Raw genomic sequence first — 57,671 nt, 5'->3', positions numbered from 1 at the left:
ATAGTTGTTCACCACGTTGGAGACGGTCTTGATCGAGACCCCAGCGTGCGCGGCGACATCCTTGAGGCTGACCCGCACGGCAATCCCTTCACGTCAATTTTACAACGTTATACAGGCGTGGTCGGCGGGCTGACAAGGTGAGGGGACGGACGGTCGCGAGTCCCTGCCGGGCTCTGAATCAGGGCAGATTCGGCGACCGTACACCCGAGGGCGAGGCCCGGAAGTACTCGGCCACCGCGGTGTTGACGGCCGTCACAACGGCCACGACGCCCGCCGCGACGGGGTGCCCGACCGCGTACAGGGCAGCGGCCCCACCCCCGAGCACCAGCGCCTTCACCACCAGCACCAGGGCGAGCCGGGGCCGCCAACGGGCCCGGGGCGCGGCGAACATCCACCACACGAGGACCGCGAGCGAGGGTGTGCCCACACCGAGCAGGACGCGCAGCGCGCCCTCATGGCCCGCACCGAATCCCCACCAGCCGAGAAAGGCCAGCGCGGCGATTTCCAACAGGAACGCCAGGACTTCGTTCGCGACGAACCAAGGCCGCGCATCGAGCCCCGCCACCCCACTGCCGGTCCCCGCCATCCGCCACTCCCCCATCGAAGATCTCCAGCCTGCCGGACACAGCCTGACCACACCTGGCCGGAAAGGGAAGTCGGTGGATAGGGTCACGATCGTGACCAGGAAGCCCTCGCCCTCCGTTCCGGACCCGCTCACCGCTGCCGCCGCGACGGCGTTCCTCAACGCGCAGGAGATCACGACGACGGACTGCCGGGGCTGCGGCGCCGAGGTGTCCGGGGTCAACGGACGCTACGCCTGCGGGGTCTGCGGGTGGACGAATCACTGGTCCGAGGGACACAACCAGTTGCCGGGCGCTCATGAGGACCCGGACGCGGGCGCGTGAACCGCGTGGGGTTCGAGGACGCGGACGATGCGGCGGAAGCCTGCCAGGACCGTCAGCCCCGACTGCGGAAGGCACGCGAGCGAGTATCGCAGGCGACAGCCGCTCACGACCGGTCGGCGAGGTGGAGACGCTGATTCCACGCCTCCCCCTTGCCGACCGAGCGCCGGGGGTTTACTCGATCACCAAGTACCCGAAGCGTTGTTGTTCTTCAGGGACGCGTTCAGGTTCTTGAGCGTCAGCGAAAGGATCTGCTGACAGGCCACCGCACAGCTGTAGTTGCTGTTGTAGAAGACACCGAAATGCCGGTCCTTTCGGTTGTGCACCGCGGCGGCGTTGTTCTTCACGGTCTGACCGGCTCCCTCGCCTCCGTAGTTGGAGATCAGGAATGCCGAATCACGGTAGTCGGGGATGGGAGTGAACTGCCTGAAAATTCCGTTCAGACCGTTCTCGATCGAGTTGTAGTACAGGCAAACGTCACCCGCGTTGCAGCTGTACGGCGGGCAGTTGACCCCCACCGTGCAGCTCGAAGCCGTCTGGGCCTGTGCCGTGTCCGTCGCTACGACATTCAAGCCGAAGAGGCTCAGCGACACCGCGAAAGCACCGATCAGTCTTCTCTTCACATTCCCGCCCTTTCGTTGCCGACCCACTGCCCTACCGCGATTCGTCGAGAATCTCGTGGGCCGCTCGCACCTGACGCGTCAACTGCGTCTTCACTTCGCGGAGCTTGGCCAGATTGGCTTCCACGGCCCGCTCTTGATATTCGTAGTCCACGGCGAACCACACGCCTACGACGTTGTGCTCGCTTCGGCACTTCTGGTCCGCGACCGCAGTGTCGGTTTCCTCGCTGGAGGGTTGCGCGGATTGCGCCCAGCGCGCGTCGCTCAGGGCCTCGAGCGGAGTGCGGTAGGAGTACTCGCGCTCCCGCATACAGAGCGACCAGCGCTCGAACACTTCGAGGGTTCGCTTGTCCTTCTGTCCATCCGCGAGCGTCTGGAATTTCAGCTCGGTCGCGAGATCGCTGTCCCCCACGACGCCGTCGCGGGCCCCCGTCATCCTCAGTACGGAATCCCCGACGCAACCACGGCTGCGTACCTTGTGGCCGTCTCGGGTTGTGCCGCCGGGACCGAAGTCCGAATTGAGGTCGCGGGCTCCGGTGAGAGCGAACCACCTGTCGGCGTCCGACTGCGTTTCGGCGGAGTCCTGCGAACGGTCAGGGAAACCGCCCGCAGGATGGTAGCCCCACTTCCTCGCGTGAGTCATGCTCTGGAATCCGAAGCGCCCGTCGACCCGCGTTTTCGGTGCGTCCTCCCCTGACAGGCCGGAGTCGACGGGGCGGGAAACCGGGTGCTCATACCCGTACTTGCGCATGCAGTGCGCAATGCCGGTCGAGTACGCCAGGAAGACCGATTCCTGCTGGGCGGGATTCAGCAGATACTTGTCGAGCGGCATGTCACGACTGTTGGCATTGGTCAGACGAGGCGCCTGCTGGGCGGCGCGGCCGCTCGGGACGGCGTCCCCGTCGCCACCGGAACCGGTGTCCGCGCCAGACGCACAGCCGGCCAGTAGGGCTATGGCCGCAAGGAGCGCCGCACTCGAACCGAATCGCGGCACACCGACAGTGGGACGCGTGCTCGACATTCAACCCCCAGGCGACTCAGCATCTGCGCAGCACCAAGTCATGGCCTTACGGAGGCGTATTACTCTGATCTGCGCCCAGAAATTATCATGCCCATGACGGTACGACCAGCCGTTCCAGAGGTCTGACGCTCCGTCAGCCAGGTCCGCGCAGGACGGCAAACGAGCTTGCCGTCCACGGCCCTGCACCAGGTCTGGTAGCCCTGGGAGTACAGGCGCTTGCCGAGCCAGTTGTAAGCGTCGGCGTCCGGCCGGGTGGATGGGGTTCGCGGTACGAAGTTCGAGGCGTCGTCGACGCTGCCTGTGCCGTCGTAGCGGGCGACCTGCGGGTACGGATAGACGGGGCGGGTGCGCGTCACGGTGCCGTTGGAGACGTTGGACGCGACGATCCGGCCGGGCACGGTGGCGCTCTCCGCCCAGGCCATCACGGGGGTGAGGATGTCGAAGGTGTTCGGTCCGGCACCGCCGCCGCAATGGGCCACGCCCGGGAACATGTAGAACTTGGCGAAGCGGTCGGCCGCCCTCGCGCCCATCGTCTCACGGAGGGCGTCGTAGTAGGCGAGCGTCCCCTGCGGTGAGATGTGCTGGTCGTTCCAGCCGTGCCACAGAAGCAGCTTGCCGCCGCTCCTCGCGTACGCGCCGAGGTCGGGGTCCATGGCGGCCAGGTAGCTGGAGGACTGAACCGTCTTCCAGAACGACTCGTCGGTGAACTTCAGGTCGGACAGACGGAATTCGGGGTTCGGGGCGTTGGTGTGGGCCAGGTAGCGGGTGAAGGACGTCACGAAGTTCTCGCTCGCCACGGTCTGGCCCTGCGCCAGCGGCACGAACAGGGTCCACTCCAGCTCGGAGCCCCACTCATGGGAGATCGGCAGCTCAAGTCGGCGGCCCTGCATGTCGGTTGCGCCGTCGTGCAGGCGCTGGACGACGGCGGCCTGTGCGGCGGTGAGGCAGGTCGACGGATCCTGGCCGGAGTCGCACACCAGCGTCTTCGGGTCGAAGTCGCAGCGCCGCGGGTCGTCGAGCACCCCGTCCGTGAGCCCGTCCCGTGCGTCGCAGGCGTCGAGCACGGCCTGGTGGATGAGGGGAAGTTGGTCGGCGAGGAGGATGTAGTCGCCTTCCGCGTCCCGGTTCGTGAGGACGTTCCAGGCGTGGTGGAAGGTGTTCTGGACGACCATGTTGTTCGCGGGCGCCCCGGCGGCGATGCCGTCGAAGTCGTCGGGGTAGCGCTGCGCCTCCATGAGCGCTTCCCGGCCGCCGTCGGAGCAGCCGGTGAAGTAGGAGTAGGCGGGGCGCTTGCCGTAGAACTCCGCGATGACCGCCTTGGCGACCTCGGACGTGACGTGCACGCCGCGATAGGCGAAGTCGATTTGGGCCTGGGGGTTGTCGAGCGCCCAGGAGCCGTCGTTCCGCCCCTGGTGTCCCATGTCGGTCGTGGCGCTGGCGACGGTGCCGTCCTTGATGACCGGACAGGCCGACGCCTGACCGTAGCTGATGTTCGCGCTTCCGCACAGGCCGCCGCAGCCGGTCTGGACGTAGCGCTGTGTCCAGCCGTCGACCGGAAGGCGCAGGACGATGGTGTTCGCCGGGGCGATCGTCCCGCGCACTTCGCAGTACGGGGCCGCCCCCGTGATCACGACCTTCGCGGAGGAGATCGAGACCGGGGCGTCAGTGACACCGTGGAGGTCGAGCCCCGGCACGCTCGCACAGTCCATCACCGGCAGCACGGCGGGCAGATCGGCCAGGCCGTCCGCCGTGACGGCCTGGCGCGAGGCTGTCGCGCCGCGCGCGGAACTCGCGTCCGTGGCGGGCACGAGGACCGCAGCGAGCATCGCCACCAGGGCCGCGCCCGCGGCCAGGGCCGTTCTGGTTCGACCGCGGACGAAGGACCATCGCATGCGCATGGGTTACCCCTCTCGGTGTGGGCGCGCGCCTGAGCGGTGGCGCGCCAACCGGTGAGAGTGGACCATGCTCAAGATATCGTCAACAATTTTGACGGCAATATCTAGGGAATCAGCAACTCGCTGTAAGTGACCTTGGTTGTCCTGCCGAAGGGGCGCATGGGGTGCACCACGTCCCATTCGCGCTCCTCGACGACGACGGACGGCGGATCGACATTCCGCTCGCTGATCTCGATCCCAGTGAGGTCCAGCCGGGTCTCGTACGGCGTCACTCCCGCGAAGGGCACGTACTGGCTGTCCTGTACGGACATCACCTTGATCGTGAAGTAGACCGGCTTGGACGGGTCCTGCGCCTTCACCCTGCGCGCCCAGGGCGTGGCGCCCTGCCTGGCCCGCTCAATGTCCTGTTCCAACTTCTCCGCGAGCTTCTGGTTCGCGTAGTAATCCAGAGCGGCGAAGGCCAGTGCCCACAACAATGCGCGTCCGCCGGATTTGAGTCCGGCCTTCCAGTCGGGCCGCGGGCCGACCTGCCGCGGGGTCGGCGGAGCGACGGGCGGTGTGACGGGCCTGACGTTCAAAGGGGATGCGGGCGCTTCGGCGACGGGTTCGGGGGCGGCAGGTGCGGGCTGTGGAGCGGGAGCCGGGGTGGGTACAGGAGTGGGTGCGGGAGCCGGGGTTGGGGTGGGAGCCGGGGTCGGGGTCGGGGTGGGAGCCGGGGTGGGCGCGGCCGGCTTCGGCTTGGCCGTGGCTTGCGGCTGTGGCTGCTTCCCGGCTGAGCCGCCACCGGCGGTGCCCGGCAGCGGGGCCAAGGGCGGCGCCGTGGGTACGGTGGCCCGTTCGTTGAGAATGGACACCAGCTTGTCACTGCCGGCGGCCCTGACCTCCGCCCTCCAATGAACGGTCTCCGGCGCCCTGATGGTCACGCCCTGCCGCTCGCCCAGAACGCGGCAGTCGGCCTGGAAGTCGATGAAGACCTCACCGCCCTGCTTCTGCACCGCGTCGCGGGCTCGCCGGACGACGTTCTCGACTTCCGCCGTACGGCTGATGTTGAAATTCTTCGGAGTGTAGGCGATCCCCGCCTCCTCCCCGATCGCGTCGGGTCCCGCGAGATGCCAGCGGTCGAAGCCGGTCAGCCCGATCTGCCCGGGCAAGGGGTACTTCTTCTCCAAGCCAGGTCGAGCGATGGGATCACCGATCCGCCCCCACACCCGCAGTCGCACCATCCCTCCGGGCAGCGGGGTCTCCTCGTATTGGATGACAGCTGGGCCCAGAACAGCCGGAGGCGGTCCTGCGGCCTGCGTGGTCTGCCGGGCGATGACCGTGCGGCCCGAGTGGTCGTACTCGACGACGTGCGCGAGTTCATGCGCGAGCAGACGGCGGCCAGTGGGACCGTGCGGGGACTCACCGTGGCCCATCACGATGTCGTGCCGCACGCTGTAGGCGCGCGCCGACAGTTGCCCGGCCATCAGCGATGCCTGGTATCCGCCGTGCACCCGCACGCGGCTGAAGTCGTGCCCGAAGGCACGTTCCATCTCGCCCCGCACCGCTGAGTCCAGTGGCCGGCCGCCACCCGGCGGCACGGCGCCCTCCACGGCGTCGCGCGATCTCGCGGGGCGACGCGTCGAGGCCGGCGGGCCCACCGGACGCGCGGCGGCCACGCGGTCGGCGAGGGAGCCGGCCGCCCGCTCCGCGGCGTCCCCAGGCCGGGTGACGGGCAGGCCCCGCACGGTACGGAGCGACCATGCCACCGGCCTGCGGCCGGGAGTTTGGGCCGCTGAACGCTCTGCACGCGCGAACGAGGTCATCAGGATCCTCCCGTGGAACCACCACCCCTGCCGACGAGCACACCAATTGATCACGATATGGGCGGACGGCGATCTGCGCCTGCCAGAGGTAGTCACCCACACGGACGGTGTTGGGCGTACGGACAAGAACCTCGGCGCGCGAGGGCCGACAGGCTATCGGTCGTCCGTTACAAGGCTCTGGAGCGTCGGCCGGGACCACGGCGCGTCCACCTCGGCGGACTCCGGTCGCAGGCCGAGCGCGTGGAGTTGGTTGACCGCTGTCATGGCGGTGAACATCCTGCTCGGGTTGGCGCCGCCGGCTCCGAGGGCCGCGGCGGCTTCGAGGTAGCCGGTGGTGAAGGCGCTCGGCCGGATCCGGCCGCCCGCCCCGGTCAGTTCGAGTGCTGCCGATTGCAGCGCGGTCGCCTGCTCCAGCAGGCCGTCGAGGTAGGTCACCGCCTCGGCGCCGCGGCGCAGCGAGAACGTGTGCCCGTCGGTGAGGAGTTCGGCCTGTTCCTCCTCGAACAGGCGGGCCGCGGCGCCGAGTACGGTCTGGAGCTTGAGCTGGTCGGCGTCGATCATCGCGCCGCACGGCCCGTTGCCCTCGTCGGACAGGTGAAGGACTCCGCAGTCGCCCAGGTGCACGATCACATGCCCGGCGCAGTGGCCCTGGCTGCGCAGCACGCGGACGGCACCGCCGGCGAAGGTCCAGCCGGTGAACCGCAGCGAGCCGATCCGGATCCGCTCCAGCGGTCGCTCCTCGTAGGTCCGGGTCGTCGCCCCGAAGGGCCGCATCGGCTGGAACAGGGACACCAGCGCGGTGGCGGCCTGCGCGGGCGGCCCCGGCAGCGGCGCCAGCCCGGCGACACGGGCCAACGACCGCGTCCAGTACGGCTTCGGGTACCGCATCTGGTCGACGTCCGGGGCGGGTACATAGTGCTCGACCGGCACTCCCAGCTCGTCGGCCAGGTCGTTGTTGCCGACGTGGTCGAGGTGGCCGTGCGTGGTCAGCAGCAGCGCCCGGGACCAGGGCCCGACCTGGTCGGCCGCCTTCCGCAGGGCCGTGCGGAAGGGCGCCGTGACGCCGGTGTCGACCATCACGAGCGTGTCCCTGACCCGGTGCACGAGCGCGTTGGCCACATCCGGCCGGCCGTGCGCCACATCCAATTCCTGGCCGAGGACCAGCACGGTCCGGCCGTCGATCTCGATCAGATCACCGAGCGCGGTCATGACACCTCCCGCGGTCACGACCGGGTCCGGTCCTGCCACGACGTCGACGAGGATGCCCCCGCCCACGAGCGTACGCCGCACCCGAACCGGTGTCCCCAGGAAGCCCCCGCGCCCCCGGCTCGGCCGGTCAGCCGTTCCGCACGAGCCCGTCTCTCAGACCGCGGAGGGAGGCATCGGGAACAGCAGACAGCTGCTCGTGGCGTGGGCGAGCAGGCGTTCGTCCTCGTCGACCAGCTTGGCCTCGGCCAGCGCGGTCGTCCGGCCCCGGTTGACGATCGTGCCGATGGCCCGGACCTTGCCCGTGTCCGCGGTGATGCGCTTGAGGAACTTCACGTTCAGGTCGAGCGAGGTGTACCCCATGCCCGGCGGGAGCGTGGTCTGCACGGCGCAGCCCGCCGCGGAGTCGAGCAGGGTGGCGTAGACACCGCCGTGCACGCTGCCGATCGGGTTGTAGTGCTCCTCGCCCGGCGTCATCGAGAACACAGCTCTGCCCTCTTCCACCTCGTCCAGCGTGAAGTCGAGGGTGGCCGAGACGGGCGGCGCGGGCAGCCGGCCCGCCTGCATCTCCCGCAGGAAGTCCATGCCGGAGGCGCGGCCCACGACGGCGGCGCTGGTCGCGGGGTCCTCCCACTCGTAGGTGCGTGTACGTCCCATGCCTCGGCGTCCTCTCAGCTGGCTTCGTCGACTGAAGCTAGCCCGGCGCCCACCTGACTGTCAAAGGAATAGTCAGCCCGTAGCATGGGGGCATGGAGTGGCTTGAGGTCAGCACCGAGAACTGTCCCGTCCAGTGCACGCTCGATCTGGTCGGCGAGAAGTGGACCCTGCTGATCATTCGGGACGCCGCCACCGGCGTACGCCGGTTCGACGACTTCCGGCGCCACATCGGCCTGTCCGAGGCGGTCCTCAGCGACCGCCTGCGCAAGCTCACCGCGGTCGGAATCCTCCGGACGGTCGCCTACCGCGAGCCGGGCAGCCGCTCCCGCAACGAGTACCGGCTGACCCGCAAGGGCTGGGACCTGTGGCCCGTACTCGTCGCCCTGCGTCAGTGGGGCGAGGCATACGCACCGGACCCCGAGGGCCCGGTCCTGGACCTGCGCCACACCGACTGCGATGCCCCGGTCCGCGTCGTCGTCGAGTGCGCCGAGGAACATGTCGCCCTCACCCCGAAGGAAGTCTCCGCACGCCCCGGGCCCGGCGCACGACGCAGGGCGTAGGTCCGTCCCGCGTTGTGGGCGGCGGTGCGGGCGCCTCATCGCTCGCGACGCCACGGGTCGCCTCCGGCGCCGTCCCTCCACAGCGGCAGATCGACATCCCAGTCGTCGGCAGCGACGATGCGGGCCGTCCTCATCACCGAGCCGCTCTCCACGGGTCCGGGATGCGGCACGTGATGCAGGAACTGTCCGTCGTTGAAGCGGACGCACTGCGCGGCGTACGCGACGGTGTCGAGGATGATCGTGCGAACACCTATGCCAACGTCGACCTCTATACGGTCGGTGTCCACTGGGCGCTGGGGGACGCCGGGGCCGCCCTGGAAGCGGGGAAGAACCTGCGGGCCGACCAGTTCCCGACCGCCGAGCGCAAGGCCCGGCTGGGCACCGACATGGCGCGCGCCTGGTGGGCCTGGCAGCGGCCCGAGCAGACCGCGCGGGCACTGCTGGACGCCTTCCGGGCCAGCCCCGGCGAGGTCCGCGACCGGCCCGCCATCCGGCGGATCGTCATCGAACTGGCCGAGCGGCATCCGCGGACCAGCGGCGTACGCGAGCTGCACACAGCCGTGGTGCGGACCGGCTGACGTCTCGGGATTCGGCTCCGCATCCGTGTACGGGATCTTGGGAACTGTCGAGTAGTCGCCGGGCGTTCCGTAAGCATGACGACGAACCGCCAGCGGCCCGAGGTGCTGCGCTACACCGCCTTCTCCAGCTCTCCCGACGGTGGAAACCCGGCCGGTGTCGTGCTGGACGCCACCGGCCTCGACGACCACGACATGCTGGCGATCGCCGCTGACCTCGGATACTCGGAGTCCGCCTTCCTGACCGAGGAGCCCGAGGGGATCGACGGGCAGCGGGGACGGGCGTACCGCGTCCGCTACTTCAGTCCCAAGGCCGAGGTGCCGTTCTGCGGGCACGCCACCGTCGCGACCGCCATCGCGCTGGCGGAGCGGATCGGCCCCGGGGAGCTGGTCTTCGCGACACGCGCCGGTACCGTGCCGGTGCGGGTGACCGAGGAGGGCGGGACCGTCACGGCCACACTCACCAGTGTCGAACCGCATGTCGAGGAGATCGCCGACGCCGACCTGAGCGAGGCGCTCGCCGCGCTCGGCTGGCCGGCCACCGATCTCGACCCGGCTTTCCTGCCCCGCACAGCCTTCGCCGGTGCCCGCCATCTCGTGCTCGCGGCGGCCACCCGCGAGCGACTGGCGGATCTCGCCTACGACTTCGCGCGCCTCGAAGCCCTGATGCACCGCCTCGACCTGACCACGGTCCAGTTGGTGTGGCGGGAGTCGGCCACTGTCTTCCACGTCCGCGACCCGTTTCCCGTCGGCGGCGTCGTCGAGGACCCGGCGACCGGGGCCGCGGCCGCCGCGTTCGGCGCGTACGCGCGTGAACTCGGTCTGGTGCCCGAGGACTCCGTCCTCACCCTCCATCAGGGCGAGGACCTGGGGCGCCCCGGTGAGCTCACGGTGACGCTGCGCGCGGGTGACCCGAGGGTGCGGGTCGGCGGCACGGGGGTCCGTATCAACTGAGGCCAGGACCGCCCGGTACGGCGCGCAGGATCCGGAAGCGGTCGGGCGCCGCCGGGTCCCGGTCCACGACCTGGACGGGCGGCCAGGCCCACTGCCACACGCCGATACCGGGCGTGCGGGAGAACCGGATCGGGCCACGGGTGCCGTCGACGGCGACGCGCGGCCAGGATTCGGCGATGCGGGCTCGGTCCGTGCCGTGCGAACGGAGCAGCTCGGCCAGGACGGTGACCGTGTCGTAGCCCTCGAAGGCGACGAAGGACGGGACTTCGGCCAGGCTCTCGCGCAGAGTCGTCGCCACTCGGGTGCCGAGGGGCGTGAGCTGTTCGGGCAGATAGCGCAGGAACGGGATCGCGGTGCCCTCGTCACCCAGCAGCGCCGCCCATTCGGCGAACTCCGGCTGCCCGGCCGGAGCGCCGAGCAGGATGTCGGTGAGGCGCCGGTCGCGGCGGACGGACCGCACGATCAGCACCGCCGGATCCGGGTGGCCGACCAGGAGCAGGAGGGCTGTCGCGCCGTTGTCGACGAGCGCGTTGCACACGGCGTCGGGGGCGAGCGTGGTCATGTCGAGTTCGATGACCGTTCCGCCGCGTGGGGCGAGGTGGTCGCGCAGGATGCGGGTCCCGGATGCCCAGTAGACGCTCGGCTGCGTGGCCACGGCGATGCGACGGTGACCGGCGTCGAGGAGGAAGTCCGCGTAGATCCGCCAGCCGTGGGACTGCGCCGGGGGCAGGCGCGCGACCCATTCGGTCGGCTGCTCGGTGAGCCCGTCGAGCACGGCCGACGAGCACAGGAACGGCAGTCCGAGGGCGTCGGCCGTGGTGGCGGCGGCGCGGGCGACGACGCTGTGGTACTCCCCCGCCAGAGCGGCCACGCCCAGGCCGGCCAGCTCCTCCACGGCCGCCACGGCCATCTCCGGATCGGCCGCGGTGTCCCGGACCACCAGTTCAAGCGGGCTTCCGCCGACCCCGCCCGCGTCGTTGACGTCGCGAACGGCCAGCTCGAGTCCGGCGAGCAAGTGGTGGCCCGCCTCGACCCAGCCCGGGCGGGTCAGGGGGACGAGGGCGCCGATCCGGGGGTGCACCTTGGTGATCACACCGGGTATTGCATCCATCACCGTCGCCGACGGGCAACCGATTATCGCGCTACGGGCAGGTCTCGCCGAACTTGACCGCCGTGAGCGTGACCGGCTGGCCCTTCAGTGCCACACCGGCGGCGGGCTTCTGGGTGCACACCTGCCAGTTCGACTCGACCAGGATCCAACGGTCTTCCGGCGTCGCGTCCTCGACCGTGAGCGACGTGCCGGAGTCGAGTGCCCCGCGGGCGGCGTTCACGGACTTGCCCTTGAAGTCGGGCATCCTGCCGTCCTTCGCGGTCGGCGGCTTCTGGTCCTCCGCCGGGCAGTCCTCCTCCAACTTGACCGCACCGAAGTCGAGTTCGGTGTCGGTCGACGCCGACGTCCCGGCCTTGGCGCTCTGGCTGCACACCTTCCAGTTGCGGTCGAACACCTGCATACGGTCGCGGCCGAGCGCGTCGTGGGAGTCGAGGGCGTGGAAGCCGAGTTCCTGTGCCTTGTCCTGCGCGGACTGCAGGCCCATCCCGACGAAGTCGGGCACCGTCGCCTTCGCCTTCGGGTCGCCGCCGGAGGCGGGCTTGGCGTCCTCGGCCTCCCCCGCCGCGGCGGGCTTCGCGTCGGCCGTTTCCGTCACAGTGACCGTGGGCCGCGGTGCGGCGCTGCCGGCGCCGGTCTTCTGCTCGCCGCCGCCGTCCGAGGAACCGACGCCGACTCCGACGAAGAAGACGAGGAGCGCGGCCGGGATCGCGACCCGCTTGCGAGCCCACCTGGGCCGGGCGGCCGACGACCCGGCGAACGGGGGCTGAGCGGGCGGCTGGTTGTACGACATTCATCCCTCACTGGTGCTGCGGTGTCAGATGACCGTAGAGGGGGGTGAGCGGTCGACGACACGATGGGGCGGATCAGTGACGTAAATGTGATTGAAGTGTGAACTTCGCAGGTCGGCGCCCTTGCCTACGCCGCACTCGCCGGGCGCCCCACCGTGCTTCCGCGCGCGGCTCGGGCTGGGCCCAATTCCCGCCACCTGAAAGGTAATTGGCCGCGAAGCGGGTATCCACTTCACAGGTGGCATCGGGGAAGCATGGGGGGCTGACACTGTGGCGCGCCTGTCGTGGTCGTCCGGTCCCGTCCAGTCACGTCGCGCGCAGCGCCGCGAGGCCGTACGTCTGCTGCGGGCCGGCGGGCTCTACGGGCCCAGGTTCCGCGAGGTGTTACCGGCGCTGGTGCTGGTGGTGGCGGTGGTGTGCGCCGTGGTCGCGCTGCTCGCCTGGGGATACCGCGCCGTGGGCATCGCGATCCCCATCACCGGTGTCGTAGCGGTCGTTGGCGCGGTCGCGCTGTGGATGCGCCGCCGACGACCAGGGGCCCGTCGCCGCATCGGGTACTACACCCCGGACGACCTCCTCGAACTCGACACCCAGGGTCTCGCCCTGGCCGTGGCGCGGATGCTGCGACGGGACGGATGGCGGGTACGGCTGATACCCGCGCCCGACCGGCCACATGTGCGCGCCCGCAACACCGACGGGTGCCATCTCGACGTGGCCTTCCGGCCGGTGGCCGAGCCCCTCCCCGACGAGGAACCCCCACGTCCCCGCGCGCACCGCGGAAAGGCGGACGACGACATCCTCCGCGTGGTCGTGCACCGAGGCACCTTCGCGGCCCGCGACGTCCAGTGGGCACGGCGGGACGGCCGGACCCGCCTGCTCGACGGCTCAGCGCTACGGCGTTGGGGAGCGGGCGAGGAGTTGGGCGTACTGCTGGCCGAGGAAGGTTGACGCCCCGTCCTGTCCCCGTGCGGGGCGACGCCGGTCTGCCGAGGGCCGTGGGGCAGGATGAGCACCATGAGCGTAGTCAAGATCAACGTACTGTCCGTTCCGGCCGAGCAGCGCGAGACCCTGGAGAAGCGCTTCGCCTCCCGCGCGCACGCCGTCGAGAACTCCGACGGCTTCGAGTGGTTCGAACTCCTCCGGCCCGTCGAGGGCACCGACAACTACCTCGTCTACACGCGCTGGCGCGACGAGGAGTCCTTCCAGGCGTGGATGGAGGGCCCGATGAAGTCCGCCCACCAGGGCGGCGGCTCGGAAGGCGGCGACCGCCCCCGCCCCGCGGCCAGCGGCTCCACCCTGTGGTCCTTCGACGTGGTGCAGCAGGCGGGCCCCAAGGGCGAGTAGCGCCAACGGGTCTTACGTCACCTGGCGGGACGGGAGCCACGCCAGGTGACACCGCCAACGCCCTCCGTCGAAATTCAGTGGCCGTCCGCACCGGCCGCGTCCCAGGCTTTCCGCCATGAACGAACCGCAACGCGTGATCCGTGCGGCCCATACGGAGTCCACGATCACCGTCTACCAGGCGTACTCCCCGGAGATCGGCCTGCCCGCCGCCCGCGAGGGCCGCTTCTCCGGCGCGTGGAAACGGGACAGGATGACGTGGATCAAGCCGTCGTTCCTGTGGATGATGTACCGCTGCGGCTGGGGCACGAAGGTCGGGCAGGAGACCGTTCTCGCCGTCGACATCAGCCGTGACGGCTTCGAGTGGGCGCTGCGACACGCGTGTCTGTCCAGCTACGTCCGTGGCGTGCACCCGGATCTGGCCGGCTGGCAGCGTCAGTTGAAGCGGGCGCCCACCCGCGTGCAGTGGGACCCCGAGCGGGACCTGCACCTACGGCCACTGCCCTACCGGTCCCTCCAGCTCGGACTCTCCGGTGAGGCCGTACGGCGCTACGCGGACGAGTGGACGGTCGCCATCCGTGACGTGACTCCACTTGCCCATGAGGTGCACGCTCTGGTCAGGGCTGGTGAGTTGGAGTCCGCCGCCCGGGTGCTTCCGCAGGAACGTCCCTATCCGGATGGGGAAGGGCTTCTCGCTCACCTACGAGGATGACGGCACGGCCGGGACCGTCGCTCGCTGTGTCTCGTAGCGGAGTGCCGCTCCGGTGATCAGGGCGCCGAGTCCCTCCCACAGGGCGACGCCCAGGAGGGCGGACGGGGCGCGGTCGCCCATCACCGCGAGGGTGAAGACCGTGCAGGTGAGGAGGCGGAAGGGGACGGTCCAACGGAAGAAGGCCTTCCAGTCGGACAGGGCGGCCAGGATGTAGTACACGCCCATGTTGACCGCCGCCATGGACGAGGCGGTGATGAAGACCAGGGTGTGGTCTCCCGGTGGGCGAGTCGAGTCGTCGTGGGTGGTGAAGCCCATGACGGCGAGGAGGGTGTCCGGCGCGATCAGTCCCACTACGCCCAGGGCTGCGGCGAGGGCGCCGAACACGGCCATGGTCCAGCCGGACAGGGAGCGGGGCGGGAACCGCACGAAATCCTCCAGGGGTGAGGGTGTTGGGGCGCTGTTGGGGCGGCCTTGATTATCGTGTCGGTGCGGACGGGCTGTGCGGTGGGGTTCGCGGCCTGAAGCCGACCTGGTCGTGCCCTCAACATCTCGGGACAATAGGCGGATGATTCCTCGGGAGTTGTGGCGATGAGAGTCCGCTGCGTACTGAGTCTGGTCGTGGGTGCCGTGCTCGCTCTGTCCGGAACGGTTTCGGCCGCCGAGCCCGTGACGGCACCGGCGCGTGCCGCGTCCGCGGTTGAGGCGCTCGGTGTCGCCGGGACGGCCTGGGTGGTGGATCAGCGCACGGAGACGCTGCGGGTCGATGTCGACTCCTCCGTGGCGGACAGGGATCTTGCCCGGCTTCGGCAGGTCGCCGAGCGTTCCGGCGGCCGTGTCGTTCTTCAGCGGCAGGACGGGGTGCTGCGCACCCTCGTGTCGGGTGGCGATGGTGTCCACGGCTCCGGGCTGCGCTGCTCCGCGGGGGTCAACGTGCGCAGTGGGACCACGTACTACTTCGTCACCGCTGGGCATTGCGCGGACGCCACGTCCACCTGGTACACCAGTTCTGCCCTGACCACCGCCATCGGGCCCACCGTCAGCAGCAGTTTCCCCGGGGATGACTTCGGTGTCGTCCGGTACGCCAACACGGCCGTGCCGCACCCGGGGACGATCGGGACCGTCGACATCACCGGCACCGCGACCGCGTATGTCGGCCAGAGTGTGTGCCGCCGCGGAGCCACCACCGGCGTGCGCTGTGGTGTGGTCACCGGGCTCAACGCGACCGTGAACTACGGTGACGGCAGCATCGTCCACGGACTCATCCGGACCAATATCTGCGCCGAGCCCGGTGACAGTGGCGGGCCGCTCTACGCGGGCGACAAGGTCATCGGGATTCTGTCGGGCGGTTCCGGCAACTGCACGACCGGCGGGACCACTTACTACCAGCCCATTCAGGAAGTCCTCAGCGGTCAGGGGCTGTCCGTCTACTGACTCGCCGCCGCGAACTCCCGTAGGAACAGGGCCTCTACGTGGGCCATGTGCTCGATCTCGGTGGGGTCGACGCTTTCGTTCGGGGCGTGGATGAGGCAGCGGGGTTCCTCGACGCCCATGAGGATGATCTCGGCGCGGGGGTAGGCCGACGCGAGGACGTTGCACAGGGGGATGGAGCCACCCTGGCCCAGGAAGGCCAGGGGCTTTCCGTAGACGTGGTGCATCGCCTTGCCCAGGGCCGTGTAGGCGGGGCCGTCGGTGGCGGCACGGAACGGGGAGCCGGTGCCTTCCGTCTCGACGGTGACCCGGGCGCCCCAAGGGGCGGCCTCCGTGAGGTGTTTGGTGAGGGCCTCGCGGGCGGCGTTGGCGTCCGTGCCCGGCGGTACGCGCAGGCTGACGCGGGCGCGGGCGAGGGCCGGGACGGCGGCGGCGGATCCGACGACGGGTGGGCAGTCGATGCCGAGGACGGTGACGGCGGGGCGGGCCCACAGGCGGTCGGCGACCGTGCCGGTGCCGGTGAGCCGGACGCCGTCGAGGAGACCGGCGTCCCGGCGGAAGGTCGCCTCGTCGTAGGGGACGCCGTCCCAGGTGCCCTCGCAGTCCAGGCCGTCGATGCGGGTGGCGCCGGTCGCCGGGTCGCGGAGGCCGGCGAGCATCTGGATCAGTGCGGCGAGGGCGTCGGTGGCCGGGCCGCCGAACATGCCGGAGTGGACCTCGCTCTTCAGGGTCTCGACGCTGACGACGAGGTCGACCAGGCCGCGCAGGGTGATGGTCGCGGTGCCGGTGCCGACCTCGGCGTTGCCGGTGTCGCACACCAGCAGGGCGTCGGCCAGGAACTGCTCGGAGTGCTGGGCGACGTACGCCTCCAGGCCGCCGGTGCCCTGTTCCTCCGAGCCCTCGGCGACGAACTTCAGCCCGACGGGGAGGTCCTCGCCGAGCGCCGTCAGCGCCCTGAGCGCGGTGAGGTGCATGACGATGTTGCCCTTGCAGTCGGCGGTGCCGCGGCCGTACCAGCGACCGTCCGCTCCCTCGGTGAGGGTGAAGGGCGGGGTGGTCCAGGCTTTGTCGTCGAGCGGGGGCTGGACGTCGTAGTGGCAGTAGAGGAGGACCGTGGGGGCTCCGGGCGGGGGCGGGCGGTGGCCGAGGACGGCGTGGCTGCCGTCGGGGGTCTCGACGAGGTGGACGTCCCTGAGGCCCGCTTCGGTGAACGCGTCGGCCACCCACTGGGCCGCGCGGTGGCACGCCTCGGGCGGGTACTGGCGGGGGTCGGCCACGGACGGGATGGCGACGAGTTCGGCGAGGTCCGCCTTGGCCCGGGGCATCAACTCGGCGATCGTCTGGGCGAGTTCGCTCACTGGTCAGTCCCTCACCGTGTTGTCGGTCTTCAGGTCGTCGATCTTGTCCTCGAAGTCGTCGAGCTTGTCCGGGCAGTAGATCTCCAGGATCTTCGCCTCGGCCCGCAGCGCCCTGCCGTCGCCGATGACGGGGCGCTGGCCGACGAAGGCGGCCCCGTTGGAGACGTTGATCTTCCACAGGGCCGACTCCAGCGCGCTGGCCGGGTCGTCGCAGACGACGCCGCCGTCGGTGCCCAGCGTCCGCTCGATGGTCCTGGTGTCGGGGCGGGGCCAGCCGGCGTCCTCGGCGGCGTCGGCGAGCTGGTTGGCCTTCTCCGCAGCCTCGTTGGTGCTCTTGACGCTCTGGTACTGGATGACGCCGATGACCGCCAGGGCGACGAGCACCACGATCGCGCCGATGTAGATCCACTTGTGTTCGGAGGCGAACCGGGTGGGGCTCATGACGGGCTCCCCTCGGACTCTGCCGCCGCCGTGCGCCAGCTCGGCTTGCGGAGTTTGAGGAAGGCGTACGGGATGAGGAAGCCGAGGACGATCAGGCCGCTGCCGATGAAGGCGACGTAGGCCCAGACGCTGCCGCCGCCGAACTGCGACGGCGGGACGAAGCCGATGGCGAGGGCGGCCAGGGATGCGAGCAGGCCTACGGTGCACAGCAGGCCGAGGGCGGGGACGCGGTAGCCGCGGGGATGGTCGGGCTGGCTCTTCCGCAGGCGCATCGCCGCGACGAACATCAGCAGGTAGACGATGAGATAGACCTGTGTGGTGATCGTCGAGAAGATCCAGTACACGTTGGAGACGTTCGGGATCAGCGCGTACATCAGGGCGATGATCGTGGTGACGATGCCCTGGGTGACCAGGATGTTCTGCTGGATGCCGTACTTGTTGAGCTGTTGCAGGAAGGGCGGCAGGTAGCCCTCGCTGCGGGAGATCTCCAGCAGGCCCTTGGACGGTCCGGCGAGCCAGGTGAGCATGCCGCCCAGCGCGGCCGACACGAGCATCACGGCCGCGATCGGGGTCATCCAGCCGATGTGGAAGTACGAGAAGAACGCGTCGAAGGCCTGCATCACACCGGCGGTCAGGCTCAGTTGGTTCGCGGGCACCACCCAGCTGATGGCGAGCGCGGGCAGGATGAAGATCAGCAGCACGAGTCCCATCGCCAGGAACATCGACTTGGGGTATTCCTTCGCCGGGTCCTTCAGCGACGAGACGTGGACCGCGTTCATCTCCATGCCGGAGTACGACAGGAAGTTGTTGACGATCAGTACCAGGCTGGCCAGGCCCGTCCAGGCCGGCAGCAGGTTGTCGGCGGTCATGGGCGCGGCGGAGGGGTTGCCCTGGCCGAGGAACACCATGCCGAGCACGACGAGCAGCGTGCCCGGGATCAGGGTGCCGATGATCAGGCCCCAACTGGACAGTCCGGCAAGGGCCTTGGTGCCACGTGACGACACCCATACGCCGGTCCAGTAGAGGATCATGATGACGATCGCGGTGTAGACCCCGTTGGAGGCGAGGGACGGGTCGATGACGAACGCGATGGTGCTGGCGACGAAGGCCAGCAGGCTCGGGTAATAGAAGATCGTCATCGCGAACTGGCACCAGACGGCGAGGAATCCGAGCGGCTTGGACAGCCCCTCGCTCACCCAGCGGTAGACACCGCCGGACCAGCCCGAGGCGAGTTCGGCCGAGACCAGCGCGGTCGGCAGCAGGAACACGATCGCCGGGACCAGGTAGAGGAAGACACAGGCCAGGCCGTACACGGCCATAGTGGGCGCGGCCCGCAGGCTGGCCACCGAGGCGGTGGTCATGAACGCCAGCGTCAGCCAGGTCAGGGTGGGGTTGGCCACCGCTCTCGCCTCACTGCGTACCGCCTTGGCCGGCTGGTCGGCCGGTACGTCCATCGACGCCATGGATCCCTCCCTGGGGGTGTGGACGAGTCACTGCACAGACTCGGCAGCGGGAGGGCCGGGCGCAGGTCGAGTGGGCCGTTCGAGTGAACAGGGCGGGGCTGGGGGTCGTAGCGTCCGAGATGCCGCTCGCCGCCCGGACCTGCACGCTGGAACACCCGGACCCGGAGTGAGGAGGCGGGCGTGGAGCAGCAGGCGGCCGCGGACCTCGACGACCTCACGGCGTTTCTGTCCCGGCTGACCGGTCTGCTGCTGCGCAGCTCCGGTGAGGGCACCCATCTCATCGGGTCGGAAGTGGCGGGATGTGCCCGGGCCTTCGGTGGCGGCGCGTCCCTGCTGCTGGTGCCGGAGGCGGCCGTACTCACCGTCACCGCTGCCGACGGGCACGGCCGTACCGTCACGGTGCACGGCTTTCCGGAGGTCTTCCGCCTCGACCAGGTGGCGGCGCTCAAGCCGCTGCTCGCCGAGGTGCGCGCGGGCGGGCTCCGCCTGGCGGAGGCGGACCGGAGGCTGGCGGCGATCGAGAGGGCACCGGCGCCGTACCCGTGGTGGCTGAAGTTCCTCGGGATCGTGCTGTTCTCGCTGGGTTTCGCGCCGCTGATGCAGCCGACCTGGTACGAGATCGCGGCCACGGCCGTGCTGGGCGCGCTCGCCGCGGCGCTCGCGGTCGCCGCCGACCGGGTGCCGCGGCTGGCCCGGATCCTGCCCCTGGTCGTAGCCACTCTCGTGTCCGTCGTCGGGATCGAGGTGTTCGCCGACGACCCGGCGCGTGGCGGACCGGTGCTGCTGATGCTCCCGGCGCTGTTCTACTTCGTCCCCGGCGACTATCTGAGCGCTGCGACCGCGGAGCTGGCCGCCGGTCTGATCACCACCGGGGCGATCCGGCTGGTCTACTCGGTCTTCCTGCTGGTCCAGCTCTATCTCGGTGTGCTGCTGGGCGTCCTGGTCACCGGCACGCCCACCCGGGCCCTCTTCGACGTGGCCGCCGACTCCGACCTGCCCCGGTGGGCGCTGTTCCTGGCGTGGATCGTGTTCACGGTGGGCACGCTGTTCGCCTTCGCCGTCCCGGTGCGCTTCTTCCTCCCGCTGCTGGTACTCGTCTACGTCACCGTGGGTGTGCAGTCGGCGTTCACGAAGCTGATCGGGGAGACGGGCGGTACATTCGTGGCCGCGGTCGTGCTCGCCGCCGCGGCCACCCTCATCGCCCGGGGGCCGCACCGCCCGCCCCGGCTGATCCTGATCCTGCCCGGCTTCTTCACCCTCACCGTCGGTTCGCTCGGCATGCGCGGTCTGACCACGCTGGCCGGTGGCTATCTCATCGAGGGTTTCGCGGATCTGCTGAAGCTGGTCACCATCGTCACCGCCATCGCGGTCGGCCTGCTGGTCGGCGGGGTCCTCGCGCAGGGACGCGGCGGCGACGGAGCCGAGGCTGCGCGCTGACCGTGTACGCGATCAGTCTCGGACGGCCAATGACTCTGACGTACCTGCACAAAACGAGGTTGACCGGCTTCCGCCGCGTTGGATCGGGGAGCATGCGGGGATGCGTCCGGACGACTGGCAACTCACCGAAGACATCGATGACTTCCTCTCCCGGGCCGGGAACTTCCTGCGTTCGCGGCCCGCCCTGCACACCATGCCGCTGACCGTGATCGAGAAGGTCCGGACCCTGGGGACGGGCGAATTCGGCGGCGGGGCAACGCTCTTCGGGCGGCTGGCGGACGGGGGTGAGGTCCGCGGCATCTGCTACCGCCTCCCGTCCCGAGGCCTCTGCCCCACTCCCCTCTCCCCCGAGGACGCCGACCGCCTCGCCGCCCACCTCGCCGGACTCGGGTACCGCCTTCCCTACGTCAGCGCCGAGCGCGACACCGCCACCGCTTTCGCCGAGTCCTGGCAGCGGTATACGGGAGCGGCGGCGAAGCTCACCACGCGGATCCGGCTGTACCGTCTCGGCACGCTCACCCCGCCGCAGCCACCCCCGGCGGGCCGGGGACGGGTCGCGGGCGAGCGGGATCTCGATCAAGTCGTGCGCTGGTGCGGTGAGTTCGTCGACACCGTCGGAGAGGTCCCGGCCGTGGATGCCCGCTCCTGGGCCGGATCGCGCTTCGCCGACCGGCACTTCACCTTCTGGGAGACCCCGGACGGCACTCCCGCCTCCATGGCGGCCGTGACCACCATGGTCGCCGGGATGGTCCGGGTGGACCCCGTCTACACCCCGGCCCACCTCAGGGGGCGCGGCTACGCGGGCGCGGTGACGGTCGAGGTGAGCCGGGCCGCGCTGGACGCGGGAGCCACGGACGTCGTGCTCTTCGCGGACCCCGACAACCCCACCAGCAATGCCCTCTATCAGCGGATCGGGTATGTCCAGGTCGCCGAGTGGGCCGTGTACGACTTCCGCTAGCTCTGCCGGACGTCCTTGACGAACACAATGGCGTCGGGGTCTGTCAGATGGCCGGGGTCGAGGGGGGCGTAGCCGAACCAGGGGGACTCCCGGGGCGTGGGGCGGGTGGCGCCGAGGGCGGCGGCGAGGTGGCGGGGCGCTACGACGCAGCGGTCCTCGGGGAGTTCGTACAGGAGACCCTCGACGGTGTCCGGGTGCGGGGTGTCCACTCCCTGGTGCCGGATGGTGCCGACGGCGGTGGCCGCGAAGGCGTAGTCCTGGCCGAGGTGGGCGTGCACGAGGGCGCCCGCGCTCCACCACTCCAGCAGTTTTCCGGCCATCCGCATGCTGCTCTTCCTTCGCTGGAGGTGGGCGTTGTGGGCGTGGGCGAGGACCGGGCCCCGTTCGGTGAGGGCCAGGAGGTTGTGGGCCATCATCCGGCCGCGTGTGACCACCAGTTGGGTCATGCGGGCCGGTGAGGTGTCGGCCATCGCGCGGTGGTAGCGCAGCAGGCCGGTGGCGGTACGGCCGTACAGGCGGGCTCGGTCCCAGTCGTCCCGCGAGGTCGTGGCGATCAGGTGGGGGGTCTGTGCGTCGAGCAGGGACACCAAGTCAGCTTCCAGCAGGCTCAGTTGACCGGCCTCGGGAGACCGGCCCACGGACCGGGTCGGGTCCGTCATCGCGGCCTGGTGGGTCCAGCGGTCGTCCGGGCCCAGCAGCTCGCCGAGGGCTTCCGCCGAGCAGGGCAGGAGGCCGGCGTCCACGTGGGGTGAGAGGTAGCCGTGGAGTGCGGTGAGGGCTTGGCGGGGGCTCTCGGCCGCGGCCATCTCCAGCGGGCCGTCGAAACCGGCGAAGCGGAGGCGGTCGGACGCGGGCCTGTCCGCGTTGTGGGCGCGCATCCAGGAGACAAGGTCGCGGTTGGCGGCCGAGGCGCCCCAGCCGTGGCTGAACCCGTGCCGCATGACCTCGTCGAGCGTGCCGGTGCCCGTGGTGACGTAGTCGTCCACCAGCAGGCCCCTCATACAGTCGCTCTCGATCGCGATCGTGCGGTATCCCTCCTGCTCGACGAGTTGGCGGAAGAGGTCGTTGCGGACGGCGAGCAGAGCGTCCTCGCCGTGGGTGGGCTCGCCGAGGGCGAGCAGTCGGGGGCGGGCCGGGAGCAGTCTCATGACGGTGGCCGCCTCGACGGCATGGGCGGTTTCCTTGATGTCAGTCGCCATGCCCTCAACGGTATCGTTGAACCTCCGGTTGAAACTTTTCCGCGCTATCGTGCGGTAAATGGGGCGAATGAATGAACACAGCCTTCAAAGCGGTGAGCGGCTGAGGCCGGTCGATCTGGCGCGGGAGCACGGTCTGTCCACGCAGGCGGTGCGCAACTACGAGGAGGCGGGCATCCTTCCGGCCGCCGGTCGCACGCCCAGCGGCTACCGCACCTACACCCCGCTGCACGCGGGCGCCCTGCGCGCGTTCCTCTCCCTGGTGCCGGGCCATGGCCACCAGACGGCGACGTCGATCATGCGGGCCGTGAACGAGGCCGCGGACGACGAGGCGTTCCGTCAGATCGACTCGAGCCACACCGAGCTCCTCGCCGACCGCCGGACGCTCCAGGCCGTGGAGAACGCGCTGCGGGACCTGGAACCCACCACGGCGGTCGAGACCGGCAGCATGTTCATCGGCACGCTGGCCCACGAACTCGGCATCCGGCCCGCGACGCTGCGCAAATGGGAGCGGGCCGGGCTGGTACGCCCCCGCCGCGATCCGCGGACCGGGTACCGGGTCTACGACGAGGCCGACGTACGGGATGCGCGGCTGGCCCACCAGCTCCGGCGCGGCGGGTACCTGCTGGAGCAGATCGCGCCGCTGATCGCGCAGGTGCGGGCGGCCGGGGGCCTGGAGCCTCTGGAGGCGGCGCTCGACGACTGGCGCGGGCGGCTGTCCGCCCGGGGGCGGGCGATGCTGCGCGGGGCCGCGGAGCTGGAGACGTACCTGCGCGAGCGCGGCTGAGACCGTCGTAGGGTGAAGCCCGCACGTGAAGGACAGGAGGCTGAGGTGGCCGGGACAACCGTGACCGAGTCGACGGTCGCCGAGGTGATGGCCGAGCTCGCGGAGCTCGAAGATCCCAGGATTCGCGCCGTGAACGAGAAGCACGGTGACGATCACGGGGTGAACCTCACCAAGCTGCGCGCGGTCGCCAAGCGGCTCAAGACGCAGCAGGAGCTCGCGTGCCGGCTCTGGGAGACCGGGGACTCGGCCGCGCGGCTGCTGGCCCTGCTGATCTGCCGGCCCAAGGCGTTCGAGCGTGATCAGCTGGATGCCATGCTGCGCGCGGCTCGTACCCCCAAGGTGCAGGACTGGCTGGTCAACTACGTCGTGAAGAAGAGCCCTCACTGCGAGGAGCTGCGCCTGGCCTGGTTCACCGATCCGGACCCAGTGGTGGCCGGTGCGAGCTGGGCGCTGACCGGCGATCGCGTGGCGAAGAAGCCCGAGGGGCTCGATCTTCCGGGGCTGCTCGACCTCGTCGAGGCGGACATGCGGAACGCCCCGGATCGTCTTCAGTGGTCGATGAACTACTGCCTGGCCCAGATCGGCATCGAGCATCCCGAGCTGCGTGCGCGTGCCCTTGCCATCGGTGAGAGTCTCGGCGTGTTCGAGGACTACCCGACCTCCCCGGGCTGCACCTCACCCTTCGCACCGGCTTGGATCAACGAGATGGTGCGCCGGAAGGACGAGCAGTAAGGGCCTCGGCGCCGGCGAAGGCCAGGATGTGCGGCACGGCCTCGCGCAGCGTGGCGAAGTGGCGGTGCACGCCCTCCACCGCGACCTCGCTGTTCACGCCCCACACCGTCATGCCCGCGCTCAGCCCGGACCGCACCCCGGACGGGGCGTCCTCGATGACCAGGCAGGATGCCGGGTCGGCGCTCAGGAGGGCGGCGGCCTGGAGGTAGGGGACGGGTGAGGGCTTGCCCTCCTCCACCGCGGCCGCGTCCACGATCACGCCGGGTGCCGGCAGACCGGTCCGCGAGAAGCGGCCACGCACCCGGTGCTCGTAGTTCGAGGTGACCAGGGCCCAGGAGCCCGGGGGCAGGTCGCGCAGGAGGTCGCACGCGCCGTCGAACGCCTGGTAGTCGCCGGTCCGGACGTCCTCGTCCTCCAGCTCGTGCAGCGCGGCCAGGCACGCGTGCGGATCTTCGCCGGGTACGACCTGCGCGAACGTCTCCATAGGCCGCGTCCGCAGGGCCACCTGGTAGACCTCGTCCGCGTCCAGTCCGTACCGCTCCGCCCAGGTCGCCCAGACGCGGCGCTGGTTGTCCACCGCGTCCATCAGTGTGCCGTCGACGTCGAAGAGGACGTACGTCGTACGGGCGGGCGGCGCGGGTTCACTGGTCATGTGCTGATCATGTCAGGCGGCGGATCGTCGGTTTCGGGCGGTGTGGGTCGGGCGGGATCCCGGCGGGCCAGGTCGACGAGGATCAGGGCGCACAGGGTGGCGCCGACGGCGACTCCCGCGAGGACCGTGCCGAGCGGGAGGTGCTCGAAGAGGACGCCCGCCGCGGCGTAGGCGATCGGGCTGGCGACGAAGACGGCGGCGCCGAAGACCGGCAGGACGTGGGGGCGCAGGTGTTCCGGTGGGCGCAGGGTGAGGAGGGCCACGGCGGGTGCGGTCACCGCGGGCAGGAACATGCAGGCCGCCGCGACCGTCAGGGCCGTTGAAGCGGCGGGCTGGTCCCAGGGCAGCAGCCACAGGACGAGGGCCGCGCCCACGCCGCCGCAGGCCGCGAAGCGGGTCGGTGTGACGCGGCGGGCGAGGCGGGCGACGATCACGGTGCCGATCGCGGTGCCGCCGCCCCATGCGGCCAGCAGCAGGCCCGCCACTTCGGGGGCCGCGTCGTAGCGGGCTCTGGCCATGATGGGCAGGGCGAGCAGGACTACGGGCATGAGGGTGCCGTAGCCGAGGGCGGCCAGTGCCATGGTGCGGAGCACCCGGTCTCGGAAGAGGTAGCGCGCGCCCTCCGTCATTCTGTCCGCCGAGAGCGGCTCGGATTTTCGCTCGCGGCGGGGCAGGCCGGTCAGGAGGGCCGCCGAGAGGGCGAAGGTGGCCGCGTCGATCCAGAGGACGTGCAGCGCACCGACCTTGGCCATCAGGAGACCGGCGAAAGCGGGGCCGACGAAGCGGGCCGATGAAGTGGCCGTCTCGAACAGGGCGTTGCCCGCGGTGACGGCGCCCTCGTCGGAGCCGATGGCCTCGGCGAGGAGCATGCGCTGCGCGGAGAGGTAGCCGGACGCGACGCAGCCGATCAGGGCGACGATCACCAGCAGCGCCCAGAACGGGAGCAGGCCCGCGAGATACAAGGTGGGCACCGCCGCCACAAGTACGGTGTCGGCGATGTCGCCGACGATGGTGACGCGGCGGGCGCCCCACCGGGCCACCAGCAGCCCGGCGGGCATGCCCAGCAGGGGCACCGGCAGGATCTGGATGACGAACACCAGCCCCATCCGGGCCGGTGAACCGGTCGTCATCAGAACGAACCACGGCAGCGCCAGCGTCGTCATCTGGGTGCCGACCGAGGAGACGAACTCCGCGGCGATGACCCTGCGGAACTGCCAGCTTCGCAGGGGTGGTCGAGGCGCCGGCGCGGTCTTCACAAGGTCACCAGGCCACCGGCAGCTCGTGTACGCCGTAGACGGTCATGTTGGAGCGCATCGGGATCTCGTCCGGCTTCGCCGCTAGGCGCAACTCGGGGAAGCGGCGCAGGAGTTCGGTGTAGCCGATGCGCAGTTCCAGGCGGGCCAGCTGCTGGCCGAGGCACTGGTGGATGCCGTGGCTGAAGGTGAGGTGGCTGAGGCTGCCCTGGGTGACGTCGAGGCGGTCGGGGTCGGTGAACTGCTCCGGGTCGCGGTTGGCGGTGGGCAGGTGGATCAGGACCGTGTCCCCCTTGTGCAGGGTCACTCCGCCGATCTCGACGTCCTCGGTGGGGCTGCGCTGCACGCCCACGTGGACGACGGTCAGGTACCGGAGCAGTTCCTCTACCGCGTCCTCGATCAGCGACTCGTCGGCGCGCAACAGGGCCATCTGGTCGGGGTTGTTGAGCAGTGCGTAGGTGCCGAGCGAGAGCATGTTGGCGGTGGTCTCGTGCCCGGCGACCAGCAGCAGCAAGGTGGCGCCGATGGCCTCCGGGAGGGTCATGTCCTCGCCGTTGACCAGCACGCTCAGTACGTCGTCGGCGGGTTCGGCCTGCTTGCGCATGAGGAGTTCGCCGGTGAGGCCGACGAGGTCCATCAGCGCCGCCTGCGTCTCCTCCGTGGAGAGGTCCAGGCGCAGCAGTTTCGCGGAGTTGCCCTCGAACCGCTCCCGGTCGCCGAACGGCACGCCGAGCAGCTCACAGATCACCTGCGAGGACACCGGCACCGAGTAGTCCGCGACCAGGTCGGCCGGCGGGCCCTTGTGCAGCATCGCCTCGGCGTACTGTGCGGTGATCTCCTCGATGCGCGGGGTGAGCGCGCGCATCCGGCGCAGGGTGAACTGGCCGGCCAGGAGCTTGCGGAACTTGGTGTGCTCCGGCGGGTCCATGTGCTCGAACAGGCCCGGGATGCCCTCCCCCATGTCCTGGGCGCGGTCGGAGGGGAACGCGAGGTGTTTGTGCGTGGCGGCCGAGCTGAACCGCTTGTCGGAGAGGATCTCCCGGCCGTACCGGTAGCTGGTGACGAGCCAGCCCTCGTGGCCGTCGGGGAAGGCCATCCGGCAGATCGGGCCCTCGGCGCGCAGCACCTGCGGCGGGTCGAACGGCCGCTCCCGGAGCGTGGGCAGGCCGTTGGTGATGGGGCAGGTCTTCTCCGTCATGTCTTCCTTCATTCCGCGGTCGGTGGATCCGGGTCGGGTGAGGGTTCAGGCGGCCCGGAGGCGGGCGCGTAGTTGAGAGACCGTCAGTTCAGGGTGGTCGGCGACGAGTTCGAGGGCCTTCGGCCACTGGCGCACCAGGGCGCCCATGACGGCCGGTGCGATGCGGTCCGGTGAGTACACCCACAGGCCGCGCAGTTCGCCCTCGACCTCGCGGGCCACCAGGTACAGGTCGAGGTTGTGCGGCTCGATGGCGATGACCAGGCCGGGCAGCGGGCTCTCGTCGCCGACCCGCACGTCGAGAGGCTCCACCTGAAGCCCCTCCAGGGCCAGTTCGTCGCTCGGTACGCCGAGGAGGTTGAGCATCACGCGCAGGGGCGTCTGGTTGCCGTCGCCGATGACGCCGTCGTGGACGAGGGCGCGCAGTGGCACGTTCTGGTGCGAGTACGCGTCGAGTTCGGCGCGCAGGACCCGCTGGATCAGTTCGCCGACGGTCGGGTCGTCCGCCAGCCGGGAGCGGTTGAGGACAACGTTGATGAACGGGCCGACCATCGACTTGCTCTCTGGGCGTTCACGGCCGGCCAAGGGGTGGCTCACCGCGATGTCGGTCGCGCCCGAGTAGGTGTGCAGCAGCACGTGGAACGCGGACATCAGCATCATGAAGAGGGTGACGCCCTCACGGCGGGCGGCTTCCCGCACCGCCCCCATGACCTCCGCGTCGATCACGACGCCGTGGCTGTAGCCCTGGACGAAGTCGTCCAACTGGTGGGCGGGCGCCGAGAAGTCGAGGGTGCGGGCGGCGCCGTCCAGCTCGCCGCGCCAGTGCACGACGTGCTCGTCGAGCGCGCCCGAGGTCAGCAGGTCCTGCTCCCAGGCCGCGTAGTCCAGGTGCTGCACCATCACGTCGGGGAGCCTCGGCTGCCGGGCCGTGGAGTGGGCCGCGTACAGCTCGGCCAGTTCGCCCGCGATGACCAGGAAGCCCCAGTGGTCGACGAGGATGTGGTGGGCGACGAGGATCAACGCGTGTTCGTCGTCCGAGAGCTGGATGAGCAGGCCGCGGACCAGGTTGCCGTCCTCGATGCGGTACGGGGCCTGGGTCTGCGCGGTGAGCAGTTCGCGCAGCCTTTCCTGCTGGGCCTCCTGCCCGCGCAGATCGACCGTGTCGAGCGGCCAGGTGGGCCTGCCGTCGGCGAACTGCACGGTGGCCGAGCCCTGTTGGACGTATCGGGTGCGCAGGATGTCGTGCCGGGCGACGAGGTCGTCCAGGGCACGGCGCAGGGCTGGGGCGTCGAGTGTGCCGCGCAGGCGCCAGGCGGTGATGACGGCGTGGTGGGCGTGGTCGGGGCCCACCGGCTGGAGCAGGAACTCCAGTTGGCCGAAGGACAGTCCGGTGCCGTCGCCGCGGTCGGCCTTGGGGATCGGCGCGTGCAGCAGGTCGGCGGCGTCCGCGGCCGCGGCTCGCTCGCTGTCGGAGCCGGGCAGCTCGACGGCTCCGGCCTCCACCGCGCGGGCGCAGCGGCCGATGGCGCGCAGCGCCTCGAACCAGGCGTCCGCCAGCTCGCGCACCTCGTCCTCGGTGAGCAGCGAGGGCGCCCAGCTCCAGTTGGCGACCAGGTGGGGGCCGTCCGGTCCGTCCTGGGTGACGGCGTTGACTTCGAGCGGGTACGGCAGGGGCCGGGCGGCGGTGGCGCCGGGGGCGGTGTCGTCCCGCAGCGGGAACCACGGCTTCTCCTCGTCGGTGACGGGGACCCGGCCGAGGTAGTTGAACAGCGCCTGGGGTGTGGGCAGTTCGGCCAGGTGCCGTGCGCTGTCGGGGTCGAGGTGGCGCAGCAGGCCGTAGCCGAGGCCGTGCTCCGGGACGGACCGCAGCTGGGCCCTGGTGCGGGTGATCGCGGTGGCCAACCCGGCGCCTGCCTGCGTCACTTCGTCCCAGCTCAGAGCGCCGCAGTCGAGGCGGACCGGGTGGACGCCGGTGAACCAGCCCACGGTGCGGGACAGGTCTGTTCCGTCCGCCAGGTGCTCATGGCGGCCGTGGCTCTCCAGGTCCAGGACCACCGGGGCGCTGTCGGTGCCGAGGCGGCGGGCGCGCCAGTGGTCGACGGCGAGTCCGAAGGCGGTCAGCAGGACGTCCTGGATGCCGCTGCGGAGCACCGTGGGTGCCCGGCCGACCAAGGGCGCGGTGTCCTCGGCGGGCAGGGTCAGCGTCAGCCGCCCTTCGGCGCCGGTGATGTCGCGGTGCGCGTCCAGCTCGCCGGGGACCAGGGGGACGGCGTCGCGCAGGACGCCCTGCCACAGCGGCAGTTCGGCGCGGTGCCGGGCGATGCTCTCCTCGGAGGTCAGCCGGGCCGCCCAGCCGCGCAGCGAGGTCACCACCGGTGCGAGGAGCGGTTCGCGACCGGCGCTCACGGCGTCCCAGGCGGCGGCGAGGTCGGTGAGCAGGATGCGCCAGGACACGCCGTCCACGGCGAAGTGGTGCACGGCGAGCAGCAGTCGGCCCGGGTGCCCGGCGCCCGCGTCGAACCACACCGGCCGGAGCATCGCGCCCCCGGCCGGGTCGAGCCGCTCCTTGGCGGCGGCCGTCTCCTCGGCGATCAGGGCCCGCGCCGCCGCGTCCGTCAGCGCGCTGATGTCCACGCGGCGCAGGAGGTCCGCGACCCGCACCGATCCGGGCTCGTCGGCGTGCAGCGTCCACTGCCCCTCGGGTCCGGTGACCAGCCGTAGGCGCAGCGCGTCGTGCCGGTCGACCACGGCCTGGAGCGCCGCGGTGAGCCGGTCCTCGTCCATGTCGGGCGGCAGGCCCACGGTCGCCGACAGGTCGAAGCCGACCACCGAGCCGCCGAGTCGGCGCTGCCGCTCCACGACGGGCAGCAACGGGATCTCGCCGGTGCCGATGTCTTCGACGCCCGCCCCGGTGTCGTCGTCGGCCGGGCGGGCCACCTGGGCGATGCCCGCAACGGTCTGCTGGGTGAACACGTCCCGGACGGTGAACACAAGACCTGCTGTGCGGGCCTGGGCGACCAGCTGGGTGGCCTGGATGCTGTCGCCGCCCAGGTCGAAGAAGCCGGTCTCCGGGCCGACTTCGGGCACCTGGAGGATCTCCGCGAACACCGCGCACAGGATCCGCTCGGCCGCACTCGCCGGCGCGCGGGAGCCGGTGTCCGCGGCGAAGTCGGGCGCGGGCAGGGCGCGTCGGTCGATCTTGCCGTTGGCGGTCATCGGGAACGCGTCGAGCAGGACGACCGCGACCGGCACCATGTACTGCGGCAGCCGTTCGGCGATGTACGCGCGCAGTTCGGCGGGTTCGGCCCGGGTGCCGTCGGCGAGGACCGCGTAGCCGACGAGGTCCTTGCCGCCGGACGGCTTCTCGCGCACGAGGACGGTGGCGTCGGTCACGGCAGGGTGCGAGCCGAGGGTCTTCTGGATCTCGCCGGGCTCGATGCGGAAGCCGCGGATCTTGACCTGGTCGTCGGTGCGGCCGAGGTACTCGACCCGTCCGTCGGCGCGGCGCCGGACCAGGTCGCCGGTGCGGTACATCCGCTCCCCCGGTGCGCCGTACGGGCAGTCCACGAACCGCTGTGCGGTCAGGGCGGGTTGCCCGAGGTAGCCGCGGGCCACGCCCCAGCCGGAGAGGTACAGCTCGCCGGGGACGCCGACGGGCACCGGGCGCAGCCGTTCGTCGAGGACGTAGGCGCGGGTGTCGTCCATGGGCAGGCCGATGGGCAGGCTGCCGTCGGTCACCTCGCTGATGTCCTGGAGCAGCGCGAACGTGGTCGTCTCCGTCGGCCCGTAGATGTTGTAGAACGCGGTGTTCGGGCAGCCGGCCATGGCCTTGGCGAAGACGTCGGGCGCGTGGATCTCGCCACCCGACAGCACCTCACGCAGCCCGGCCACTGCCGTCGGGTCGCGCTCGACGAGCAGGTTGAACAGCGCGGTGGTGAAGAACGCAGCGGTGACGTCGTGCTCGTGCAGCGTGCGCACGAGCACGTCCGGGTCGAGTTCTCCGGGCGGCGCCACGACCACTTCGCCGCCGGTGAGGAGCGGTGCCCACAGTTCGTAGGTGGAGGCGTCGAAGGCGATCGGGGAGTGCAGGAGGACGCGTGCGTGGTGGCCGCCGCGCCACTGGCGGTCGGCGGCGAGGCTCGCCACGTTGCCGTGGGTGATCGCGACGCCCTTCGGCCGTCCGGTGGAGCCGGAGGTGTACATAACGTACGCCATGCGCTCGGGCCCGCGGTCCGGCAGGTCCAAGGGCTCGACGTACGCGCCGTCATCGGCGGCGACGTCCAGCACGTGCGTCGCTCCGACGCCGGGGTCCGCCGTCCCGTCGACGAGCAGGAAGCCCGCCTTCGTGTCCTCGACGATCATGCGCATACGGGAGACGGGATAGCGGGCGTCCAACGGCACATACGCGCCGCCCGCCTTGATCACGGCGAGGATCGCGACGGGCAGCCGCGGTGAGCGGTCCATCAGCAGGCACACCGCGTCCTCGGCACCGTCGGCGCCCACGCCGAGCGCGCGCAGGCGTACGGCGAGCCGGTCCGCGGCCGCGTCGAGTTCGGCGTAGGTCAGCCGCTGGTCGCCGTGGCTGACGGCGACGGCGTCGGGGGTGCGGGCCGCCTGCGCCGCGAACAGTTCGGACAGACCGGCCGTGGGCGCCTCGGCGATCTCGCCGTTCCACTCCTCCAGCAGGCGGTGCCGTTCGGCCGGGGTGAGCAGGTCGAGGTCGCCGACGGGCCGGTCCGGGTCGCCGACCATCGCCAGCAGCACCTGACGCAGTCGGCGGGCCATGGTGCGCACGGTCTCCGGGTCGAAGACATCGGTGTTGTACTCGATACCGCCTTCGATACCGGCCGGTGCGCCGTCGTCCGCGAGGCGTTCGTGCAGCAGGAACACCAGGTCCATGCGGGCTGTGCCGGTGCCCGCCACCAGGGGTGTGGTCCCGATGCCGGGCAGGTCCAAGGTCTCGTCGGTGCCGGTCTGCCAGGACAGCATGACTTGTACGAGGGGGTGGTGGGCCACCGACCGGGTGGGCCGGAGGTCGTCCACCAGGGCCTCGAAGGGGATGTCCTGGTGGGCGAGCGCGTCGAGGGTGTTCTCCCGCACCGCGGCGAGCAGTTCGCGGAAGGTCTGATCGTCCGACACCCGCGTGCGCAGGACGAGGGTGTTGGCGAAGAAGCCGATGAGGTTCTCGGTGGCCTGGTCGTCGCGGCCCGCGCTCGCCACGCCGATGGGGATGTCGCTGCCGGCGCCGAGGCGGCCGAGGAGGACCGCGAGGGCCGCGTCGAGGACCATGAAGAGGCTGACGTCGCAGTCGCGGGCCAGGCGGGCCAGGCCCTGGTGGAGGTCGGCTTCCCAGCGGAAGGTGAGGGTGTCGCCGTCGTGGGACGCCTCGGCGGGGTGCGGCCGGTCGACGGGGAGCGCGAGCCGCTCCGGGAGGCCGTCCAACGCGCCGCGCCAGTGGTCCAGTTGCCGCGACCAGACACTGGCCGGGTCGTCCTGTGCGCCGAGGTACCGCTGCTGCCACAGGGTGTAGTCGGCGTACTGCACGGGCAGCGGCGCCCATGCGGGTGCCCGGCCTTCCAGCCGGGCCCGGTAGGCGGTCGCCAGGTCGTGCCGCAGCGGTGCCAGGGACCAGCCGTCGGCCGCGATGTGGTGGACGACGACGGCCAGCACATGCGTGTCGGCGCCGAGGGTGAACAGCTCGGCGTGCAGCGGGGGTTCGGAGGTCAGGTCGAAGGTGTGCCGGACGGCGGCGGCCACGGCGGCGTCGAGGCCCGCTTCGTCGACCTCGGTGACCGGGAGCGCGGGGCGCGCCTGATCCGGGTCGAGGATGTGCTGGTACGCCGTCGTACCTGTGTCCGGGAAGACGGTGCGCAGGGCCTCGTGGCGGGTGACGACGTCGGCGAGGGCGGCCCGCAAACAGTCGACGTCCACCTCACCGGTCATGCGCAGCACCAAGGGGAGGTTGTACGTCGGTGAAGGGCCCTCCATCTGGTGCAGGAACCAGAGCCGTCGCTGGGCGAAGGACAGTGACAGCGGGTCGGGGCGGGTCTGCGGAGTCAGGGCGGGCCGCTCAACGCCGCCGCCCTGCCGCAGCAGTTCGGCGAGTCCGGCGACGGTCTGCCGCTCGAAGAGGGCGCGCACCGGCACCTCGGTGCCGAGCGTGGCACGGATCCGCGCGGTCAGCCGGGTGGCGAGCAGCGAGTGCCCGCCCAGGGCGAAGAAGCTGTCGTCGATGCCCACCCTGGGCACGTTCAGCACCTGGGCGAACAGCTCGCACAGGGTCTTCTCCTCGGCGTCGCGGGGCGCGACGTACGCCGTGGCCGCGCGGGTGCCTCGGCCCGGCTCGGGGGCGGGCAGTGCGCCTCGGTCGGTCTTTCCGCTCGGGGTGCGGGGCAAGGCGTCGAGGAACACGAACGCGGACGGGACCATGTAGTCGGGGAGCTTGTCGGAGAGCGCGGCCCGTAGTCGGCGGCGCAGGTCGTCGGTGGTGCCCGCCTCCGGGTCCGGCACCGCGTAGGCGATCAGGCGCCGGTCGCCCGGCTGGTCCTCGCGCACCACGACCACCGAGTCGCGGATGTACTCCTGCCACATCAGCACCGACTCGATCTCGCCGAGTTCGATCCGGTAGCCGCGCAGCTTGACCTGGTGGTCGAGGCGGCCGAGGTAGTCGACGGTGCCGTCCACCCGGCGCCGTACCAGGTCGCCGGTGCGATAGAGCCGGTCGGCGAGGTCCGACTCGAAGGGGTTGGTGATGAACTGCTTCGCCGTCAGTTCCGGCCGGTCGAGGTAGCCGCGAGCCAGTCCGGCGCCGCCGATGCACAGTTCACCGGGGACACCGGGCGGCACCGGGCGGCCCTCGGGGTCGAGGATGTGGACCTCGGTGTTGGCGATCGGCCGGCCGATGGTGATCGTGTCGTCAGTGATCCGGGTGCCCAGCGAGTAGATGGTGGTCTCGCTCGGTCCGTACATGTTCCACAGGTCCACGCCCTTGGCCAGCAGTCGGCGCGCCAGGTCGGGCGGCAGGGCCTCGCCGCAGATCAGGCCGCGCAGTCCGGGGCGCCCGGGCCAGCCCGCGTCGAGCAGCATCCGCCAGGTGGAGGGGGTGGCCTGCATCATGGTCGCGCCGGTGGCGGCCATCTCGTCGGCCAACAGCTTGCCGTCGGTGGCCACTTCGCGGGTGGCGAGCACGACGCGGGCGCCCTCGACGAGCGGCAGCAGCAGCTCCAGGGTGGCGATGTCGAACGAGAGTGTGGTGACGGCGAGCAGGCTGTCGTCGGCGTCGATGCCGGGCCACTGCTTCATCGCCCGGAACAGGTTGCGCAGGGCGCGGTGCGGGAGTTGGACGCCCTTGGGGCGGCCGGTCGAGCCCGAGGTGTAAATGACGTAGGCGAGGTCCTCGGGTGCCACCGGCTCGTCGAGGGCCTCGGCGGACTCGGCGGCGATCTCCTCGCGCAGCTCGTCCACGCACAGCGCCGTCGCCGGAGACTCGGGCAGGTTCGGCGCCACCGAACTCTGCGTGATCACCACGGGCAGCCCGGCGTCCTCGATCATGAACGCCATGCGGTCCTCGGGCAGCTTCGGATCGACCGGCACATAGGCGCCGCCCGCCTTCAGCACCGCCAGCACGGCCACGACCATGTCGAGGGAGCGTTCCAGGCAGACCCCGACCATGACGTCCCGTCCGACACCGAGCCGCTTGAGCCTGCGGGCCAGTTGGTTGGCGGCGGCGTCCAGGCGGGCGTATGTGAGCGTCTCCCCCTGGCAGTACACCGCCTCCGTGTCCGGCCTCAGGGCCGCCTGCCGCGCGACGCGCTGGTGGGTGAGCGCCTCGTCGGGCCACTCGGCTCGGGTGTCCTCCCGCTCCTGGTGCTGTGCGCGCTCCTCGGCCTCGGTCATCAACGGGACGTCCAGGACGGCCTGTTCGGGGTCGGCGAGGAGGTTGTCCAGGAGCACCTTGAGGTGGCCGCCCATCCGGTCGACGGTGGCCGCGTCGAACAGCTCGGTGTTGTACTCGAACCAGCCGCCCAGCTCCTCGTCCCGCTCGAACACCTGGAGTTCGAGGTCGAACCGCGCGGTGGAGCTCGCCACCTCCAGCAGCTCGAAGCGCAGTCCGGCGACGTCGAACTCGGGCACCGGGATGTTCTGGAACACGAACGACACCTGGAAGACCGGTGAGCGCGACAGGTCCCGCTCCGGGGACAGCTCTTCCACCAGCCGCTCGAAGGGCACGTCCTGGTGGGCGAAGGCGTCCAGGGCCGAGCGGCGGACCCGGCCGAGGAGTTCGGTGAAGGAGGGGTTGCCGGAGACGTCGTTGCGGATCGCGAGGGTGTTGACGAAGTACCCGATGAGCGGCTCGACCTGCGACTGGCCCCGGTTGGCCACCGGCACGCCGACGACGACGTCCTCCTGCCTGCTGTAGCGGTGCAGCAGGACGACGTAGGCGGCGAGGAGGGTCATGAAGGGGGTGACACCGGTACGGCGGCTCAGCTCGCGCACGCCGTTCATCACCGGGGCCGGGAGGTGGAACGGCCGCGAGCCGCCGGCGCTGGTGAGCACGGCGGGCCGGGGCCGGTCGGTGGGCAGTTCGAGGACGGGCGGGGCGCCCTCCAGCGTCTTGCGCCAGTGCTCCAACTCGGCCGCGAATCCGTCGCCCGCCAGCTTCTTGCGCTGCCAGGCCGCGTAGTCCGCGTACTGGACGGGCAGTTGGGGCAGTTCGGCCGGGGTGCCGGTGAGGTGGCCCTGGTAGAGGGCGATCAGCTCGCCGAAGAGCACCGACGTCGACCACAGGTCGGCGACGATGTGGTGCATGGTGAGCAGCAGGACGTGCTCGTCGTCGGCCAGACGCAGGAACCTCATCCGCATCAGCGGGCCGGTGCCGAGATCGAAGGGACGGGCGAACTCCTGCCGGGCCAACTCCACGATGCCCGGCTCTCCTTCGGGTCCGCGCAGGTGCCCGCACTCCACGACGGTCAGCTCCAGCTCGCCGGAGTCGTGGACGACCTGCACGGGCTCGCCGTCGACCTCGTCGAAGGTGGTGCGCAGCGACTCGTGCCTGCGGACGATCTCGGCGAGGCTGCGGCGCCACAGCTCCACGTCGAGCGGTCCGTGCACCCGTGCCGCGGCCGGGATGTTGTAGGCGGCGCTGCCCGGGTTGAGCTGCTCCAGGAACCACATGCGCTGCTGCGGGAACGACGCGTCGAAGCGCCGCCTGCGCGCCGGGGCCCGCCCCTCGCCCGCGCGCCGCAGCCGCTCCGCCAGCAACACGCGCTTCTGCTCCGGTGTGAGGCCGGTCAGGTCGATGTCGGTCATGCGTCGTTCTCCTGATCGTCGATCTCGGCGGCGGAGGCCGCGCCGGTTGCTCGGGGTGGTCCCTGAATGCGGGCGGGGTCAGCCCATGCCGCCGTCGATCCGGAAGGTGCCGCCGGTGATGTATCCGGCGCGGTCCGACACCAGGAAGGAGACGAGGTCGGCGACCTCCTCCGGGCGACCGAACCGGCCGAGCGCGATGCGCCGCGCGAATTCGTCCCGCACGGTCTCGGGCAGGGCGAGCACCGGGTCGGTGGTGATGAACCCGGGTGCCACCACGTTCGCGCGGATCCCGTAGCGGCCCACCTCACGCGCCAGCGAGCGGGTGAAGCCGATGATCCCCGCCTTGGAGGCGGCGTAGTTGGTCTGACCGGCGTTGCCGTGCAGGCCGGCGACGGAGGACAGGGCGACGATCGCACCCCGGCGGCGCCTGACCATGCCTTCGATGGCGGAGCGGCAGACGTGATAGACGCCGTCGAGATTGGTGCGCAGTACGTCGTGCCAGTCGTCGTCCTCCATCACGGTCAGCGGGTTGTCCCGCAGCACCGCGGCCGAGGCGACGACCGCGTCGAGCGGGCCGAGCGTGTTCTCGGCGTCCTCGACCAGTTCGTCCACGGCGGCCGGGTCGGAGACGTCGGCACGGCGGACGCAGGTGCGCCGGCCGAGGCCGCCGATCTCCTTCTCCAGCTCGCGGGCGGCGTCGTCGCGGGCGGCATAGCACAGCGCGATGTCGAAGCCGTCCCTGGCCAGTCGTACGGCGATGGCCCGCCCGATGCCCCGGGAGGCACCGGTGACCAGCGCCACCGGGGCGCTCATGAGTGCTCTCCCTCGGCGGCCAGGAGGGCCCGGAGCTGGGCGTCGACCTCCTCGTCGGAGAGGCCGTCCAGCGATTCCGGTTCGGCGCGGTCGATGATGTCGATGGTGTCCTCGGGTGCCGGAGCGTCAGGACCGGCCGTCAGCAGGGTGACCGTGTGGGCGACGGTGGGGCGCTCGAAGAACGCCCGCAGGTCCAGGTCCACGCCGAGCAGGTCCTTGATCCGGGCGCCGATGCGGACCGCGGCCAGCGAGTGCCCGCCGAGTGCGAAGAAGTCGTCGTCGACGCCGACCTGTTCGAGGCCGAGGATGTCGCACCAGACGGCGGCCACGGTCTCCTCCCGCTCGGTGCGCGGTGCGACGTAGGGGGTGTCCAGGTCGGGCCGCGGATGGACACCTCCGGGCGGCGCGAACTGTTCCATCTCCCGGGCCAGCAGCTCAGGGGTCAGCGAGCGGGCCAGCTCGCGCAGCTCGGCCACGTCGCGGTGGCAGACCAGCAGGTGCCCGGGCCGCTCCGAGGCGGCCAGGAGTCGGGCGAAGGCTTCCTGGCCCTGCCGCTCGCTGATGCCCTCGCCGAGGACGCGCACCACCCCGCCGGAGGTGTCGGGCTCGTCGGCCGCCGAGGTCCGGATGATTTGCTCGCGCAGCCCTTCCACGTCATTGATCCGCTTGATGGTGAAGTCCGTGATCTCGACCAGTACCCGGCCCTGCGGATCGAGGATCTCGAAGTCGCAGGTCATGGTCTCGCCGGTGGCGTCGCTCGTTTCCTTGAGCCGTGCGTGGCAGTGGACGGTCGGGGTCAGGCCGTGGTGGACGCGCAGCCTGCGGTAGCTGAAGGGGAGGTAGTAGGTATCGGTGGCGTAGACCCGGGCGGTGCCGCCGACGGCGTCGAGGAGCGCGGGGTGCAGCAGGTGGTCGTCGAGGTCCGCCGCGTACTCGGGGCCGAGTCGGAGGGTGGCGATCAGTTGCCGGGGACCGACCTCGATGCGGCGCATGCAGTCCCAGCGGGGGCCGAAGGAGAACTCGATCGGCCCGCCGCGCTGGAACCGGTCGAGCCGCAGGCCCTCGGTGATCGTCTCGGGGGTGTCCAGGACGTGGGTGACGCCGCACTCGGCCCTGAGCGCGGCCAGGTCGCGCACGATGCCGGACCCGGCTTCCGCGAAGTCGAGGGACCCCAGGGCGTGGTCCGTCCAGAGCCCCGCCGCACTCCGGCTGCGCACTGAGAACCGCCACCGGCCGTCGCTCTCCTCGACGGTGGTGAAGACCTCACGGGTCTGCCCGTCGGGTACGACGACGGGCGTGAGGTACTGCACGTCCGCGATCTCGATGACGCGTCCGGCGGCCTGCTCGGCGCCGGCGGCCCGGACGAGTTCCAGGTAGGCGGTGCCGGGCACGAGTCCGTGGCCCATGATCCGGTGGTCGTCGACGATCCAGTGGTCGGCGGTGCTGAACGTGGTGGAGTACGTCCGTGACCGCGGGCCCGTGTGCACCAGGCGCTGGAGCAGGGGGTGCCCGGTCGGGGTGCCGCCCGCGCCGAACCGGTCCGAGAGCCCCGCGGCCATGCCGGTCTCGCGCCAGGTGTCCCAGCCGACGGCGGTGACCGGGACGTCGCTCACCTGCCGCTTCCATTGGGCGAACGCGTCCAGGAAGGCGTTGGCGGCGGCGTAGTCACTCTGGCCGGGGCCGCCGAACAGGGCGGTGACGGAGGAGCAGAGCAGGAGGAAGTCCAGCCGGTCGTCGCGGCAGACGCGGTCCAGCACCAGCGTGCCGAGCGTCTTGGCGGCGAGCACGTCATCGGCCTCGGCGCGGGACTTGGTGAGGATCAAGCCCTGCGAGGGCCGCCCCGCCGCGTGCACGACGCCGTGCAGGGCACTCGCCAAGTCCCGCACGCGCTGGGCGGCTTGGGCGGTCTGTGCCTCGTCGGTGACGTCGGCCCGCAGTACGACGACCCGGGCGCCGAGCTCCGTCAGGTGCCGCAGTCGCCGGATGCGGACGCTGACCGGGTCCCGCTCGTCGTGTGCGGCGAGCCAGGCGTCCCAGGTCGCCTCGGCGGGGAACTCCGAGCGGCCGAGGAGACCGAGCACGGGCCGGTCCACGGTGCCGGCGATGTGCTCGGCCATCGCCAGACCGAGACCGCCGAGGCCGCCGGTGATCAGGTATCCGCCGCCGTCGCGCAGGCCGGTGCCCTCGGCGTCGCCCAGCGGCACCGGGTCGAAGGCGCGGCGCCACCAATGCCGTCCGCGCAGGGCGAGTTCGGGCTCGTCGGGCGGCGCGGCGCGCAGAGCCCGGACCAGGCGGTCGTCGGAGGCGACGCCGGTGATGTCCAGAACGCGGCACGTGATGCCGGGGATCTCCTGCGGGATGACCGTGCACGGACCCAGCACGGTGGCGTTCTCGGGATGCAGCGGTTCGTCGCCCGTCACGGCGAACACGCCCCGGCACAGCACGTCGAGCCTCACGGGGGCCGTGGGCCGTACCTCGGCGAGGGCCTGGGCGAGAGCGAGCAGGCTGTCGAAGCCCAACCGCCGGGCCTGGTCGACCTGTTGCTCGGTCGGGGGGCCGTCGTCCGGGTCCGTTGCCGTGCTCCACAGATGCACCAGCCGGACAGCGTCCGCCTCCGCGACGGCCGGGGTCCGCAGGAGTGCGGCCAGTTGCTCGCGGTTGGCTGGCTCGACGTCGGCGTTCACGGGAACGACCCGCTCGCCCTCGGCCGTCAGCCGTGCCGCGAGGGCCCGCCCGAGGGGCAGCCCTGCCCCGAACAGCACCCAGACCGCTCCGGGCGCACCGTCCTGCGGTTCCGGCGTGAACGGCAGGCGGGTCCAGCCGGGGGCGGCGAACCAGTCGGCCACCGAGGTCTCCTGACGGACCGCGGTCCTCCGGTCCACCTCGGGCTCCACCCAGAAGCGCCGCCGCTGGAAGGCGTACCCGGGCAGGCGTACCGGGCGGCGGTGCTCCTCCGCGTGGAAGGCCGCCCAGTCCACGTCCACCCCGGCGTTCCACAGCGTGCCGAGGTTGCTGAGCAGGTGGGTGACCTCGTCGGTACGGTCGCCGGGGTGCGGGAGTGAGCCGGCGACGGTGCGGTCGTCGGCCCAAGCGCTGTGGGCTCGGGCGAAGTTGGCCAGGGTCTGGCCGGGGCCGACCTCCAGGGGGACGAGGGTCGGGTCGGCGAGCAGGACGTCGAGGGCGTCGCGGAAGTGGACGGGTCGGCGCAGGTGGGTGCCCCAGTACTCGGGGCTCGTGGCCTGCTCGTCGGTGATCCAGGTGCCGGTGACGTTGGAGAGGAAGGGGATGCGGGGGGCGTTGAGGGTGACCGCCCGTACCTCGGCGGTGAAGGGGTCGACGGCGTCGGTCATGTCCGGCGAGTGGAAGGCGTGCGAGGTGTGCAGTCTCCGGCAGGTGACGGAGGCCGCCTTCAGCCGTGCCTCCAGGGTGTCGATGGCCTGCTCGCCGCCCGAAACCACGGTCAGGGCGGTGGAGTTGACGGCCGCGATCGACAGTCCCTCCCCCAGCCACGCGGCCGTCTCGTCCTCGGGCAGGAACACCGACAGCATGGCGCCTTCCGGCATCGACTGCGCCAGCCGCCCGCGGGCGGCGACCAGACGCACCGCGTCCGGCAGGGAGAACACCCCGGCCACCGTGGCGGCGACGAACTCACCGACGCTGTGCCCCGCCATGGCCCGCGGTGTCACACCCCAGAACGCCCAGAGCCGGGCGAGGGCGTACTCGACGCAGAAGAGGCCGGCCTGGGCGAACTCGGTGCGGGTGAGCCGCTCCGAGCCGTCGGGGGCGAACACCAGGGCACGCGGGTCCTGGCCCAGGTGCTCGGTGAACAGCTCGGCGCAGCGGTCGAACTCGGCCGCGAACACCGGTTCTTGGTCGTACAGTTCGCGACCCATGCCCACGTACTGGGCCCCCTGGCCGGGGAACAGCAAGGCGACCGGGGCACGCTCACCGGCCACCGGTCCGGACCCGATGGAGCGCAGCGCCGCCACGAGGTCCTTCGCCCCGTTTCCCACCGCGACAGCACGGTGGCCGAAGGGCTGCCTGCGGCACGCCAGCGTGTACGCCGCATCGTCGAGGTCGGTGTCCGGGTGGCGTTCGAGGTGCTCGGCCAGGCGGCGGGCGTTGTCGGTCAGCGCCTGCGGTGTCTTCCCGGACAGGGCGAGCAGCCGCACCGGACGGCCGGGGCCGGAGGGCGCGGCAGGGTCGGGCGCCTCCTCCAGGACGACGTGCACATTGGTGCCGCCGATGCCGAAGGAGCTGACGCCCGCTCGACGCGGTGCGTCCGCGCGGGGCCATGGCCGCAGGTCGGTGTTGACGTAGAACGGACTGGTGTCCAGAGCGAGTTCGGGGTTGGGTGTCTCGCAGTGCAGGGTCGGCGGGATGGCCCGGTGCTTGAGCGCCAGGACGGCCTTGATCAGGCCGGTGACGCCGGCCGCGGCGTCCAGGTGGCCGACGTTGCTCTTGACCGAGCCGATCGCGCAGTGGCCCTGTTCGTCGGTGCTGCTGCGGAACGCCCGGGTGAGGGCGGCGAGTTCAATGGGGTCGCCGAGCGGTGTGCCGGTGCCGTGGGTCTCGACGTAGCCGACGGTCGACGGGTCCACGTCGGCCAGGGCCAGCGCCTCGGCGATCACCTCGGCCTGGCCGTCGACGGAGGGTGCGGTGTAACCGGCCTTCAGGGAGCCGTCGTTGTTGACGGCGCTGGCCAGGATGACGGCGTCGACGGTGTCCCCGCCTTCACGGGCCTCGGCGAGCCGGCGCAGCACCACCACACCGGCGCCGTTGCCCGGGACGGTGCCGGAGGCCTCGGCGTCGAAAGCGCGGCAGTGCCCGTCGGAGGAGAGGATGCCGCCGGTCTCGTACTGATAGCCCCCGCGCAGGGGCGCGGACACCGCGACCCCACCGGCGAGGGCGATGTCGCACTCGCCGTTGAGCAGGCTCTGGCAGGCCAGGTGCACGGCGGTCAGCGAGGTGGAGCAGGCGGTCTGCACGGTGACACCGGGACCCTTGAGGCCGAGCTTGTACGAGGTCCGGGTGGCCAGGAAGTCCTTGTCGCCGCCGAGCAGGACCTGGTACATGCCCGCCGAGTCCAGGACGGGCCGGTTGTTCATCAGGTTGAGCACCAGGTACGAGTTGAAGCCCGCCCCGGCGAAGACACCGATGCGGCCCTCGAAGCGCTGGGGGTCGATTCCGGCCGACTCCAGGGCCTGCCAGGCGCATTCGAGGAAGACCCGGTGCTGCGGGTCCATGACCTCCGCCTCGCGGGGGCTGTAGCCGAAGAAGCCCTCGTCGAACAGGTCGGCGTCCGCGAGGAACCCCTTGGCCCGGATGTAGTCGTCCCGCTCCAGCAGTGCGGGGTCGACCCCGGTCAACTCGTCGTCGGTGAAGGCCGTGATGCCTTCCCGGCCCGCCGCGAGGTCGGTCCAGAAGGTCTCGATGTCCGGGGAGCCCGGGAAGCGGCCCGCCATGCCGATGACGGCCACCCGTTCCAGGTCGCGCTCCTGCTCGTGCTGAGGCTCTGACACGTGTTCACCTGTCTTCGCGGGAAAGAGCCCGGCGTTCGGCCGCTCGCTGCCGCCGGTTGCGGGACTGACGACGGTTCTCGGCGCGCTCGCGGCCGCCGTGCGCGGGGCTGTCCCCCGCTGTCGGGGTCCGGCCGAGGTACTCGGCGAGCGATCCGACCGTGGGGTGCTGGAAGAGCTCGACCATGGTCAGCTCGTGGCCGAGCGAGGCCGCGAGGACCGTCCGGAACTCGGCGAGGAGCAGTGAGTGCCCGCCGAGGTCGAAGAAGTTGTCGTGCAGGCCCACGCGTTCCACGCCCAGCAGGCTCCGCCAGAGCTCGGCGAGGGCCTGTTCGCGCTCGTCGCGCGGTGCGACGAAGCGGGCCTGGAGGTCGGGCCGGGTGGACGGGGGCTCCGGGAGGGCCTTGCGGTCGGTCTTGCCGCTGGGGGTCAGCGGGAGCCGCTCCAGTGCGGTGAAGGAGGCCGGGACCATGTACTCCGGGAGCCGCAGCCGCAGATGAGCGGCCAGGTCACCGGCGGCCGGGGCGGTGTCGCTTGCGGGGGTCACGTATGCGGCGAGCCGGACGTCGCCGGGTGCGTGTTCGCGGGCGACGACCACGGCTTCCCGGACCGACTCGTGGGTCGTCAAGACGGCTTCGATCTCGCCGAGTTCGACGCGCAGCCCGCGCAGCTTGATCTGGTGGTCGAGGCGGCCGAGGAACTCCAGGGCGCCGTCGGCCCGGTGCCGCACCAGGTCGCCGGTGCGGTAGAGGCGTTCGCCGGGCAGGAAGGGGTCGTCGATGAACCGTTCGGCGGTCAGGTCGGGGCGGCCCAGGTAGCCGCGGGCCAGGCCCCGGCCGCCGATGTGGAGTTCGCCGGGCACGCCGACCGGCACGGGGCGCAGGCGCCGGTCGAGGACGTGGAGGCGGGTGTTGGTGATGGGGTGGCCGATCGGGACGGGCCGCCGGTCGGTGGCGTCGGGGCGGCAGTGCCAGGAGGTGACGTCGATGGCGGCCTCGGTGGGCCCGTAGAGGTTGTGCAGTTCGGCCTCGGAGCGGGCGAGGAAGCGGTCGTGCAGGTCGCGGGTCAGCTCCTCGCCGCTGCAGATGACCCGGCGCAGGCCGGTGCACTTCTCGACCGGTTCGGTGAGGAAGACCTGGAGCATGGACGGGACGAAGTGCAGGGTGGTGATGTCCTCGTCCTGGATGATCCGGGCCAGGTAACCGCTGTCCCGGTGGCCTCCGGGGCGGGCGACGACGAGAGTGGCTCCGGTCATCAGCGGCCAGAAGAACTCCCACACCGAGACGTCGAAGGAGAACGGCGTCTTCTGCAGCACCCGGTCGGAGGCGTCGAGGCGGTAGGTGTCCTGCATCCACAGCAGCCGGTTGCGCAGCGCGGCGTGGACGTTCATCACGCCCTTGGGGCGGCCGGTGGAGCCCGAGGTGAAGATGACGTACGCCAGGTCCTCGCCGTCCAGGACGACGCCGGGGTCGTGGTCGGGCCGCGCGGCCAGTTCGGTGGCCAGGCCGTCCACGTCGAGCACCGGGCAGTCGAGCGGGGGCAGCCGGTCGAGGGCCGGGCCGTGGGTGAGCACGACCGGTGGCCGGGCGTCCTCGGCGATGGCCGCCAGCCGCGCGGGCGGCAGGTCGAGGTCCAGTGGGGTGTAGGCGCCGCCCGCCTTGAGTACGGCCAGCAGACACACCACCAGCTCCAGGGAGCGTTCCACGGCGACGCCGACGACGGCATTCGGGCCCACGCCGTGGTCGCGCAGCAGATGCGCGAGCCGGTTGGCGCGGCGGTTGAGCGCGTCGTAGGTCAGGGACCGGCCGTCGTACCGCACCGCCACCGCGTCCGGGTGGCGGCGGACCTGCTCCTCGAAGCCCTGGTGGACCCAGCCGGCCGCTCCCCAGTCGTGTTCCGTGGCGTTCCACTCGCCGAGGACCAGTTGCCGTTCGGCCTCGTCGAGCAGTTCGAAGTCGTCCACGGTGGTGTCGGGACGGGCCGCGGCCTGTTCGGCCAGGCGGCGGAAGCGGGCGGCCAGGCGCCCGACGGTCGCCTCGTCGAACAGATCCCGGTCGTACTCGAACCAGCCGGTGAGCCCCCCGTCGGTGTCGAACGCCTGGAGTTCGAGGTCGAAGCGTGCGCCCTGGCTGTTGACCGGCAGTCGGGTCACACGGGCACCGCCCAGCGGCCGGGGCGGCACGGGCTCGCGGCCGTAGCTGAAGCTGATCTGGGCGAGCGGGGGGCGGCTGAGGTCGCGGGGCCGCTTGAGTGCCGCCACCACGAGTTCGAAGGGGACGCCCTGGTGGGCGTAGGCGCCGAGGCAGGCGTCGCGGACCCGGGTCAGGACGGTGGTGAAGGCGGGGTTCGCGCCCAGGTCGGTTCTGATCGCCATGGTGTTGACGAAGTAGCCGATGAGCGGCTCGACTTCGGCGCGGTCGCGCTGTGCCACGGGTACCGCCACGACGAGATCGTCCTGACCGCTGTGGCGGTGCAGGAGGATCTGGAGCACGGCGAGCAGGGCCATGTACGGGGTGGCGCCGTGCCGTCCGGCCAGGGCGCCCAGCTCGCGCATGAGGGCGGGCGTCAGCTCGACGGGGACGAAGCTGCCGTCGAAGCCCTGTACGGCGGGGCGGGGCCGGTCGGTGGGCAGGTCGAGCGCGGTCGGGGCGCCATCGAGGTGGTCCAGCCAGTACGCCAGATCCTCCTCCCAGGCCCCGTCGGCCAGTTGCCGGTGCTGCCAGTCCGCGAAGTCGCCGTACTGGATCTCCAGCTCGGGCAGCGGTGAGGGGCGGCCGGCCGCGAACGCCTCGTAGAGCTCGGTCAGTTCGGTCAGGAACACCGCGGTGGACCAGCGGTCGGAGATCAGATGGTGCGTGGCGGTCACGAGCACCGACTCCGCGGGGCCGGTGCGCAGCAGCCGTACCCGCAGCAGCGGTCCGGTCGTGATGTCGAGGGGCTCGGTGAGGGCCTCGTCGAGGTGCCGCTGCCGGTCTGCGGCGGTGCGGTCGTCGCCGCGCAGGTCGGTCTCCTGGAAGTCCACGGTCGGTTCGGGGTGGACGACCTGGACCGGGGTGCCGTCGTCGACGCGGAAGGTGGTGCGCAGTGCCTCGTGCCTGCGCACGATCTCGGTGACGGCCGCCCGCAGGACGCCGGCGTCCAGGTGGCCCTCGGCGCGGACGGCGCCGGGCACGATGTAGCCGGGGTTGTGCGGCCGTAGCTGTTCGAGGAACCAGGTGCCGCGTTGCAGGACGGACAGCGGGAAAGTGTCCTCGGCCGCCTCGCGCCGGGCCATCAGCTCGTCGAACCGGGCCCGTTGCTCCGGGGACAGGGCGGCCAGCCGTGCGTCGAGATCGTCGGTCACTGCCGGTCCTCCCCCTGCGTGGCCGGTGGTTCCTCGCCGGTCGGGGCATCGCCCAGTTGCGCCAGTACGTCGGCGGCGGCCCTGTCGTCGGCGCGGCGTCGGCGGCGGATCGGCGCGGTTCGCGCGCTCGGGGTGCTCGGGGTGCCCTCGGCGGGTGCGGCGGCGTCGTCGGAGTTGAGCCGTTCGAGGACGCCTTCCGCCACGGAGCGGATGGTGGCCGCGCCGAGGAATTCGGTGATCGGCAGGGTGACCTGGAGCCGGTTCTGGATGTCGTTGCGCAGTTCGACGGCCATCAGCGAGTCCAGGCCGAGCCCGGTCAGCGACTCGTCCGGACCGGCGGAGGCGGACGCCGAGCCGAGCACGTGCTGTACGCCGAGGACGAACCGCGCGGTGAGCGTGGGCAGTCGCTCCGCCTCGGCAAGGCTCAGCAGTTCCTCGGCGGTGGGGATGGGGCTGGTGCGGCGCCTGCCGCGGCGCCGGGCCGGGGCCGCGGGCTCCTGCCGAGGGGCGTCGGCCGCGACGGGGGTCTCGGTGGGAGCCTCGCCGGGGTGCCAGGACCGGGGCGGTTCCCAGCAGTCGGTGGGGTCGAAGGGGTAGGTGGGCAGCGTGGTCCTGGCCCGGGTGTAGTCGCGATCGAAACCGGCCCAGTCGATCCCGGCGCCGCGCGCGTAGAGGGCCGCGACCGTCGGCAGCAGGACCTCCCAGTCGTCGGTCTTCGGGCGGAGGCTGGGCAGCAGGAGGTCGTCGTGGTCGGGCGGCAGGGCGTCACTGACCAGCCCGAGCAGCGTGGGCGCGGGACCGACCTCCAGGAAGGCCCGGTACCCCAGATCGTGCAGGGTCCGCACACCGTCGGAGAAGCGCACGGTCCGCCGGACGTGACGGCACCAGTGTTCGGCGTCGGGGGCCTGGTCCCAGGGCCACAGATCACCCGTGACGTTGGAGACCAGCGGGATGGCCGGGGCTTTGAAGGCGATCTTCTGCGCGGCCTTTCGCAGGGGGTCCAGCACCGGGTCCATCAGCGGCGAGTGGCCCGCGGAGGCGATGTGCAGCGCTTTGGTGGTGACGCCGCGGGCGGTGAACTCGGCGCAGATCTCCTCGACCAGGTCGCGTTCCCCGGAGATGGTGGTGTTGGCCCGGCCGTTGACGGCGGCGATCGAGATCCGGTCCAGGTCGTCCGCGATCCGGGCGGCTACCTCCGACTCCGGCGCGAACACCGCGGCCATCGTGCCCGGCTTGCAGAACTGCTCGATGATGCGGGCCCGTTCGACGGTGAACGCCAGACCGTCCGCCGGTGACATGGCACCCGCCACACAGGCGGCCACGCACTCGCCGAAGCTGTGGCCGATCACGGCGGCCGGCTCGACCCCCCAGGACCGCCACAGCTGCGCCATCGCGTACTCCACGGCGAACGTGGCGGGTTGGGCGTAGGCGGTGTCATTGATCCGGGCGTCCGCCGGGTCGGCCGGGAACAGCACGGACAGCAACGGCCGTTCCAGCAGCGGCCGGAGGATCTCGGCACAGGCGTCGAGGGTCCGGCGGAAGGTGGGCTGGGTCTCGTAGAGGCGGCGCGTCATGCCGGGGCGCTGGGCGCCCTGGCCGGTGAAGAGGAAGGCGACCTCGGTGTCCTCGGCCTGGTCGTGGGCCAGTCCGGGGCCGTCCTCGCCGCGCAGGAAGGCCTCCAGCCGGTCGGCGGCCTCCTCGCGGGTCGCCCCCACGGCGGCGAGCCGGTGCCGGAAGTGCGAGCGGCCGGTGCCGGCGGAGTGGCACAGGTCGGCGAGGGAGGAGTCGTCGTCCGGTGTGCGGAGCCGGTCCCGGTAGCGGGCCGCGAGGTTCGTCAAGGCGGTCTCGGTGCGGGCGGACAGGGCGAGGACCGACCCGGGGCGGCGCTCGTCGGGTGCCGGCGCGGCGGCGGGCCCGGCCTGCTCCAGGATCAGATGCGCGTTGGTGCCGCTGAGCCCGAAACTGCTCACGGCGGCGAAGCGCGGCGAGTCGTCCGGCTCGGGCCAGTCGGTGACCCGGGTCGGCACCGTGAAGGTCGTGCCCTCGAAGGAGATGTTCGAGTTCAGCCGGGTGAAGTGCAGGTTGGGCGGGATCGTGCCGTGGGCCAGGCACAGCGCGGCCTTGATCAGTCCGGCGGCTCCGGCCGCGGCCTCCAGATGCCCGAAGTTGGTCTTCACGGCGCCCAGGTACACCGGCGGGCCGTCGGGCCGCCCGTAGACATCGGCCAGCGACTCGGCCTCGATGGGGTCACCGAGCCGGGTGCCGGTGCCGTGCGTCTCGATCAGTCCCACCTGGTGCGGTGCGACGCCGCTGGCGGCGAGGGCGGCCCGGTACACCTCGCGCTGGGCGGCGCCGTTGGGGGCGGTGATGCCGGAGCTGCGGCCGTCCTGGTTGACCGCTCCCCCGCGGACCATGGCGAGGACGCGGTCCCCGTCGCGCACGGCGTCGGAGAGCCGCTTGAGGACGACGACCCCACACCCCTCGCCCCGTACGTAGCCGTCCGCGTCGTCGGAGAAGGTGCTCGCGCGGCCCCGCCGGGACACCGAGCCGAACGCCGACTGGGAGATCAGCAGGACCGGGGAGAGCACCACGTTGACGCCTCCGGCCAGTGCCGTGTCGCACTCGCCGGTGCGCAGGCTCTGGCACGCCTGGTGCACCGCGACCAGGGAGGAGGAACAGGCGGTGTCGAGCGCGACGTTGGGGCCGCGCAGGTCGAGGAGGTAGGCGATACGGCCGGGGATGAAGCTGAGCGCGGCGCCGGAACTGGTGTAGGCGGTGATGTCCTCGGGGCGGCGGACCCGGGCGGTCACATGGTCCGAACTGGCCACGCCCATGAACACGCCGGTACGGCTGCCCGCCAGCCCGGACGGGGCCTGCCCGGCGTTCTCCAGCGCCTCCCACGCCACCTCCAGCGTCAGCCGCTGATGGGGGTCCATGGCCAGGGCCTCGCGGCGGGAGATGCCGAAGAAGTCGTGGTCGAAGCGGTCGATACGGTCCAGGAATCCGCCGCTGCGGGTGTTGATCGCGCCTGCCTTGCCGCGCTCCTCGTCGTAGAAGGCCGTGTTGTCCCACCGGTCCGCCGGGATGTCGCGGACGGCGTCGACCCCGCTGGTGAGCAGCTGCCAGTAGGTGTCGGTGTCGGTGACGCCGCCGGGGAACCGGCAGCCCACGCCCACGATGGCGATCGGCTCGCCGCCCGCGCGCTCGTACTCCTCGATCCGGCGCTGGAGCCGCTCCATGGTCAGATAGGCGCGCCTGAGGGTGTCGGCCGAAGTGCCGCCCTGTTCCGGTCCCGTCATCGCTGACCCCCTTCGTCGATCTGGTTCGTCTTGGCCAGCAGCAGGGCTTCGAGCTCGGCGGCCGACATCGTGTCGAGGTCCGGTGACCCGTCGTCCACGGCGGGTTCCAGGGCGGCGGGAATGGGCGCGGGCGCGGCCGCCGCAACCGACTCCAGCTCGATCTCCATGCGCTCGGCGAGGAAGGGCACGAGTTTGTCGATGGCCGGGAAGCGCCAGGTGACGGTGGTCGGCAGGGACACCCCGAGGGTGGTCTCCAGGCCCATGCGCAGTTCCAGGGCGAGCAGCGAGTCGAAGCCCATGGCGGTGAACGGGGCGCTGGTGTCGACGCTCGCCGGTTCGGCGCCCACGACGCGGGCGGCCAGGGTGCGGCAGTGGTCGAGCAGCACCGCCCGGCGGCGGCGCCCGGGTTCGACGGCGAGCATCCGGCGGCGTACGTCGTCCTGCCCGCGCGCTCCGGCCTCGGCGCGGCCGGAGTCCACGGCGAGGGTGCCCAGCAGTCCCCCGCCGGTGTGGCCGCTCAGCCCGTCGCGGTCCAGCGGCAGCACGCAGAGCTGCGTCGCGGAACCGCGCAGCAGCCAGTCCAGGGTGGCGATGCCCTGCTCGGGGATGATGCTCCGCACACCGCGGGCGGACAGGGCGGCCCCGCGGTCGGGCCGGGCCGCCAGGCCGATCTCGGCCCAGGGGCCCCAGTCGATGCTCAGCGCGGGCAGGCCGCGGGACCTGCGGTGGTGGGCGAGGGCATCGACGAAGGCGCTCGCGGCGGCGTAGTTGCCCTGGCCGGGCGAGCCGAGGACCGCGGCGGCGGAGGAGTACAGGACGAAGAAGTCCAGGTCGCGCCCGGCCGTGGCGCGGTGCAGATGCCAGGCGGCGACGGACTTGGGCGCGGCGACGGCACGGAACCGGTCCGGGTCGAGTCCGGTCAGCAGCCCGTCGTCGAGGACGCCGGCGGCGTGTACGACACCGGCGAGCGGCGGTCTGTCGGCGTCGATCCGGGCCATCACGTCCGCCACGTCGTCGTACCGGGACAGATCGGCGCTGACGGTGCTGACCTCGGCCGCGGCCCGCAGTTCGGTGACGGCCCGCTCGGCCTCGGCCGACGGCGCACTGCGACCGACCAGCACCAGGTGCCGGGCCCCCTGAGCCACCAGATAGCGGGCGGTCTCAAGGCCCAGAGCACCCAGACCACCGGTGATCAGATAGCTCGCGTCAGGCCGGACGGGAGCCAAGTCCGGTCCCCTGGTGATCAGTTGCCGCCCCTCTGGCCGCAGCACCAGCTTGCCGATGTGCTGGGCCCTGGCCATCGTGGCGAAGGCGGCGGCGGCCTCGCCGTAGGGGTGGACGGTCACCGGCAGCGCGGTGAACTCCCCTCGCTCGAAGCCCTGTCCGACCTCGTCGAGGAGTTCGGCGATCAGCTCGTCCCGCTCGCGGATGGTCTGCTCCAGGTCCACGGCGAAGAAGGCCCGGTTGTCCTTGAAGAAGCCCAGGCCGATGTGGCTGTCGTCGAAGATGTCGCGCTTGCCGATCTCCACGAACCGGCCGCCGGGGGCGAGCAGTCGCATGCTGCGCGCCAGTGCTTCACCGGTCGTCGAGTTGAGGACCACATCGACGCCCCGCCCGTCGGTGGCACGGGTGATCTCGTCGGCGAAGGCCAGGGAGCGGGAGTCCATCACGTGCTCCACACCCAGCGAGCGCAACAGCTCGCGCTTCTCCTCGCTGCCCGCGGTGGCGAAGACCTGAGCCCCGCACCGCTGGGCGACCTGGAGGGCAGCGAGGCCGACTCCTCCGGTGGCGGAGTGGATGAGCACCGTCTCGCCCTTGCGGAGGCGGGCCAGTTGCTCCAGGGCGTGCACGGCAGTGAGGAACGCGATGGGCACGGCGGCGGCCTGTTCGGGGGTCAGTCCCTGAGGCCGCCGGGCGACCAGCGCGCCGCTGACGGTGGTGAAGGCGGCCATGCCGTGCGCGCCGACGGCCATCACCGCGTCGCCCACCCGGACCCGGGTCACGCCCTCACCGACCGCGCTGATCCGGCCCGCGCACTCGGCGCCCAGCGGCACGATGCCCTCGGCGCCCGGGTAGGTGTTCATGGCCTTGAGCACATCGCTGAAGTTCAGCCCGGCCGCGGCCACTTCGATCTCCACCTGGCCGGGGCCGGGCGGTGTGCGGTGCCACTGGGTGGGGCCCAGGCTCGACAGCATGCCCGGACGCGCCGCCAGGATGCGGTGGTTGCCGTCGCGGGCCGGGTCGAACGGCCAGCGCCGCACCTGCTCCCCGGCCGTGCCGCCGCCCGTCCAGGGCCGCAGCGCCGGGGTGCGGCGGGTTCCGGCGCGCAGGGCGACCTGGTCGTCGTCGCCGGGACGCAGCAACTCGTCCACGATCCGCTCGGCCTCGTCCCGGGGGTGGGCGGGGTCCAAATCGATGATCACCGGGCGCAGTTCGCCGTGCTCCAGCTTGACGACCCGGGCCAGACCCCACAGCGCGGCCTGGGCCACGGCGGTCCGGTCACCCTCCTCGGCCTGCTGGGCGCCCCGGGTGAGCAGCACGAGGCGGGGCGCTGAATCGAGCGGGGCGAGTTGCTGTACAAGACGCAGAGCGGGGACGCAGGCGGCGTCGTGCGCGGCGAGGACCTCCTCGGGGGTGGCGTCCTCGGTGAGTTCGAGATCCAGGGTCCGGGCGTCCACGATCCCGTCGACGCGGTCCCCAAGGTCGGCCAGCAGGGCGGCGAGGTGCTCCGGGCTGTCGGGGTCGATCTCGTAGCGGCCGGGTTCCGTGACTCGGCAGGCGGTCCCGGCGGTGACGGTCACGCAGGTGCCGCCGCGTGCCGTGAGCGCGCCGGCGATGCCACCTCCGACGCCGCCCCGGTCGGCGAACAGCAGCCACCGCCCGGCCTGACCCGGACCGACGGCTTCGGCCTCGTCCCAGGCGACGCGGTACAGGTCCCGGCCCGCAGGATCCCCGGCGTCCTTACCGTGCACGCGCCGCAGAGCGACCCCGGTCAACTCCCCGACGACAGCGCCCGAGTCGTCGTACAGCACGACGCCGGCCCCGGTGATCTCGTCGGCGTCCGCCTCCGGCGCGGCGACCGAGGCATGGGCCCACCGAGGCGCGGCGCGCTCGGCGAGGAGGGTGAACCCGCCCACGCGCACCGGCAGATACGTGGCGCTCCCCTGCACTTCGCCCAGGGCCGCGCCCAACGCCTGCAAGGCGCTGTCCAGCACCGCCGGATGGACAGGATGGGCGCTCAAGTCGTCGGTCAGTTCCGCCCGGTCACGCAGCCGGGCGAGGGCCTCGCCGGATCCCCGCCACAGTTCGCCGACGCCCTGGAAGGCGGGGCCGCAGAACAGTCCCGACCGGCGCATCGCCGCATAGTGGTCGCCGGCCTCGACGGCGGTGGAGCACCGGGCCCGCACCTCGGAGAGCGGGTCGGCGCCGGACGGGTCGGAGGCGCGGTGGTAGGAGCCGTGCGCGGCCTGCGCCCAGTCGTCGTCCTCGCCGCCGCGCGTGAACAGGCGCAGCGAGCCGGTCTCCGCGGTCTCGGGCAGCAGGACCAGTTGCACGGTGTCCGCGTCGCAGCGGTCGGGCAGCGCGGTCAGCCGGGTCAGGTGCAGATCGGCCACGGTCGTGTCCGGGCCCAGCCGCGTCCGGGCCGCGGCCAGCGCCGCGTCCAGGACCAGGCTCGCGGGCAGCACCGCCGCCCCGGTGACCTGATGGTCCGTCAAGTAGCCGAAGCGCGCCAGGTCCACGGGCGCGGACCAGTGGTCGGCGTGCGGCGCGACCGCGGAGCGCACATGCGAGCGCAGCACGGGATGGCCGTCGCCCACGGGACGCCGTACGGCGGTGTCCTCGCCGAACCAGCAGCGGGTGCGCTGCCACGGGTAGGTCGGCAGGTCCGCCACCGGGCCGGACGCTCCGTACACGCGCCGCCACTCGACCTGGAGGCCCGCGCTGTACAGCCGCCCGAGCGCGGTCAGTACGGCGGCCCGGCCGGGTTCGTCGCGGCGCAGGGAGGGGACGGCGACCTTGCCCAAGTCCTCGTACGAGGAAAGCCGTTCGGACATCGCGTCGATGAGCATCGGGTGCGGGGAGAGCTCGATGAACATGTCGTGCCCGGACTCGGCGAGCGCGGTGACGGCGCGGTCGAAGAGGACCGGCCGGGTGAGGTTCGAGGCCCAGTACTCCGCGTCCAGGGACTCGCCGGGGACCGGTTCGCCGGTGACGGTGGAGAGCATCGGCACGGCCGCCGCCCGCGGCGTGAGGCCGGGGAGGAGCCGCCACAGTTCGCTCGCGACGGGTTCCATCAGGGGGCAGTGCGAGGCGAAGTCGACGGACTCCAGGAGGCGGCAGTACACGCCCTCGGCCTCCAGGGCGCGGGCCAGCCGCGTCAGTGCGGCGGCCTCGCCGGACAGGACGGTCGAGGAGGGGCTGTTCGCCGCGGCCACCCACACCCGTCCGGGCCCGCGATCGGTGAGCAACTGCCGTACCTCGTCCGCCGGGAGGCCCACGACGGCCATCCGGCCCTTGCCCGAGGCGGCGCGCAGCACGGTGCCGCGGTGCAGTGCGACGACGAGGGCGTCCTCCAGGGAGAGCGCGCCCGAGAGATGGGCCGCGCTGATCTCGCCGACGCTGTGCCCGACCACGGCGGCGGGTTCCACGCCCCAGGACCGCCACAGCGCGGCCAGCGCGATCTGTACGGCGACGAGGGCGGGTTGGCCGACCGCGGTGTCCGCCAGCCGGGAGCGGTCCTGGTCGGCGGCGAGCTGCTCCAGCAGGGAGAAGTCGGTGTGGCGGCGCAGCAGCGCGTCGGCCCGTTCGACGACGGCCCGGAACACGGGCTCGCCCGCGAGCAGGTCCGCGGCCACCGGCCACCACCGGGGGCCCTGCCCGGCACAGACGAACACCGGACGCGGGCGCCTGCCCACGCGGCGGACGCCCGAGGAGAGCCCCGGGACCTGCTCACCGCGGGCGAACGCGGCCAGACCGGCGCGGAGTTCGTCCAGGGTGGTGCCGGTGCAGGCCAGCCGGTGCTCGTGGTGGGTGCGGCGCAGCGCGGCCGCCGAGGCGAGGGCGCCGGGGATGAGGTCGGAACCGGCCAGCCGTGCCTCGTACCGGGCGGCCAGTTCGCGCAGTGCCTGCTCGGTGCGGGCCGACACGGGCAGCAGCACGGCTCCTTCGGGAGCGGGCCGAGGAACGACCGGCGGGGCCGCTTCGAGCACCAGGTGGGCGTTGGTGCCGCCGAACCCGAACGAGCTGACGCCCGCGAGGGCCGGGCCGTCGTCGCCTTCGCCGGGCCAGGGCTTCAGAGAGTCCGCCACCCGCAGCGGCAGCCGGTCGAAGGGGATGTGCGGGTTGGGCTCCTGGTAGTGCACGGTCGGCGGCACGGTCCGGTGGTGCAGCACCAGGGCGGTCTTGATCAGCCCGCCGATACCGGCCGCCGCCTCCATGTGCCCGAGGTTGGACTTCACCGAGCCGATCAGGCACGGCTGTTGTGGGTCCCGTCCTTCGCCGAGCACCGCGCCGAGCGCCTTGGCCTCGATCGGGTCACCGAGGCTGGTGCCGGTGCCGTGCGCCTCGACGTAGCGCACGTCCGCCGGACGCACCCCGGCCCTGCTGTACGCGGCGCGCAGCACCGCCTCCTGGGCCTGCGGGTTGGGGGCCATCAGGCCGTTGCTGGCGCCGTCGGAGTTCACCGCGCCGCCCCGGATCACCGCGTACACCCGGTCCCCGTCAGCCAACGCCCGGCTGAGCGGCTTGAGTACGACGACTCCGGCGCCCTCTGAGCGCACATAGCCGTCGGCGGCGGCGTCGAAGGGCTTGCAGCGCCCGTCTGCGGACATCGCGCCCGCCTTGCTGAAGTTGATGGCCTGCGCCGGGGACAGCACCAGGTTCACCCCGCCCGCCAGCGCCAGTTCGCAGTCGCCCCGCTCCAGGCTCGCGACCGCTTGGAGGACCGCGACCAGCGAGGACGAGCACGCGGTGTCCACGGCGATGCTGGGGCCGCGCAGGTCCAGCATGTACGACAGCCGGTTGGCGGCGATGCTGAGCGCGCTGCCGGTGCCGGTGTAGGCGTCGATCGCGTCCAGGTCGCGCAGTTGGCGCAGGGCGTAGTCGAAGGTGGAGACTCCGACGAAGACACCGGCCTGCGATCCGGCCAGCCGGTCGGCGGGCAGCCCCGCGTCCTCCAGGGCCTCGTGGGCGACCTCGGCGAGCAGCCGCTGCTGCGGGTCCATCCGCACGGCTTCCTGGCGGGCGATGCCGAAGAAGCCCGGGTCGAACCGGTCGACGCCGTCGAGGAATCCGCCCCAGCGGCTGTTGGTGCGTCCGGGTGCCTTGGGGTCCTCGGCGGTGAAGTCCTCGGTGTTCCACCGTTCCGCGGGCACCTCGGTGATCGCGTCGCGTCCTTCGCGCAGCAACTGCCAGAAGTCGTCCGGGCTGTCGGCGCCGCCGGGGAAGCGGCAGCCGATGCCGATCACGGCGATGGGGTCGGCGTCAGCGGGCGCCGATGGAAGGGCGTCCGAAGTCGTGGGCGTGGCCTGCGCTCCGGCCAGATGCCGGGCGAGCTTCTCCACCGTGGGGTGTTCCCACACCACCGTGGCCTCCACCGGCCGGCCGAGGCGGCGTTCGAGATCTCCGGCCATCGCGACCATCTGCACCGACTGGAGGCCGTACGCAGCGAACGGCATGGTCGGGTCGATGGCTGCCGGACGGCCGCCGATGGCATCGGCCAGCACTTCCCTCAGCCAGCCCTCGATCTCGGAGGCGTCGGTGGCAGCCACGGCGGAAGCACCGGGCACGGCCCCGTCCCGGTCCTGCCGCCACACGGCCACCGTCTTCAGCTCGTCCCGCAGGAAGGCGTCCAGGCAGGCAGCGCGCTGGAGTTTCCCGCTGGTGGTCTTCGGTACGGTCCCGGCGCGCACGAGGGCCACGGCGTACGTCTGCAGCCCATGCTCCCGGGCGAGTTCCTCGCGGATCGCGGCGATGATCCGCTGATGCTCGGCGGGATCCTTGCTGCCGCGGTACTCCTGGATGACGATCAGGCGTTCCTCGCCGTCCAGGTCGCGGGAGCCCGCCACTCCGCAGCCCTGCCGCAGTCCGCGGTCCAGTGACTCCACGGTGCGTTCGATGTCCTGCGGGTAGTGGTTGCGGCCCGCGATGATGATGACGTCCTTGGCGCGGCCGGTGACGTAGACCTCCGGGCCGTCGAGGAAGCCGACGTCGCCGGTGCGCAGGAAGGGCCCCTCGCCCGTGTCGGCCAGGCGGGCGCGGAAGATCTCCTCGGTCTCCTCGGCGCGGCGCCAGTACCCGTGGGCGACGCTCGGCCCGGCCACCCAGATCTCGCCCACGGAGCCGTCGGGCAGCGCGGTGCGGGTGCGCGGGTCGACAATCGCCACGCGCTGGTCGGACATCGAGGTGCCGCATCCGACCACGGTCCGGGACGGTCCGTCCGGCGCCGCACCCTCGGCCCTGCCCGCGGCCAGCGCGTCCGGTGCCAGATCCCGCCACAGCGCGGCGGCGTCCACATCGCCGGTGGAGACCATCAAGGTGCCCTCGGCCAGCCCGTAGGAGGGCAGATGCGAGGTGGCGCGGAAGCCGCAGTCGGCGAAGGCCGCGGTGAAGCGCTCCATGGTCTCCCGCCGCACCGGCTCGGCGCCGTTCGCCGCGGAACGCCACCGGCTCAGGTCGAGGGTCTCGCGCTCCTTCTCCGTCACCTTCGCCACGGCGAGGTCGTAGGCGAAGTTGGGGGCGGCGCTGGCCGTCGCGCCGGTGTCCGAGATCGCCTTCAGCCAGCGGTAGGGCCGCTTCAGGAAGGAGTACGGCGCCATGAAGGTGACGGGGAGTCCCGCGTACGGCGGGGTCAGCAGGCTGAAGATCAGGCCCATGTCGTGGAAGGGCGGCAGCCAGCTGACGACGTGCTGGCCGGTGGGGTCGCGGTCGAAGAGCACGGCGAACAGGGCGTCGATCTGGTGCAGCAGGTTGCCGTGGCTGACCATCACGCCCTTGGGTCGGCTGGTGGAACCGGAGGTGTACTGGAGGAAGGCGATGTCGTCCCGGCGGGTCCCGGGGTGCCGCCAGCCGTCGGCGGCCGCGGTGTCGAGGCCGTCGACCGCGAGCCAGGCGATGGACCGCAGCGCCGGCGCGTGCTCCTGGAAGGTGTCGGCCAGGGCGACCGTCTTCGCCGGGGCGAGGATGACCACCGGCTCGGCGTCCTCGATGACGCCGACGAGACGCGGCAGCGTCCGCTTGAGGAAGGCCGGGTCCGGCGGATAGGCGGGGACGGCGATGATCCCGGCGTAGAGGCAGGCGAAGAAGGACACCATGTAGTCCAGCCCGGACGGGCACAGGATCA

General features: G+C 71.7%; 35 protein-coding genes and 1 pseudogene (2 of these 36 running past the window's edge). 12 read left to right on the top strand and 24 right to left on the bottom strand.

Annotated features, from left to right (window positions below):
• Both STRCI_RS38785 and STRCI_RS38780 read right to left on the bottom strand, forming a co-directional pair.
• Window positions 1–78: the beginning of a LacI family DNA-binding transcriptional regulator gene (locus STRCI_RS38785; protein WP_269663694.1), read on the bottom strand. It extends 957 nt beyond the left edge of the window; only the first 78 of its 1,035 coding nucleotides appear in the window; the start codon lies at window positions 76–78; the stop codon falls past the left edge of the window.
• 100 nt (window positions 79–178) lie between these two features.
• Window positions 179–586, bottom strand: coding sequence for a YrdB family protein (locus STRCI_RS38780; protein ID WP_269663693.1), 408 nt, complete (start codon window positions 584–586; stop codon window positions 179–181).
• A gap of 91 nt (window positions 587–677) precedes the next feature.
• Here STRCI_RS38780 and STRCI_RS38775 point away from each other — a divergent pair, with 91 nt between their 5' ends.
• Window positions 678–905, top strand: coding sequence for a hypothetical protein (locus STRCI_RS38775; RefSeq protein ID WP_269663692.1), 228 nt, complete (start codon window positions 678–680; stop codon window positions 903–905).
• A gap of 179 nt (window positions 906–1,084) precedes the next feature.
• On the opposite strand, the gene STRCI_RS38770 is transcribed toward STRCI_RS38775, so the two are convergent.
• The 6 genes from STRCI_RS38770 to STRCI_RS38745 form a co-directional block, all read right to left on the bottom strand.
• A complete protein-coding gene (locus STRCI_RS38770) occupies window positions 1,085–1,525 on the bottom strand; it encodes a peptidase inhibitor family I36 protein (RefSeq protein ID WP_269663691.1) in 441 nt (146 codons plus the stop codon).
• 31 nt (window positions 1,526–1,556) lie between these two features.
• Complete coding sequence (locus tag STRCI_RS38765; protein WP_269663690.1) at window positions 1,557–2,354, bottom strand: hypothetical protein; 798 nt, start codon at window positions 2,352–2,354, stop codon at window positions 1,557–1,559.
• 248 nt (window positions 2,355–2,602) lie between these two features.
• Complete coding sequence (locus STRCI_RS38760) at window positions 2,603–4,441, bottom strand: tannase/feruloyl esterase family alpha/beta hydrolase (RefSeq protein WP_269663689.1); 1,839 nt, start codon at window positions 4,439–4,441, stop codon at window positions 2,603–2,605.
• A gap of 101 nt (window positions 4,442–4,542) precedes the next feature.
• Complete coding sequence (locus STRCI_RS38755) at window positions 4,543–6,165, bottom strand: eCIS core domain-containing protein (RefSeq protein ID WP_269663688.1); 1,623 nt, start codon at window positions 6,163–6,165, stop codon at window positions 4,543–4,545.
• A 231-nt stretch (window positions 6,166–6,396) separates the two neighbouring features.
• Window positions 6,397–7,533: an MBL fold metallo-hydrolase gene (locus tag STRCI_RS38750; RefSeq protein WP_269663687.1), complete on the bottom strand. Its 1,137-nt coding sequence runs from the start codon at window positions 7,531–7,533 to the stop codon at window positions 6,397–6,399.
• A gap of 72 nt (window positions 7,534–7,605) precedes the next feature.
• On the bottom strand, window positions 7,606–8,106 hold the full coding sequence (locus tag STRCI_RS38745; protein WP_269663686.1) for a PaaI family thioesterase: 501 nt from the start codon (window positions 8,104–8,106) through the stop codon (window positions 7,606–7,608).
• A gap of 92 nt (window positions 8,107–8,198) precedes the next feature.
• Here STRCI_RS38745 and STRCI_RS38740 point away from each other — a divergent pair, with 92 nt between their 5' ends.
• The 3 genes and pseudogenes from STRCI_RS38740 (at window position 8,199) to STRCI_RS38730 (ending at window position 10,195) form a co-directional block, all read left to right on the top strand.
• The gene (locus STRCI_RS38740; RefSeq protein WP_269663685.1) at window positions 8,199–8,666 is read left to right on the top strand and encodes a winged helix-turn-helix transcriptional regulator; all 468 of its coding nucleotides are present in this window, start codon (window positions 8,199–8,201) and stop codon (window positions 8,664–8,666) included.
• 248 nt (window positions 8,667–8,914) lie between these two features.
• Window positions 8,915–9,244, top strand: a pseudogene (locus STRCI_RS38735) (transcriptional regulator); the annotation flags it as partial.
• A 75-nt stretch (window positions 9,245–9,319) separates the two neighbouring features.
• Window positions 9,320–10,195 carry a PhzF family phenazine biosynthesis protein gene (locus STRCI_RS38730; protein WP_269663684.1) on the top strand — a complete coding sequence of 292 codons (876 nt, stop codon included), beginning with the start codon at window positions 9,320–9,322 and terminating at the stop codon, window positions 10,193–10,195.
• On the opposite strand, the gene STRCI_RS38725 is transcribed toward STRCI_RS38730, so the two are convergent.
• On the bottom strand, window positions 10,188–11,306 hold the full coding sequence (locus STRCI_RS38725) for an ABC transporter substrate-binding protein (RefSeq protein WP_269663683.1): 1,119 nt from the start codon (window positions 11,304–11,306) through the stop codon (window positions 10,188–10,190). The two genes, STRCI_RS38730 and STRCI_RS38725, sit on opposite strands and share 8 nt — an antisense overlap.
• Window positions 11,307–11,337: 31 nt before the next feature.
• Complete coding sequence (locus tag STRCI_RS38720; protein ID WP_269663682.1) at window positions 11,338–12,096, bottom strand: hypothetical protein; 759 nt, start codon at window positions 12,094–12,096, stop codon at window positions 11,338–11,340.
• Between the two features lie 268 nt (window positions 12,097–12,364).
• Here STRCI_RS38720 and STRCI_RS38715 point away from each other — a divergent pair, with 268 nt between their 5' ends.
• The 3 genes from STRCI_RS38715 to STRCI_RS38705 all read left to right on the top strand — a co-directional run bounded on the left by STRCI_RS38715 (window position 12,365) and on the right by STRCI_RS38705 (window position 14,147).
• Window positions 12,365–13,042, top strand: a complete 678-nt coding sequence (locus STRCI_RS38715; protein WP_269663681.1) for a hypothetical protein — start codon at window positions 12,365–12,367, stop codon at window positions 13,040–13,042.
• Between the two features lie 66 nt (window positions 13,043–13,108).
• Window positions 13,109–13,438, top strand: a complete 330-nt coding sequence (locus STRCI_RS38710; protein ID WP_269663680.1) for an antibiotic biosynthesis monooxygenase family protein — start codon at window positions 13,109–13,111, stop codon at window positions 13,436–13,438.
• A gap of 115 nt (window positions 13,439–13,553) precedes the next feature.
• Window positions 13,554–14,147: a DUF4291 domain-containing protein gene (locus STRCI_RS38705; RefSeq protein WP_269663679.1), complete on the top strand. Its 594-nt coding sequence runs from the start codon at window positions 13,554–13,556 to the stop codon at window positions 14,145–14,147.
• Here the strand turns inward: STRCI_RS38705 and STRCI_RS38700 are convergent.
• Window positions 14,136–14,573: a hypothetical protein gene (locus tag STRCI_RS38700; protein ID WP_269663678.1), complete on the bottom strand. Its 438-nt coding sequence runs from the start codon at window positions 14,571–14,573 to the stop codon at window positions 14,136–14,138. The two genes, STRCI_RS38705 and STRCI_RS38700, sit on opposite strands and share 12 nt — an antisense overlap.
• Before the next feature lie 162 nt (window positions 14,574–14,735).
• Between STRCI_RS38700 and STRCI_RS38695 the strand changes: the two genes are divergently transcribed.
• Window positions 14,736–15,578, top strand: a complete 843-nt coding sequence (locus STRCI_RS38695; protein WP_269663677.1) for a trypsin-like serine protease — start codon at window positions 14,736–14,738, stop codon at window positions 15,576–15,578.
• On the opposite strand, the gene STRCI_RS38690 is transcribed toward STRCI_RS38695, so the two are convergent.
• The 3 genes from STRCI_RS38690 to STRCI_RS38680 are packed head-to-tail and all read right to left on the bottom strand — an operon-like array spanning window position 15,572 to window position 18,837.
• On the bottom strand, window positions 15,572–16,933 hold the full coding sequence (locus STRCI_RS38690; RefSeq protein ID WP_269663676.1) for a dipeptidase: 1,362 nt from the start codon (window positions 16,931–16,933) through the stop codon (window positions 15,572–15,574). The two genes, STRCI_RS38695 and STRCI_RS38690, sit on opposite strands and share 7 nt — an antisense overlap.
• Before the next feature lie 3 nt (window positions 16,934–16,936).
• Entirely contained in the window at window positions 16,937–17,374 is a 438-nt protein-coding gene (locus tag STRCI_RS38685) for a hypothetical protein (protein ID WP_269663675.1), read from the bottom strand.
• A complete protein-coding gene (locus tag STRCI_RS38680; RefSeq protein WP_269663674.1) occupies window positions 17,371–18,837 on the bottom strand; it encodes a glutamate/gamma-aminobutyrate antiporter GadC in 1,467 nt (488 codons plus the stop codon). Before STRCI_RS38680 ends, STRCI_RS38685 begins: the two co-directional genes overlap by 4 nt.
• Before the next feature lie 180 nt (window positions 18,838–19,017).
• Between STRCI_RS38680 and STRCI_RS38675 the strand changes: the two genes are divergently transcribed.
• The gene (locus STRCI_RS38675; protein ID WP_269663673.1) at window positions 19,018–20,274 is read left to right on the top strand and encodes a threonine/serine exporter family protein; all 1,257 of its coding nucleotides are present in this window, start codon (window positions 19,018–19,020) and stop codon (window positions 20,272–20,274) included.
• Window positions 20,275–20,374: 100 nt separating this feature from the next.
• Window positions 20,375–21,232, top strand: a complete 858-nt coding sequence (locus tag STRCI_RS38670) for a GNAT family N-acetyltransferase (RefSeq protein ID WP_269663672.1) — start codon at window positions 20,375–20,377, stop codon at window positions 21,230–21,232.
• Here STRCI_RS38670 and STRCI_RS38665 read toward each other — a convergent pair.
• Window positions 21,229–22,431 (bottom strand): erythromycin esterase family protein, encoded by a 1,203-nt coding sequence (locus tag STRCI_RS38665; protein WP_269663671.1) that lies wholly within the window; start codon window positions 22,429–22,431, stop codon window positions 21,229–21,231. The genes STRCI_RS38670 and STRCI_RS38665 overlap by 4 nt on opposite strands.
• Before the next feature lie 67 nt (window positions 22,432–22,498).
• Here STRCI_RS38665 and STRCI_RS38660 point away from each other — a divergent pair, with 67 nt between their 5' ends.
• A complete protein-coding gene (locus STRCI_RS38660) occupies window positions 22,499–23,215 on the top strand; it encodes a TioE family transcriptional regulator (RefSeq protein ID WP_418953485.1) in 717 nt (238 codons plus the stop codon).
• Between the two features lie 87 nt (window positions 23,216–23,302).
• Window positions 23,303–23,947, top strand: coding sequence for a DNA alkylation repair protein (locus STRCI_RS38655; protein WP_269664756.1), 645 nt, complete (start codon window positions 23,303–23,305; stop codon window positions 23,945–23,947).
• On the opposite strand, the gene STRCI_RS38650 is transcribed toward STRCI_RS38655, so the two are convergent.
• From STRCI_RS38650 to STRCI_RS38610, 9 genes are all read right to left on the bottom strand, one after another.
• Window positions 23,913–24,599, bottom strand: coding sequence for an HAD family hydrolase (locus tag STRCI_RS38650; RefSeq protein ID WP_269663669.1), 687 nt, complete (start codon window positions 24,597–24,599; stop codon window positions 23,913–23,915). The genes STRCI_RS38655 and STRCI_RS38650 overlap by 35 nt on opposite strands.
• Entirely contained in the window at window positions 24,596–25,855 is a 1,260-nt protein-coding gene (locus tag STRCI_RS38645) for an MFS transporter (protein WP_269663668.1), read from the bottom strand. Before STRCI_RS38645 ends, STRCI_RS38650 begins: the two co-directional genes overlap by 4 nt.
• A 4-nt stretch (window positions 25,856–25,859) precedes the next feature.
• Window positions 25,860–27,050: a cytochrome P450 gene (locus STRCI_RS38640; RefSeq protein WP_269663667.1), complete on the bottom strand. Its 1,191-nt coding sequence runs from the start codon at window positions 27,048–27,050 to the stop codon at window positions 25,860–25,862.
• A gap of 45 nt (window positions 27,051–27,095) precedes the next feature.
• Window positions 27,096–36,356, bottom strand: coding sequence for a non-ribosomal peptide synthetase (locus STRCI_RS38635; protein ID WP_269663666.1), 9,261 nt, complete (start codon window positions 36,354–36,356; stop codon window positions 27,096–27,098).
• A 78-nt stretch (window positions 36,357–36,434) separates the two neighbouring features.
• The gene (gene fabG / locus STRCI_RS38630; protein WP_269663665.1) at window positions 36,435–37,169 is read right to left on the bottom strand and encodes a 3-oxoacyl-ACP reductase FabG; all 735 of its coding nucleotides are present in this window, start codon (window positions 37,167–37,169) and stop codon (window positions 36,435–36,437) included.
• Complete coding sequence (locus STRCI_RS38625; protein ID WP_269663664.1) at window positions 37,166–42,691, bottom strand: type I polyketide synthase; 5,526 nt, start codon at window positions 42,689–42,691, stop codon at window positions 37,166–37,168. Before STRCI_RS38625 ends, fabG begins: the two co-directional genes overlap by 4 nt.
• A 4-nt stretch (window positions 42,692–42,695) precedes the next feature.
• On the bottom strand, window positions 42,696–46,031 hold the full coding sequence (locus tag STRCI_RS38620; RefSeq protein WP_269663663.1) for an amino acid adenylation domain-containing protein: 3,336 nt from the start codon (window positions 46,029–46,031) through the stop codon (window positions 42,696–42,698).
• Window positions 46,028–49,330 carry a type I polyketide synthase gene (locus STRCI_RS38615; RefSeq protein ID WP_269663662.1) on the bottom strand — a complete coding sequence of 1,101 codons (3,303 nt, stop codon included), beginning with the start codon at window positions 49,328–49,330 and terminating at the stop codon, window positions 46,028–46,030. The genes STRCI_RS38620 and STRCI_RS38615 overlap by 4 nt, the downstream gene beginning before the upstream one ends.
• Window positions 49,327–57,671 carry the 3' portion of a type I polyketide synthase gene (locus STRCI_RS38610; RefSeq protein WP_269663661.1) on the bottom strand. 196 nt of this gene lie beyond the right edge of the window, so 8,345 of the gene's 8,541 nt are visible here — the last part of the coding sequence; its start codon lies beyond the right edge, outside the window; it ends in the stop codon at window positions 49,327–49,329. The genes STRCI_RS38615 and STRCI_RS38610 overlap by 4 nt, the downstream gene beginning before the upstream one ends.

The organism is Streptomyces cinnabarinus, assembly GCF_027270315.1.
In the GTDB taxonomy this organism is placed as follows: domain Bacteria; phylum Actinomycetota; class Actinomycetes; order Streptomycetales; family Streptomycetaceae; genus Streptomyces; species Streptomyces cinnabarinus.
Note: the sequence above shows the minus strand (reverse complement) of the source record. Positions and strands in the feature narration are given on the sequence as shown.

Bases quoted from the DNA above. Each gene is read 5' to 3' on its own strand.
- STRCI_RS38765 (WP_269663690.1), bottom strand. From the start codon at position 2,354: ATGCCGCTCGACAAGTATCTGCTGAATCCCGCCCAGCAGGAATCGGTC.
- STRCI_RS38650 (WP_269663669.1), bottom strand. From the start codon at position 24,599: ATGACCAGTGAACCCGCGCCGCCCGCCCGTACGACGTACGTCCTCTTC.
- STRCI_RS38635 (WP_269663666.1), bottom strand. From the start codon at position 36,356: ATGACCGACATCGACCTGACCGGCCTCACACCGGAGCAGAAGCGCGTG.
- STRCI_RS38730 (WP_269663684.1), top strand. From the start codon at position 9,320: ATGACGACGAACCGCCAGCGGCCCGAGGTGCTGCGCTACACCGCCTTC.
- STRCI_RS38780 (WP_269663693.1), bottom strand. From the start codon at position 586: ATGGCGGGGACCGGCAGTGGGGTGGCGGGGCTCGATGCGCGGCCTTGG.
- STRCI_RS38745 (WP_269663686.1), bottom strand. From the start codon at position 8,106: ATGGGACGTACACGCACCTACGAGTGGGAGGACCCCGCGACCAGCGCC.
- fabG (WP_269663665.1), bottom strand. From the start codon at position 37,169: ATGAGCGCCCCGGTGGCGCTGGTCACCGGTGCCTCCCGGGGCATCGGG.
- STRCI_RS38640 (WP_269663667.1), bottom strand. From the start codon at position 27,050: ATGACGGAGAAGACCTGCCCCATCACCAACGGCCTGCCCACGCTCCGG.
- STRCI_RS38615 (WP_269663662.1), bottom strand. From the start codon at position 49,330: ATGACGGGACCGGAACAGGGCGGCACTTCGGCCGACACCCTCAGGCGC.
- STRCI_RS38710 (WP_269663680.1), top strand. From the start codon at position 13,109: ATGAGCGTAGTCAAGATCAACGTACTGTCCGTTCCGGCCGAGCAGCGC.
- STRCI_RS38685 (WP_269663675.1), bottom strand. From the start codon at position 17,374: ATGAGCCCCACCCGGTTCGCCTCCGAACACAAGTGGATCTACATCGGC.
- STRCI_RS38760 (WP_269663689.1), bottom strand. From the start codon at position 4,441: ATGCGCATGCGATGGTCCTTCGTCCGCGGTCGAACCAGAACGGCCCTG.
- STRCI_RS38670 (WP_269663672.1), top strand. From the start codon at position 20,375: ATGCGTCCGGACGACTGGCAACTCACCGAAGACATCGATGACTTCCTC.
- STRCI_RS38655 (WP_269664756.1), top strand. From the start codon at position 23,303: ATGGCCGAGCTCGCGGAGCTCGAAGATCCCAGGATTCGCGCCGTGAAC.
- STRCI_RS38705 (WP_269663679.1), top strand. From the start codon at position 13,554: ATGAACGAACCGCAACGCGTGATCCGTGCGGCCCATACGGAGTCCACG.
- STRCI_RS38660 (WP_418953485.1), top strand. From the start codon at position 22,499: ATGAATGAACACAGCCTTCAAAGCGGTGAGCGGCTGAGGCCGGTCGAT.
- STRCI_RS38665 (WP_269663671.1), bottom strand. From the start codon at position 22,431: ATGGCGACTGACATCAAGGAAACCGCCCATGCCGTCGAGGCGGCCACC.
- STRCI_RS38695 (WP_269663677.1), top strand. From the start codon at position 14,736: ATGAGAGTCCGCTGCGTACTGAGTCTGGTCGTGGGTGCCGTGCTCGCT.
- STRCI_RS38725 (WP_269663683.1), bottom strand. From the start codon at position 11,306: ATGGATGCAATACCCGGTGTGATCACCAAGGTGCACCCCCGGATCGGC.
- STRCI_RS38680 (WP_269663674.1), bottom strand. From the start codon at position 18,837: ATGGCGTCGATGGACGTACCGGCCGACCAGCCGGCCAAGGCGGTACGC.
- STRCI_RS38720 (WP_269663682.1), bottom strand. From the start codon at position 12,096: ATGTCGTACAACCAGCCGCCCGCTCAGCCCCCGTTCGCCGGGTCGTCG.
- STRCI_RS38740 (WP_269663685.1), top strand. From the start codon at position 8,199: ATGGAGTGGCTTGAGGTCAGCACCGAGAACTGTCCCGTCCAGTGCACG.